53 protein-coding genes (1 of these 53 cut by a window edge) are annotated in these 55,999 nt (G+C 71.1%); 32 read left to right on the top strand and 21 right to left on the bottom strand.

All coding sequences use genetic code 11. The features are described 5' to 3' along the window. The 3 genes from ACF1B9_RS20180 to ACF1B9_RS20170 all read right to left on the bottom strand — a co-directional run. On the bottom strand, window positions 1-187 hold the 5' end (the start) of the coding sequence (locus ACF1B9_RS20180) for a nuclear transport factor 2 family protein (protein WP_391746141.1). Its footprint begins 296 nt before the window's first position; the window shows 187 of its 483 coding nt (coding positions 1-187); the start codon lies at window positions 185-187; its stop codon lies off the left edge, out of view. Then, window positions 184-981, bottom strand: a complete 798-nt coding sequence (folP, locus tag ACF1B9_RS20175) for a dihydropteroate synthase (protein WP_376211316.1) — start codon at window positions 979-981, stop codon at window positions 184-186. Before folP ends, ACF1B9_RS20180 begins: the two co-directional genes overlap by 4 nt. Window positions 982-1,074: 93 nt before the next feature. Next, on the bottom strand, window positions 1,075-2,916 hold the full coding sequence (locus ACF1B9_RS20170; RefSeq protein WP_391746143.1) for a phosphatidylglycerol lysyltransferase domain-containing protein: 1,842 nt from the start codon (window positions 2,914-2,916) through the stop codon (window positions 1,075-1,077). Window positions 2,917-3,056: 140 nt separating this feature from the next. Between ACF1B9_RS20170 and ACF1B9_RS20165 the strand changes: the two genes are divergently transcribed. Continuing rightward, entirely contained in the window at window positions 3,057-4,178 is a 1,122-nt protein-coding gene (locus tag ACF1B9_RS20165) for an alpha/beta hydrolase (protein WP_391746145.1), read from the top strand. Between the two features lie 32 nt (window positions 4,179-4,210). Here ACF1B9_RS20165 and ACF1B9_RS20160 read toward each other — a convergent pair whose 3' ends face one another. After that, the gene (locus ACF1B9_RS20160; RefSeq protein ID WP_391746147.1) at window positions 4,211-5,398 is read right to left on the bottom strand and encodes an ABC transporter ATP-binding protein; all 1,188 of its coding nucleotides are present in this window, start codon (window positions 5,396-5,398) and stop codon (window positions 4,211-4,213) included. A gap of 130 nt (window positions 5,399-5,528) precedes the next feature. On the opposite strand from ACF1B9_RS20160, the gene ACF1B9_RS20155 reads away from it, so the two are divergent. The 4 genes from ACF1B9_RS20155 to ACF1B9_RS20140 all read left to right on the top strand — a co-directional run bounded on the left by ACF1B9_RS20155 (window position 5,529) and on the right by ACF1B9_RS20140 (window position 9,135). Continuing rightward, a complete protein-coding gene (locus ACF1B9_RS20155; RefSeq protein ID WP_391746149.1) occupies window positions 5,529-6,239 on the top strand; it encodes an ABC transporter permease in 711 nt (236 codons plus the stop codon). A 3-nt stretch (window positions 6,240-6,242) separates the two neighbouring features. Then, on the top strand, window positions 6,243-6,920 hold the full coding sequence (locus tag ACF1B9_RS20150; protein ID WP_391746151.1) for an ABC transporter permease: 678 nt from the start codon (window positions 6,243-6,245) through the stop codon (window positions 6,918-6,920). A gap of 128 nt (window positions 6,921-7,048) precedes the next feature. Further along, window positions 7,049-8,029 (top strand): ABC transporter substrate-binding protein, encoded by a 981-nt coding sequence (locus ACF1B9_RS20145; RefSeq protein WP_391746152.1) that lies wholly within the window; start codon window positions 7,049-7,051, stop codon window positions 8,027-8,029. A gap of 95 nt (window positions 8,030-8,124) precedes the next feature. Beyond that, the gene (locus tag ACF1B9_RS20140) at window positions 8,125-9,135 is read left to right on the top strand and encodes a hypothetical protein (RefSeq protein WP_391746154.1); all 1,011 of its coding nucleotides are present in this window, start codon (window positions 8,125-8,127) and stop codon (window positions 9,133-9,135) included. Between the two features lie 96 nt (window positions 9,136-9,231). Here the strand turns inward: ACF1B9_RS20140 and ACF1B9_RS20135 are convergent, their stop codons facing one another. Continuing rightward, on the bottom strand, window positions 9,232-10,374 hold the full coding sequence (locus ACF1B9_RS20135; protein ID WP_391746155.1) for an NADH-quinone oxidoreductase subunit D: 1,143 nt from the start codon (window positions 10,372-10,374) through the stop codon (window positions 9,232-9,234). A 110-nt stretch (window positions 10,375-10,484) separates the two neighbouring features. Next, window positions 10,485-11,477: an SAM-dependent methyltransferase gene (locus ACF1B9_RS20130; protein WP_391746156.1), complete on the bottom strand. Its 993-nt coding sequence runs from the start codon at window positions 11,475-11,477 to the stop codon at window positions 10,485-10,487. A 96-nt stretch (window positions 11,478-11,573) separates the two neighbouring features. Between ACF1B9_RS20130 and ACF1B9_RS20125 the strand changes: the two genes are divergently transcribed. Together ACF1B9_RS20125 and ACF1B9_RS20120 are read left to right on the top strand one after the other, a co-directional pair. Then, on the top strand, window positions 11,574-12,776 hold the full coding sequence (locus ACF1B9_RS20125; RefSeq protein ID WP_391746158.1) for a sensor histidine kinase: 1,203 nt from the start codon (window positions 11,574-11,576) through the stop codon (window positions 12,774-12,776). Window positions 12,777-12,830: 54 nt separating this feature from the next. Continuing rightward, window positions 12,831-13,508: a response regulator transcription factor gene (locus tag ACF1B9_RS20120; protein ID WP_351077455.1), complete on the top strand. Its 678-nt coding sequence runs from the start codon at window positions 12,831-12,833 to the stop codon at window positions 13,506-13,508. A gap of 13 nt (window positions 13,509-13,521) precedes the next feature. On the opposite strand, the gene ACF1B9_RS20115 is transcribed toward ACF1B9_RS20120, so the two are convergent. Further along, window positions 13,522-14,637 (bottom strand): DUF5937 family protein, encoded by a 1,116-nt coding sequence (locus ACF1B9_RS20115; protein ID WP_391746211.1) that lies wholly within the window; start codon window positions 14,635-14,637, stop codon window positions 13,522-13,524. Window positions 14,638-14,742: 105 nt separating this feature from the next. Here ACF1B9_RS20115 and ACF1B9_RS20110 point away from each other — a divergent pair, with 105 nt between their 5' ends. Next, on the top strand, window positions 14,743-14,976 hold the full coding sequence (locus tag ACF1B9_RS20110; protein ID WP_391746160.1) for a hypothetical protein: 234 nt from the start codon (window positions 14,743-14,745) through the stop codon (window positions 14,974-14,976). Between the two features lie 53 nt (window positions 14,977-15,029). Here ACF1B9_RS20110 and ACF1B9_RS20105 read toward each other — a convergent pair whose 3' ends face one another. Then, the gene (locus ACF1B9_RS20105; RefSeq protein ID WP_391746161.1) at window positions 15,030-16,298 is read right to left on the bottom strand and encodes a threonine aldolase family protein; all 1,269 of its coding nucleotides are present in this window, start codon (window positions 16,296-16,298) and stop codon (window positions 15,030-15,032) included. 186 nt (window positions 16,299-16,484) lie between these two features. On the opposite strand from ACF1B9_RS20105, the gene ACF1B9_RS20100 reads away from it, so the two are divergent. The 10 genes from ACF1B9_RS20100 (at window position 16,485) to ACF1B9_RS20055 (ending at window position 24,797) form a co-directional block, all read left to right on the top strand. Further along, window positions 16,485-17,435 (top strand): Rossmann-like and DUF2520 domain-containing protein, encoded by a 951-nt coding sequence (locus ACF1B9_RS20100; RefSeq protein ID WP_391746162.1) that lies wholly within the window; start codon window positions 16,485-16,487, stop codon window positions 17,433-17,435. Further along, window positions 17,432-18,505 carry a pantoate--beta-alanine ligase gene (gene panC / locus ACF1B9_RS20095; RefSeq protein WP_391746164.1) on the top strand — a complete coding sequence of 358 codons (1,074 nt, stop codon included), beginning with the start codon at window positions 17,432-17,434 and terminating at the stop codon, window positions 18,503-18,505. Before ACF1B9_RS20100 ends, panC begins: the two co-directional genes overlap by 4 nt. Next, the gene (locus ACF1B9_RS20090) at window positions 18,502-20,244 is read left to right on the top strand and encodes an L-aspartate oxidase (RefSeq protein ID WP_391746166.1); all 1,743 of its coding nucleotides are present in this window, start codon (window positions 18,502-18,504) and stop codon (window positions 20,242-20,244) included. Before panC ends, ACF1B9_RS20090 begins: the two co-directional genes overlap by 4 nt. A 2-nt stretch (window positions 20,245-20,246) precedes the next feature. Then, the gene (gene nadC, locus ACF1B9_RS20085) at window positions 20,247-21,290 is read left to right on the top strand and encodes a carboxylating nicotinate-nucleotide diphosphorylase (protein ID WP_391746167.1); all 1,044 of its coding nucleotides are present in this window, start codon (window positions 20,247-20,249) and stop codon (window positions 21,288-21,290) included. Beyond that, window positions 21,290-22,087, top strand: a complete 798-nt coding sequence (locus ACF1B9_RS20080; protein WP_114245204.1) for a type III pantothenate kinase — start codon at window positions 21,290-21,292, stop codon at window positions 22,085-22,087. Before nadC ends, ACF1B9_RS20080 begins: the two co-directional genes overlap by 1 nt. A 137-nt stretch (window positions 22,088-22,224) precedes the next feature. After that, window positions 22,225-22,821, top strand: a complete 597-nt coding sequence (locus tag ACF1B9_RS20075) for a hypothetical protein (protein ID WP_391746213.1) — start codon at window positions 22,225-22,227, stop codon at window positions 22,819-22,821. Between the two features lie 102 nt (window positions 22,822-22,923). Further along, the gene (locus ACF1B9_RS20070; RefSeq protein ID WP_361446901.1) at window positions 22,924-23,103 is read left to right on the top strand and encodes a hypothetical protein; all 180 of its coding nucleotides are present in this window, start codon (window positions 22,924-22,926) and stop codon (window positions 23,101-23,103) included. A 109-nt stretch (window positions 23,104-23,212) separates the two neighbouring features. Then, on the top strand, window positions 23,213-23,749 hold the full coding sequence (locus tag ACF1B9_RS20065) for a BlaI/MecI/CopY family transcriptional regulator (RefSeq protein WP_391795925.1): 537 nt from the start codon (window positions 23,213-23,215) through the stop codon (window positions 23,747-23,749). 64 nt (window positions 23,750-23,813) lie between these two features. Further along, the gene (locus ACF1B9_RS20060; RefSeq protein WP_376278856.1) at window positions 23,814-24,317 is read left to right on the top strand and encodes an amino-acid N-acetyltransferase; all 504 of its coding nucleotides are present in this window, start codon (window positions 23,814-23,816) and stop codon (window positions 24,315-24,317) included. A 144-nt stretch (window positions 24,318-24,461) separates the two neighbouring features. Further along, window positions 24,462-24,797, top strand: a complete 336-nt coding sequence (locus tag ACF1B9_RS20055) for an Lsr2 family protein (protein WP_093894032.1) — start codon at window positions 24,462-24,464, stop codon at window positions 24,795-24,797. On the opposite strand, the gene ACF1B9_RS20050 is transcribed toward ACF1B9_RS20055, so the two are convergent. Further along, window positions 24,776-25,384 carry an SCO3374 family protein gene (locus ACF1B9_RS20050; RefSeq protein WP_391746170.1) on the bottom strand — a complete coding sequence of 203 codons (609 nt, stop codon included), beginning with the start codon at window positions 25,382-25,384 and terminating at the stop codon, window positions 24,776-24,778. The genes ACF1B9_RS20055 and ACF1B9_RS20050 overlap by 22 nt on opposite strands. A gap of 429 nt (window positions 25,385-25,813) precedes the next feature. On the opposite strand from ACF1B9_RS20050, the gene ACF1B9_RS20045 reads away from it, so the two are divergent. Beyond that, window positions 25,814-28,342, top strand: a complete 2,529-nt coding sequence (locus ACF1B9_RS20045) for an ATP-dependent Clp protease ATP-binding subunit (RefSeq protein WP_093894034.1) — start codon at window positions 25,814-25,816, stop codon at window positions 28,340-28,342. Between the two features lie 652 nt (window positions 28,343-28,994). Beyond that, a complete protein-coding gene (locus tag ACF1B9_RS20040) occupies window positions 28,995-29,684 on the top strand; it encodes a M23 family metallopeptidase (protein ID WP_391746173.1) in 690 nt (229 codons plus the stop codon). A 19-nt stretch (window positions 29,685-29,703) separates the two neighbouring features. Here ACF1B9_RS20040 and ACF1B9_RS20035 read toward each other — a convergent pair whose 3' ends face one another. Next, entirely contained in the window at window positions 29,704-30,288 is a 585-nt protein-coding gene (locus ACF1B9_RS20035; protein WP_391746174.1) for a TetR/AcrR family transcriptional regulator, read from the bottom strand. A gap of 126 nt (window positions 30,289-30,414) precedes the next feature. On the opposite strand from ACF1B9_RS20035, the gene ACF1B9_RS20030 reads away from it, so the two are divergent. Next, a complete protein-coding gene (locus ACF1B9_RS20030) occupies window positions 30,415-32,025 on the top strand; it encodes an MDR family MFS transporter (protein ID WP_391746175.1) in 1,611 nt (536 codons plus the stop codon). A gap of 77 nt (window positions 32,026-32,102) precedes the next feature. Here the strand turns inward: ACF1B9_RS20030 and cseC are convergent, their stop codons facing one another. The 6 genes from cseC to ACF1B9_RS20000 form a co-directional block, all read right to left on the bottom strand. Continuing rightward, complete coding sequence (gene cseC / locus ACF1B9_RS20025) at window positions 32,103-33,485, bottom strand: two-component system sensor histidine kinase CseC (RefSeq protein ID WP_391746176.1); 1,383 nt, start codon at window positions 33,483-33,485, stop codon at window positions 32,103-32,105. Next, window positions 33,482-34,186: a two-component system response regulator CseB gene (cseB, locus tag ACF1B9_RS20020; protein WP_376220764.1), complete on the bottom strand. Its 705-nt coding sequence runs from the start codon at window positions 34,184-34,186 to the stop codon at window positions 33,482-33,484. Before cseB ends, cseC begins: the two co-directional genes overlap by 4 nt. Before the next feature lie 10 nt (window positions 34,187-34,196). Further along, window positions 34,197-34,949 (bottom strand): hypothetical protein, encoded by a 753-nt coding sequence (locus ACF1B9_RS20015; protein ID WP_391746178.1) that lies wholly within the window; start codon window positions 34,947-34,949, stop codon window positions 34,197-34,199. After that, window positions 34,937-35,572 (bottom strand): SigE family RNA polymerase sigma factor, encoded by a 636-nt coding sequence (locus tag ACF1B9_RS20010; protein ID WP_391746179.1) that lies wholly within the window; start codon window positions 35,570-35,572, stop codon window positions 34,937-34,939. The genes ACF1B9_RS20015 and ACF1B9_RS20010 overlap by 13 nt, the downstream gene beginning before the upstream one ends. A 174-nt stretch (window positions 35,573-35,746) precedes the next feature. Beyond that, window positions 35,747-36,649: an A/G-specific adenine glycosylase gene (locus tag ACF1B9_RS20005; protein WP_376220768.1), complete on the bottom strand. Its 903-nt coding sequence runs from the start codon at window positions 36,647-36,649 to the stop codon at window positions 35,747-35,749. A gap of 146 nt (window positions 36,650-36,795) precedes the next feature. After that, a complete protein-coding gene (locus ACF1B9_RS20000) occupies window positions 36,796-37,452 on the bottom strand; it encodes a phosphatase PAP2 family protein (RefSeq protein WP_391746181.1) in 657 nt (218 codons plus the stop codon). Window positions 37,453-37,624: 172 nt separating this feature from the next. On the opposite strand from ACF1B9_RS20000, the gene ACF1B9_RS19995 reads away from it, so the two are divergent. Continuing rightward, on the top strand, window positions 37,625-38,443 hold the full coding sequence (locus ACF1B9_RS19995) for a hypothetical protein (protein ID WP_391746182.1): 819 nt from the start codon (window positions 37,625-37,627) through the stop codon (window positions 38,441-38,443). Between the two features lie 154 nt (window positions 38,444-38,597). Here ACF1B9_RS19995 and disA read toward each other — a convergent pair whose 3' ends face one another. Both disA and radA read right to left on the bottom strand, forming a co-directional pair. Next, window positions 38,598-39,722 carry a DNA integrity scanning diadenylate cyclase DisA gene (gene disA, locus ACF1B9_RS19990; protein ID WP_391746183.1) on the bottom strand — a complete coding sequence of 375 codons (1,125 nt, stop codon included), beginning with the start codon at window positions 39,720-39,722 and terminating at the stop codon, window positions 38,598-38,600. An 80-nt stretch (window positions 39,723-39,802) separates the two neighbouring features. Next, the gene (gene radA / locus ACF1B9_RS19985; protein WP_391746185.1) at window positions 39,803-41,215 is read right to left on the bottom strand and encodes a DNA repair protein RadA; all 1,413 of its coding nucleotides are present in this window, start codon (window positions 41,213-41,215) and stop codon (window positions 39,803-39,805) included. Window positions 41,216-41,467: 252 nt separating this feature from the next. On the opposite strand from radA, the gene ACF1B9_RS19980 reads away from it, so the two are divergent. Beyond that, complete coding sequence (locus ACF1B9_RS19980) at window positions 41,468-43,330, top strand: hypothetical protein (protein WP_391746215.1); 1,863 nt, start codon at window positions 41,468-41,470, stop codon at window positions 43,328-43,330. Window positions 43,331-43,437: 107 nt separating this feature from the next. Here ACF1B9_RS19980 and ACF1B9_RS19975 read toward each other — a convergent pair whose 3' ends face one another. Beyond that, entirely contained in the window at window positions 43,438-44,295 is an 858-nt protein-coding gene (locus ACF1B9_RS19975) for a hypothetical protein (protein WP_391746186.1), read from the bottom strand. Window positions 44,296-44,335: 40 nt separating this feature from the next. On the opposite strand from ACF1B9_RS19975, the gene ACF1B9_RS19970 reads away from it, so the two are divergent. From ACF1B9_RS19970 to ilvD, 4 genes are all read left to right on the top strand, one after another. Then, on the top strand, window positions 44,336-45,283 hold the full coding sequence (locus ACF1B9_RS19970; RefSeq protein ID WP_391746188.1) for a Ppx/GppA family phosphatase: 948 nt from the start codon (window positions 44,336-44,338) through the stop codon (window positions 45,281-45,283). A 113-nt stretch (window positions 45,284-45,396) separates the two neighbouring features. Then, complete coding sequence (locus ACF1B9_RS19965) at window positions 45,397-46,224, top strand: sugar phosphate isomerase/epimerase family protein (RefSeq protein ID WP_391746190.1); 828 nt, start codon at window positions 45,397-45,399, stop codon at window positions 46,222-46,224. Then, window positions 46,221-46,862 carry a TetR family transcriptional regulator gene (locus ACF1B9_RS19960; protein WP_391746192.1) on the top strand — a complete coding sequence of 214 codons (642 nt, stop codon included), beginning with the start codon at window positions 46,221-46,223 and terminating at the stop codon, window positions 46,860-46,862. Before ACF1B9_RS19965 ends, ACF1B9_RS19960 begins: the two co-directional genes overlap by 4 nt. 169 nt (window positions 46,863-47,031) lie before the next feature. After that, window positions 47,032-48,882, top strand: a complete 1,851-nt coding sequence (ilvD, locus tag ACF1B9_RS19955) for a dihydroxy-acid dehydratase (RefSeq protein WP_391746193.1) — start codon at window positions 47,032-47,034, stop codon at window positions 48,880-48,882. 39 nt (window positions 48,883-48,921) lie between these two features. On the opposite strand, the gene ACF1B9_RS19950 is transcribed toward ilvD, so the two are convergent. Further along, entirely contained in the window at window positions 48,922-51,171 is a 2,250-nt protein-coding gene (locus ACF1B9_RS19950; RefSeq protein WP_391746194.1) for a PQQ-binding-like beta-propeller repeat protein, read from the bottom strand. 123 nt (window positions 51,172-51,294) lie between these two features. Here ACF1B9_RS19950 and ACF1B9_RS19945 point away from each other — a divergent pair, with 123 nt between their 5' ends. Next, a complete protein-coding gene (locus ACF1B9_RS19945) occupies window positions 51,295-51,630 on the top strand; it encodes an SH3 domain-containing protein (protein WP_391746196.1) in 336 nt (111 codons plus the stop codon). Window positions 51,631-51,744: 114 nt separating this feature from the next. Continuing rightward, window positions 51,745-52,308 (top strand): hypothetical protein, encoded by a 564-nt coding sequence (locus ACF1B9_RS19940; RefSeq protein ID WP_391746198.1) that lies wholly within the window; start codon window positions 51,745-51,747, stop codon window positions 52,306-52,308. Between the two features lie 180 nt (window positions 52,309-52,488). Here the strand turns inward: ACF1B9_RS19940 and ACF1B9_RS19935 are convergent, their stop codons facing one another. Then, window positions 52,489-52,668, bottom strand: coding sequence for a hypothetical protein (locus tag ACF1B9_RS19935; RefSeq protein ID WP_391746200.1), 180 nt, complete (start codon window positions 52,666-52,668; stop codon window positions 52,489-52,491). Between the two features lie 87 nt (window positions 52,669-52,755). Between ACF1B9_RS19935 and ACF1B9_RS19930 the strand changes: the two genes are divergently transcribed. The 3 genes from ACF1B9_RS19930 to proC all read left to right on the top strand — a co-directional run bounded on the left by ACF1B9_RS19930 (window position 52,756) and on the right by proC (window position 55,234). Further along, window positions 52,756-53,523, top strand: coding sequence for an ABC transporter ATP-binding protein (locus ACF1B9_RS19930; protein WP_391746201.1), 768 nt, complete (start codon window positions 52,756-52,758; stop codon window positions 53,521-53,523). Continuing rightward, on the top strand, window positions 53,520-54,320 hold the full coding sequence (locus ACF1B9_RS19925; protein ID WP_391746203.1) for an ABC transporter permease: 801 nt from the start codon (window positions 53,520-53,522) through the stop codon (window positions 54,318-54,320). Before ACF1B9_RS19930 ends, ACF1B9_RS19925 begins: the two co-directional genes overlap by 4 nt. Window positions 54,321-54,424: 104 nt before the next feature. Then, entirely contained in the window at window positions 54,425-55,234 is an 810-nt protein-coding gene (proC, locus tag ACF1B9_RS19920; RefSeq protein WP_391746204.1) for a pyrroline-5-carboxylate reductase, read from the top strand. Window positions 55,235-55,999: the final 765 nt, after the last annotated feature.

The raw sequence follows: 55,999 nt of genomic DNA, 5'->3' as shown, positions 1-55,999 counted from the left end.
CGCGGCCGGTGAGCACCGGCCAGCCCGGGTGGACGCAGGAGACGGTGAGGTCCTCGCCCGGCAGCCAGAGGCCGGAGAGCTCCTCGAAGTCGCCGCGCTCCATCGCCTCGTAGAAGGAGGTGTTGGCCTGCTCGACGGCCGCGATGTCGGCGGCCGCCTCCGCGTGCTCGTCGCGGGGCCCGCTCATGCGGCACCCTCGACGGCGCGGGCCACCCGTACGGCGTCGGCCGTGGCCCGGACCTCGTGGACCCGGACGGCCCAGGCGCCCGCGCGGGCGGAGAGCGCGGAGATCGCCGCGGTGGCGGCGTCGCGTTCGCGCGCGGGGGGCGGCGCGGCGCCGTCACCGGCCAGCACATGGCCGAGGAAGCGTTTGCGGGAGGCGGCGACCAGCAGCGGGCGGCCCAGGGCGCGCAGTTCGTCGAGGTGGGCGACCAGGGAGAGGTCGTGGCCGGCCTCCTTGGCGAAGCCGAGACCGGGGTCGATCACGATCCGTTCCGGGGCGACTCCGCCCGCGACCACGGCGTCCATCCGCTCCCGCAGTTCCGTGACGACCTCGGCGACGACGTCCTCGTAGACCGCCCGGCTGTTCATGGACTCGCTGAAGCCGCGCCAGTGCATCACCACGAACGGCGCGTCGGCCGCGGCGACGACCCGGACCATGTCGGGGTCGGCGAGGCCGCCGCTGACGTCGTTGACCAGGGCGGCCCCGGCCTTGACAGCCTCGTCGGCGACACGGGCCCGCATGGTGTCCACCGAGACCGTGACCCCTTCGGACGCCAGGCCCCTGACCACCGGGACCACGCGGCGCAGCTCCTCCGACGCGTCCACCCGGCTGGCGCCCGGACGGGTCGACTCGCCGCCGACGTCGATCAGGTCGGCGCCCTCGGCGACCAGGTCGAGGCCGTGTTTGATCGCGGCCGTGGTGTCGAACCAGCGGCCCCCGTCGGAGAAGGAGTCCGGGGTCACATTGACGACACCCATGACCGCACAGCGGTCCCACTCCGGCAGGCCTTGGACCGTGCCTCGTCCACGCAACGTACTCATGCGACCAGCGTAGGCCGATACGGCGTGCTGTTATGCCGCGCGGGCGTGGTGCTCCTGGCCCGGCGGCGGGGTGTGGGCGCAGGGGCGGGCCCGGCGGCGCGGGAAGCGGCGGGCGAAGGGACGGGGCAGCGCGAGGTTCACGAAGCCCTCGGCCTGCATCGCCGCGAGGGAGATGCGGGGCAGGTCGCCGGCGGCACGGTAGACCACGAAGCGGGGCTCCCAGCGGGGCCGGAACTTGGCGTTGAACTTGTACAGCGACTCGATCTGGAACCAGCGCGACAGAAAGATCAGCAGTCCGCGCCAGGTCCGCAGCACCGGTCCCGCACCCAGCTTCTCGCCGCGGGCGAGCGCCGAGCGGAACATCGCGAAGTTCAGCGAGACGCGCTCGACGGAGAGCTGCGAGGCGGACTGGAGGGCGGCGACGATCAGCAGTTCGTTCATGCCGGGGTCGGCGGAACGGTCGCGGCGCATCAGGTCGAGGGACATGCCGTCTTCGCCCCACGGGACGAAGTGGAGCACGGCCTTCAGGTCGCCGTACGGGGAGTCGGCGGTGTGCTCGTCGGCCTTGTGGGCGGTGGCGATGATGCAGTCCCCGTCGGCCGGGTCACCGATCCGGCCGAGCGCCATGGAGAAGCCGCGCTCGTTGTCGGTGCCGCGCCAGTCGGCGGCGGCCCGCCGGATGCGGGCCAGTTCGGCCTCGTCGATGTCGCGGACGCGCCGGACCCGCGTCTCGTAGCCAAGTCGTTCAATGCGCTTCACCATCTGGCGTACGTTGCGCATCGCGCGCCCGGCGAGCGAGAAATCCGCGACGTCCACCACCGCCTCGTCGCCGAGTTCCAGCGCGTCCAGCCCGGTCTCGCGGGTCCAGACCTCGCCGCCGGTCTCGCTGCAGCCCATCACGGCCGGGGTCCAGGAGTGGGCCTTGGCCTCGTCCATGAAGCGTTCGATGGCGCCCGGCCAGGCCTCCACGTCGCCGATCGGGTCGCCGCTCGCCAGCATCACCCCGGACACGACGCGGTAGCAGACGGCGGCCTTGCCGCTGGGGGAGAAGACGACGCCCTTGTCGCGGCGGAGCGCGAAGTGGCCGAGCGAGTCGCGGCCGCCGTGCTTCTCCAGCAGGGCGCGCAGCCGGGCCTCGTCGTCCTCGGTGAGGCGTGCGGCCGGGTGCTCGGGGCGGAAGGCGAGGTAGATGGTGGTGACGGCGGTCAGCAGCCCGAGAGCGCCGAGTGAGTACGCCACGGTCGAGGAGGTGACTCCGGCGTACTCGACAGGGCCTTCGAATCCGAACAGCCCGTACAGCACGTGCTGGAGCCGGTCGGCGACGCTGGGGCTTCCCACGACACGGCCGGGGTGGACGCTGACGATGATCAGGCCGAGGCCCAGCGAACCCGCTCCGAGGAGCACGAAGTTGGCCAGGGCCCGCCAGCGGCTCCGGGGATCGGGAAGCGCGGCGAATTCGCCGCGGTGGCGGACCAGCAGGAGGCAGAGCGCCAGCGAGACGAGCGTGCCGATGACGGAGTGCCGGTAGGCGAACTGCGCCAGCGCGCCGGCCGGCAGCAGGAGGGCGGCCGCCCGCCAGGCCCGTCGCTTGCGTCGCTTGAGGCCGTGGGCGAGGAGGAGCAGCAGGACGCCCGCGCTCAGGGAGAGGGCGGCGGCGAACGGTCCGAGGGCGCCGGGGAGCACCTCGGCGAGGGTGTGCATCCGGCTGTGCCGGAAGCGCGGGAAGACGCCCGCGGCCACGTCGATCAGGCCGACGACGGCGCAGGCGGTACCGACCAGAGTCGGTACGGATTCGGGTCGCGGGCCGCGTACGAACTTGCGTACGGGACTCGGAACCGATCCCGATTTATCCCCATCTAGCGTGACAGACATCGCTTCCCGTGGTTCCGCGAGAGATTCTTGAGTCCTTCGGCCGTGGCGCTCCGGACGATGTGCGACCTGTAGGACGAGGCTTCCAGGCCGGGGGTTCACCCGCCGGCCGGAAAATTCCAGACAAGAAAGCTCACCCCCTCATGGGTCTTACCAGCAAGGCGTTCCTGGCCGCCGCCATCATGCTGGCCGTGGTGTTCTTCGCCGCCACGGTCTGGCTCTGGCCGCGGCTGGCCCGGCGCAGTGTGCCCGCGGTGTTCGGCAGGGTCGGTCTGCTGCTGGCGACCCAGGTGACGGTCTTCGTCTCCGTCGCACTGGTGGCGAACAACTCGTTCCTCTTCTACGGTTCCTGGGCCGACCTGTTCGGCCAGAAGCAGGAGCTGGGTGTGGTCACGGACCACGCGGCCGGCGCCCTGGCCTCCAAGAACATCGTCCGGGTCGGAATACAGCGCCCGGACGGGCCGGGCGGCTCGCTGCCCACGAGGAACGGGCGGATCGACAAGGTCGTCATAGCGGGGCGCGAGTCGAAGATCGAGAGCTCGGCGTACGTGTATCTGCCGCCGGAGTACTTCCAGCCGGCGTTCGCCCGCCGGAAGTTCCCCGCGGTCGTCGTCCTCACCGGTTACCCGGGTGTCTCGGAAAACCTTCTGAAGGGCCTTCGGTACCCGCGGACGGCACACGACCGGGTGAAGGCCGGCCGGGCCCAGCCGATGATCCTGGTGATGCTGCGGCCGACGGTGGCGCCGCCGAGGGACACCGAGTGCGTGGACATAAAGGGCGGTCCGCAGACGGAGACGTTCCTGGGCAAGGATGTGCCGCGGGCGGTCTCGGACGAGTACCGGGTCGGCAGGCTGGCGCGCAACTGGGGCATCATGGGCAATTCGACCGGTGGCTACTGTGCGCTGAAGATAGGGCTCCACCACCCGGACCGGTTCGCCGCGAGCGCCGGGCTCTCCGCGTACTACAAGGCGGCCGAGGACCCGACGACCGGTGACCTCTTCCACGGCGACCAGGACGCGCGCAACCACTCCGATCTGATGTGGAGCCTGGACAATCTGCCGCAGCCCGACTCGTCCTTCCTGGTCACGACCTCCAAGCACGGCGAGGGGAACTACCACTCCACGATGCGGTTCCTCGACAAGGTGAAGGCGCCGGCCCAGGCCTCGTCGATCGTGCTCGACAGCGGCGGGCACAACTTCAACACCTGGCGACGGGAGATCCCTTCGGCGCTGGACTGGATGAGCAGCCGACTGAGCGAGAGCTGAGCCGCCTCCGGCTCCGCTCCGACGGGGCCGGCTCACCGTGCGGCGGTCTTGGCGAAGCTCTCCACGGTCTCGACGGCGACCTCGGTGCGTGGGACGGCCTGGGCGTCCGCGTCGATCGAGCGGCGCAGCGCTTCATGGAGCCGGGCCGGGGTGAGCACGCCGAGGAAGCGGCCGGTGCTCTCCTCGTCGATGACGGCGATCCAGCCGGCGTCGTGCTGGAGCATGGTGGCGAACGCCTGCTTGAGCGGGGCGCCGACGGGCAGCCACGCCTCCATCCTGCGGGCGTGGGCGCGCACCGTGTCCCCGTTCCCGCCGTCGGGGCTGTCGGCCGGGATCCAGCCGTGCAGATTGTCCTCGCCGTCCAGGACGACGGCCCAGCGCGCCCCCTCGGCCCGCAGCCGTTCGGTCGCCCTCGCGAGGGAGTCGTCGAGGTGGACGACCGGCGGCTGGTCCAGGTCGCCCTCCTCGATGGGGGTGACGGAGAGTCGCTTGAGCCCGCGGTCGGCGCCGACGAAGTCCGCGACGTAAGGAGTGGCCGGCGCGCCGAGCACGGTCGCCGGGGAGTCGAACTGCTCGATGGATCCCTGTCCGTAGACGGCGATGCGGTCACCGAGCCGGACCGCTTCCTCGATGTCGTGCGTGACGAACAACACGGTTTTGCGGACCTGCGCCTGGAGTTTCAGGAATTCGTTCTGCAGCCGTTCCCGTACGACGGGGTCGACCGCGCCGAAAGGCTCGTCCATCAGCAGCACCGGCGGATCCGCGGCCAGTGCCCTGGCCACGCCCACGCGTTGGCGCTGACCGCCGGAGAGCTGTTCCGGATAGCGGTCGCCATAAACGGAAGGATCAAGTCCGACAAGGTCCAGGAGTTCCGCCGCACGCTCACGGCCCTTTCCCCGTTTCCAGCCGAGGAGATGGGGAACGGTCGCGGTGTTCTCCAGGATCGTACGGTGCGGGAAGAGCCCCACCTGCTGGATCACATAGCCGATACGGCGGCGCAGCCGAACAGGGTCGATGGCCGATATGTCGTCCCCGTCGAGGAATATCCGTCCCTCGGTCGGTTCGATCAGCCGGTTCACCATCTTCATGGTGGTCGTCTTGCCGCAGCCCGACGGTCCGACGAGCGTGACCAGTTCACCCTCGGCGACCTCGAAGGAAAGATCGTCGACGGCGGTGGTGCCGTCCGCGTACCGCTTGGTGACGTGCTCGAAACGGATCATGGTTCCCCATTGTCGCGCGTGTTCTGTGAAGGACATGTTGCTGGAATACAACGGCTTCGGCGATTGTCAGTGGTCGGGGATAGGGTCGCCAGACATCGGTACGAGGCGGAAATCAGGAGGTGGGGGACGGATGGCTGCCGCACAGAACTGCATGGTGACGAACGACTGGATCTGTGGGGAGTATCTCCGTTCCCGCAGCCAGGAGTTGACCGATGCGACGGTCCAGCACATCTGGATCACCGCCGTCTCGGTGGCGATCGGACTTCTGGTGGCCTTTCCGCTGGCGCTGCTCGCCCGTCGCAGCCGTCGCTTCGCCGGACCGGTGCTCGGGCTGACCACGGTGCTCTACACCGTGCCCTCGCTCGCGATGTTCTCGCTGCTGCTGCCCCTGTTCGGACTCTCCGCGGCACTGGTCGTCACCGGCCTGGTGCTCTATTCGCTGACCATTCTCGTGCGGAACATCCTGGCCGGCCTCGAAGCGGTGCCGCAGGAGGCGAAGGAAGCCGCGAAGGGCATGGGATACGGGCCGGTGCGCCTGTTGTGGGAGGTCGAAGTCCCTCTCGCCATGCCTGCGTTGATGGCCGGTGTACGGATCGCCACGGTCTCCACGATCGCGCTGACGACGGTCGGATCGATCATCGGCAGAGGCGGCCTCGGCAACCTCATAGGGGACGCCCTGCCCAGCTTCTTCAAGGCCCAGGTACTCACCGCCTCGGTCCTGTGCGTACTGCTCGCGGTCGTCGCGGATCTGCTGTTGCTGGGCCTCCAACGACTGTTGACGCCCTGGACCCGCATACGCGCCACGCACGCGGGCGCGGGCACCACGGCAAAGGCGGTCTGAACCATGGGAGTTCTCGGCGAGGCCTGGACCTGGCTCACCACCGGCGCCAATTGGTCGGGGGAGAGCGGTGCGGCGCACCGGCTCGGAGAGCATCTGTACGTCAGTGGTGTCGCGCTCGCCCTGGCCTGCCTCATCGCGCTGCCGATCGCGCTGTACCTCGGGCACATCGGGAAGGGGGGCGCGCTGGCGGTCAACCTCTCCAATGTGGGGCGGGCGATTCCGGTCTTCGCGGTGCTGGCCCTCTTCATGGTCTCGCCGCTGCGCAACGCCGGATATGTGCCGACGGTCATCGCGCTGGTGCTGTTCGCCGTTCCGCCGTTGCTCACCAACGCCTACGTCGGGATGACGGAGGTCGACCGGGCGGTGGCCGAGGCGGCGCGGGGCATGGGCATGTCCGGGGGGCAGCTCTTCGTACAGGTCGAGCTGCCGCTGGCCTACCCGATGATCATGACCGGGCTGCGCTCGGCCGCGGTCCAGGTGGTCGCCACCGCGACGATCGCCGCGATGGTCGGACAGGGCGGTCTCGGCCGGATCATCACCGCGGGGTTCAACACGTACAACACGCCGCAGGTGGTCGCGGGGGCGCTGCTCGTCGCCGTGCTCGCTCTGCTGGTGGAGGCGGTGCTGGTGGCCCTGGACCGGATGCTGTCACCACTGCGCCGCCGGCGCGGGACGGCATGACGGCCCCCCACGTCCGTCCGTCACCATCCGTCGGGCACGCGCCCTCACATGCCCGACGCCCCGGCGATCTCTCCCGGTCCCGGAATCCCTTCTCGAACCATCCCTGTTGCTGTGGACGGAGACAACTCATGAGCAAGACCTCGCGAATAGCGGGTGCGGTCATCGGCATGGTCGCTCTGGCCGGCTCGCTCGCCGCCTGCGGCGGCGACAGCCTGGAGAAGGACAAGGGGGGCTCGGCGTCCTCCGGCGGCGGCTCGGGAAAGAAGGGGTCGCTCGTCGTCGGCGCGGCGTCCTTCACCGAGTCCAAGGTGCTCGCGGAGCTGTACGCGCAGATCCTGGGCGATGCCGGATACAGCACCTCGATCACCACGGTGGCCAACCGGGAACTGTACGAACCGTCCCTGGAGAAGGGCGAGATCGATGTCGTCCCCGAATATGCCGCGACGATCGCGGAATTCCTCAATGCCAAGGTGAACGGCGCGAAGCAGGCCGAGAAGAAGCCGGTCGCCTCCGGTGACGTGGCCGCCACGGTCGCGGCGCTGGAGAAGCTCGCCACCCCGCGCGGACTGAAGGTGCTCCCGGCCGGCGGGGCCGTCGACCAGAACGCCTTCGCGGTGACGAAGGAATTCGCCGCCCAGCACAAGCTCAAGTCCCTTTCGGATCTCGGCAGGTCGAAGGCCGAAGTGAAGATCGCGGCTGGTGACGAGTGCGAGGTGCGGCCGTTCTGCGCGCCAGGTCTGAAGAAGACGTACGGCGTCAATGTCACCGGTATCGACCCCAAGGGAGTCGGTACGCCGCAGTCCAAGCAGGCGGTCAAGGACGGCAAGGACCAGTTGGTCCTCACCACCACCACGGACGCGGTGCTGGACAGCTATGGACTGGTGTTTCTGGAGGACGACAAGAAGCTTCAGAACGCGGACAACGTTCTGCCGGTCGTCAATGCCGAGAGTGCGGGTTCCCAGGATGTCGCCGATGCGCTCGGCAAGCTCACCAAGGCCCTCACCACCCAGGATCTGGCGGAACTGAACCGCAAGGTCGACGCGGAGCGCGCAAAGCCCGCCGATGTGGCCAAGGACTATCTGCGGTCGAAGGGCCTCATCAAGAAGTAGGGATCGGGAGGATTGGGGGGCCGTCAGGTAACCGGCCGGGAACAGATTGGCGGGCGGCTCCCCAAGTGCCTCCTACACACGGTAAATTTCAGGCCATGCCACGTGGACGTCATCGCCATTCGCCACCTCTGCACAGAATCCTTCCGCCTTCGGCCGTCGTCGGAGTCTCGGTCCTCTGTGCCGGGGGTGCCTGGCTGCTCGCCGAGCCCCTGGTCCTGCGCGGTCTGGTGGCCGCCGCGGCGGCCGCTGCCGTGACCGGTGCGTATCTGATGCGCAGCTGGGATCGGGAAGCGGGCCGTCGCGTCGCGGAGCTGACGCGCGCTCGCGCCGGGGACGAGTGGCGGGCCGAGGAGCGCGTGGCCGAGCTGGAGGCGGACCTGGAGGAGTCGCGGGAGCTGCGCGTACGGCTGGAGACGAAGCTGCGCCGCAAGCGCGTGGAGCTCGCCAACCTGCGTGGTGAGCACGCCGCGCTGCTGCGTCGGTACGCCAACGCCGAGACCGGGCGGGCCAGCGCGCTGGAGGGCCGCAGGCAGCTCGCGCTCGAAGCCGCCGTGCCCCGGGAACTGCCCGCCGCGCGCAGCACACCGACACCGGCCGCCTACCTGCGTGCCGCCCAGGCGCTGGAGGACCTCTCGCGCAACGGGGCCCTCCAGGAGGCGCGCCGTATCGCCGAGCAGGCCAGGAAGCGCGATCTCGCGGAGCGCGCCCGGGAGGCGGAGGAGCGGCAGGGGAAGCACGCGGCCGCCGCGGACCCGTCAAACGCGCGGCACCTGCGCCCGCCGACCGCCCTTCCCGCGTCCCGGCCGTCCGCCGCGCTGCCCGCGGCCCGCACCGTGCCGGTCGCCAGCACGGTCGCTCCGTACGCGGCCCCCCGGCGCCATCCGGTGCCGCAGGGCAGCTTCGACTTCTTCGGAACGCAGAAGGCGCGCGCCGCGATCGAGTCCGTGCAGAACGAGGACCTCGCGGACGTCGTGGGCGAGGAGGCGCTGGCCGCGCACCGTACGGGATCGGCCGAGAACCGGGCCGTCGGCAAGGTCATCGACCTGACCGCGCACGACGAGACCGAGCAGCTGGACGTGGTGCAGCTGCGCAGCGCCATCTCGTAGGGCCTCTCGTCCGGATCCTGGCGGGCTCGTGCCCCGGTCGCTGATCAGGCCCGATCCAGACGGAAGACCCCGGCACGGGCCGTCCCGCCAGACGGCCTACTTGTCGATGTCGCCGACGACGAAGAAGAGCGAGCCCAGGATCGCCACCATGTCGGCGACCAACGTGCCCGGCAGCAGTTCGGTGAGCGCCTGGATGTTGTTGTACGAGGCGGAGCGGAGTTTCAGCCGGTACGGGGTCTTCTCGCCCTTGGACACCAGGTAGTAGCCGTTGATGCCGAGCGGGTTCTCGGTCCAGGCGTAGGTGTGGCCCTCGGGGGCCTTCAGGACTTTGGGCAGCCGCTGGTTGATCGGACCGGGTGCCAGGCCGGCCATCCGGTCCAGGCAGGCGTCCGCGAGATCGAGGGCGTTGTGCGTCTGCTCCAGCAGGCACTCGAAGCGGGCCAGGCAGTCGCCCTCGCTGCGGGTGACGACCCTGAGCGTGTCCTGGAGCTCCCCGTACGCGAGATACGGCTCGTCGCGCCGCAGATCGAAGTCGACCCCCGAGGCGCGGGCGATCGGCCCGGACACCCCGTACGCGTGGACGGTCGCGGCGGACAGCACGCCCACACCGCGGGTACGGCCCCGGAAGATCTCGTTGCCGAGCACCAGGTCGTCGTACACGTCCATCCGGGAGCGGACCGAGGCGACGGCGTGCCGGGCACGGCCGAGCCAGCCCGCGGGGAGGTCCTCCTTGAGGCCGCCGACCCGGTTGAACATGTAGTGCATCCGGCCGCCGGAGACCTCCTCCATCACGGCCTGGAGTTCCTCCCGCTCGCGGAACGCGTAGAACACCGGGGTGATCCCGCCGAGTTCGAGCGGGTACGAGCCGAGGAACATCAGATGGTTCAGGACCCGGTTCAGCTCGGCGAGCAGGGTGCGCGTCCAGACCGCGCGCTCCGGGACCTCCATGCCGAGCATGCGCTCGACGGCCATCACGACCCCCAGCTCGTTGGAGAACGCCGACAGCCAGTCGTGGCGGTTGGCGAGCATCACGATCTGCCGGTAGTCGCGGGCCTCGAACAGCTTCTCCGCGCCTCGGTGCATGTAGCCGATGACCGGTTCGGCGTGCTGGATGCGTTCGCCGTCCAGGACGATGCGCAGACGGAGCACGCCGTGTGTGGAGGGGTGCTGGGGGCCGATGTTGAGCACCATGTCGGTGCTCTCCGCCGCGCCGCCGATGCCGACTGTCGTCTCCGTCATACGGCCAGTATTCCCTGAGCGGTGGGGTGATGGGCGGTGCGGGGTGGGGTGCGCGAACGTTCCCCCGTCCGCCCCTTCCTGGAACCCGGACTCCGCCCCGGACCCGCGCCTCAGACCCCGGCGGGGCCGTCCTTGCGCTGCATCAGCCAGCCGAAGTCGCCCAGGCCGCCCCGGGCCGTCAGTTCCGCCGCCTCGCCCGCCGAGGCGAGGGCCCGTACGTACCCGGCCGGGTCGGCCGACGCCAGGGACAGCGGGGGGCGCCCGCCGTCGACGCCGAGGCGGCGCAGCGCCTCGCGCTGCGTCAGCACCTCGGGCGGTGCGTCGGCCCCGGCCGCCGCGGCGCACGCGTCCAGCGCCACGTGCGAGGTGAGGTCGCAGCTGCCGTCCGGCACCGGTCGCACCTCGCGGCCGGACCGGAAGCCGGTCAGTGTGCCGAAGGGCGGCCGCGCCTCCCGTGCGTGGGCGTAGTCCACCGCCACCGCGAGGCCCGCGGCCAGCGAGGACACCGCCCCTGCCCAGGCCTCGTCGCGCGGGCGGCCGATCTCCGCCCGGCCGCCCGGCCCGGCCGACGGCCACCAGCGGCGCAGCCACTCGGCATCCGCGCCGGTCACAGGATCGCCCAGCCGTTCCGCGCCGTCCGCCGTCCGCACCAGGACATACCGGTCGACGCCGTCCTCGTCGGTCTCGACGACCTCGGTGGGGACGTTGTCCAGCCATTCATTGGCGAACAGCAGACCGTACGTTCCCCGTGGGGGTTCGGCGCACCACTCGATCCGGGGATCCAGACCGTCCGGGCGCGCGGCGAGCTCCACGGCGTACGCCCGCACGTCCAGATCACCGGCCCCCGCGGCCGGCAGCGCGGCCAGCACCCCCGTCAGCAGTTCGCCCCGCCCCGCGCCCAGGTCCACCAGGTCGACCGAGCCGGTGTCCAGCTCCCGCGCCGTTCCGACCAGCAGCCGGGCGACGGCCGAGGCGAACAGCGAAGACGCGTGGATGGAGGTGCGGAAGTGGCCCGCCGGCCCCTCGGGGCTCCGGTAGAACCCCCCGTCTCCGTACAAAGCGGCCTCTGCCGCCTCCTGCCACCCACGCCACTCATCCGTCACGTTCCCAAGTCTCCACCTTGGGGAGTACGGTCCCAGGAGCTGGATCGGCCCTTCGGCTGACCCATGCACCCACTGCCTGTCCCTACGCTGGGTTACGTGCAGCGCCTCTACGACTTCATCCGCAGACACCCGACGGGCGTCGACAGCTGCTGGGCTGTCTTCCTCCTCGGGCTCTCCGGCCTGTCCATGGTGGCGGATCCCGGCCGCGGCAGTGAGCGGCTGCCTGCCGTGCCGGTCGTGATCGGCCTCTGCACCGTCGTCGCGCTGCGTCGGCGTGCGCCGGAGAAGATGCTCCTGCTCGCCGTCGCGATGGGCGTCGTGCAAGTGGTGTTCGGGGTCAAGCCGGGCGTCGTGAACTTCGCGATGCTGGTGATCGTCTTCACCGTGGCCACCGTCGGGCAGCGCTGGGCGTCCCGGCTCGCGCTGATCTGCAGCCTGAGCGCGGCCACTGTCGCCCAGCTGCGCTGGCCGCAGGACGTGCCCCAGACCGGTTGGCTGCAGCAGGTCTTCGTCGTCGTCGTGATGACCGTGCCGTTCGTGCTCGCCTGGGTGCTCGGCGACTCGATGCGCACCCGGCGCGCGTACTTCGACCAGCTGGAGGAGCGCGCGGCCCGGCTGGAGCGGGAGCGCGAGGCGCAGTCGAAGGTCGCGGTGGCCGCGGAGCGGGCCCGTATCGCCCGAGAGCTCCACGACGTCGTCGCGCACAACGTCTCGGTGATGGTGGTGCAGGCGGACGGCGCGGCGTACGTCATGGAGGCGGCCCCGGACCAGGCCCGGCAGGCACTGGAGACCATCTCCAGTACCGGCAGGCAGGCGCTCGCCGAGATGCGGCGGCTGCTCGGGGTGCTGCGGACCGGGGACGCCAAGGAGAGCGGGGAGTACGTCCCGCAGCCCGACGTCGAGCAGATCGAGGACCTCGTCGAGCAGGTCAGGCAGACCGGCCTGGCCGTCGACTTCAAGATCGAGGGCACGCCCCGCCCGCTGCCCAGCGGGGTGGAACTGACCGCCTACCGCATCGTGCAGGAGGCGCTGACCAACACCCGCAAGCACGGCGGCCCGGACGCCGGGGCCAGTGTGCGGCTGGTCTACTTCGACGACGGCCTCGGACTGCTGGTCGAGGACGACGGGCGGGGCGCGGCGCACGAGATGTACGAGGACGGCGGCGCCGACGGCGCGGGCCACGGGATGATCGGTATGCGCGAGCGGGTGGGCATGGTCGGCGGCACGCTGGACGCCGGGCCGCGCCCCGGCGGCGGGTTCCGGATCAGCGCACTGCTGCCGCTCAAGCCGGCTCACTAGAACTTCCGATCCTTGCGGGACAGACAGCAGGACAGACAGGAGACAGGACACCTCATGGCCATCCGCGTGATGCTCGTCGACGACCAGGTGCTGCTGCGCACCGGCTTCCGGATGGTGCTTGCCGCCCAGCCGGACATGGAGGTCGTGGCCGAGGCCGGCGACGGCGCGGAGGCGATCGAGATCCTGCGCTCCACCGCCGTCGACGTGGTGCTGATGGACGTCCGGATGCCCAGACTCGACGGTGTCGAGGCCACCCGGCGCATCTGCGCGCAGCCCGGTGCGCCCAAGGTGCTCATCCTGACCACGTTCGACCTCGACGAGTACGCCTTCTCCGGGCTGAAGGCCGGGGCCAGCGGTTTCATGCTCAAGGACGTGCCGCCGGCCGAACTGCTCGCCGCGATCCGCTCCGTGCACAGCGGTGACGCCGTGGTCGCACCGTCCACCACTCGCCGACTGCTCGACCGCTTCTCACCGATGCTGCCGAGCGGCAACAGCGAACCGCAGCACAAGGGCATCGCCAAGCTCACCGAACGCGAACGCGAAGTGATGCTGCTGGTCGCGCAGGGGCTGTCGAACGGTGAGATCGCGGCCCGCCTGGTGCTCTCCGAGGCGACCGTGAAGACGCACGTGGGCCGCATCCTCACCAAACTGAACCTGCGTGACCGGGTGCAGGTCGTCGTCCTCGCGTACGAGACGGGGCTGGTCAGGGCAGGCGGGGGCGGGGCGGGCTGACACCGCCCCTCGCTCAGCGCAGGATGCCCTCCAGGAAGTCGCTGCCGAGCCGGGCCACCACGGTCAGGTCCAGCTGGTGCTGGACGTACCGGCCGCGCCGCCTGGTGGTGACCAGGCCCGCCTTCTTCAGCGCCGCGAGATGCCGGGAGACCTCGGGCGCCGTGATGCCGTACGTGTCGGCGAGTTCGCCGGTCGTGTACGCGGACCGGGCGAGATGACGGCACAGGCGCATCCGCATCGGGTGGGCCAGCGCCTCCATGCGCAGCTGGAGCAGTTCCACGGAGGCGGGGGAGGACAGCTCGGGGCGGTGCACCGGGTAGTGGATCACCGGGCGCCAGCCCGGCGCGTGCAGCAGGTTCAGGTGCGGCCAGCCGAAGGCGGACGGGACAAGGGTGAGTCCGGGGCGGCCGACAGCCGGGTCGACGGCATCGGCCCGGCCCTCGGTGAGCTTGTCGGCGCTGATCCGGGTCCCGGCCTCGTCGAGCGAGAGTGCCGTGGACACCGCGCCTATCGCCACGCGGAGCCCCTTGCGGCGCAGCAGATCCGTCTTGTGCCGGGCGTCGGCGACCAGCTGGACCTGCACCCTGCGCCAGGTGTCGGAGAAGAACGCCTGGTCGCAGTCCTCGAACAGGCGGCGGATCCAGCGGCGCAGGGGGGCGGGGTCGGCCAGCAGCTGCTGGGTGAACTCCACCTGCTGGGGGCCGCGCGCCGCCGCCATGTCCAGGGCGCGGGCGCGCATCGTCGCGTCGCAGAGCGGGGAGGGCGCGCCGAGCCCGTACAGGCTGGAGCAGGTGAACTCCAGGGCGGCGGCGACGAACCGCTCGTCGTCCAGCCGGTCGAGGATGTCCAGGTCCTCGGCGAGGTTCGCGCCCGTTCTGCCGTTGCCGCCACGGAGTCCGGCGAACGGCATGAAGACGTCCGAGAACGTGTTGCGCCACAGGAACTCGGCCTCGTGCAGGCGGTCGGCGAGGTCGGGTTCCAGCGCGCTGGCGGTCGCCGTCGCCCAGCCGTGCAGCCCCGGGTGGTGTCCGGGTTCGGAGAGGGCATGCAGGGCGAGCCCCAGCTCGGCGAGGGGGGAGGTTTCGAAGACGATGCTCTCGGGCGCCAGCCCGGCGATGTCGATGTGCACGCTCACCCCTCCATGGTGCGGGGTGCGCGCAGAAGCTCACGTGCCATTTGACGGTGGTCGTCAATCGGTGGGCCGGACCGGCCGGGCCCGGCCCACGCTGAGGCCATGGACGCCATTCAGCAGCACATGTTCGACAGCTACCGGGCGGCTCGGCGAGGTGAGCTGCCGCCGCCACTGCCGGGACGGCACGACTGGGGGGTGGTGCGCGAGGCACGCGACCGGCGCCGCTTCGACCTGGTGATCGCGGGCCGCCCGGCGCGCCGCCGGTGGCGGACGGCGCTACGGGCGCTGTTCACCCGACGCCACCGCACCGGTGCCGTCGGCCGGTGCGGTGTCTGAGGACCGAACGGGGCAGACGTGTCCGGCCACCCGATCGGCCCGGCCGCCTCCCGTCAGGCCAGCCGCTTCACGAACTCCGCCACTGCCTCCCGTACCTCCTGCGCCGTCCACTCCAGGCCTTCGCGTCCCACCGTGACCTCGGTGAACGACACCCCGGGCGGCCCGGCAGCCGCCGGGGACCAGGTGCGGAAGAGTGCCACGCCCGTCTCCTCGGCCTGCCGTACCGCCGCCTCCGTCAGGACATCCGCCTCGTACGGCAGCCACACCTGGAACTGATGCGTGTGCGGTGGTTCCGGATGCACCCGGAACCACCGGGCGCCGGCCGCCGAGAGGCCCTCGGCCAGCGCCTCGGCCACCACCTTGGCCTGCGCCACGTACGACGGCAGGCTCGGCAGCTCCCGGTCCAGGCCGATCAGAGCGGCGAGCGCCGCCGGGAACTGCTGGAAGAGCTGCCCCCCGTACCGGTGCCGCCAGGTACGGGCCTCCTCGATCAGCGATTCGGGCCCGGCCAGCGCGGCCCCGGAGATTCCGCCGAGGGTCTTGTAGAACGAGACGTACACGCTGTCGGCCAGCGCCGCGATCTCCGGCAGCTCCCGCCCGAAGTGGGAGGCGCATTCCCACAGCCGCGCGCCGTCGAAGTGCACCACCGCATCGCGTTCCCGGGCGGCCGCCACCACGGCCTCCAGCTCCTCCCACGTCGGCAGGACGAAACCGGCGTCGCGCAACGGCAGCTCCAGCATCAGCGTGCCGAACGGCTCGGCGAAGTCCTGGATCTCCCGCGCCGTGGGCAGCCGGGGCTCGGATGTCGGATGGACGGTACGCAGCCCGCTCACCGCCCCCAGCGCGCCGCGCTCGTGCACCTCGGGGTGGGCCAGGGGGTGCAGCGCCACCGTGGGATCACCGGTCCGCCCGGCCCAGCACCGCAGCGCGACCTGCTGCGCCATCGTCCCGGTCGGGAAGAACGCGGCGGCCTCCATGCCCAGCAGGCCGGCGATCCGCCCCTCCAGCTCGGCGACGACGCCGTCGCCGTAGATGTCCGCGGGACGGTCCGGGTCGGTGACCGATCCGGCTCCCGCCGCCAGCGCGGCCAGCCGCTCACCGAGCGGAAGGTGCATGGGTGGCCTGACCAGGACCCGCTCGGCCGCGCGCCAGGCGCTCAGCCTGCGCAGCCGCTGTGCCTCCTCCCGCGACGGCTCCGGCTCGTGCGCCGGAGCATCCTCGGCCGGCCCGGTCTGCCCGGCCTGCCCGGCCTGCTCCGTGCCGTACCGTGCCCCGCTCCGCGCCTGTCGTACCTGCTGATCCGTGTCCGGCGTGTCTGTCATGGGACGATCATCACGCAGAGTGCGGCTCGCACCTGAACGAATTCCGGGCTCACCAGGCACCCGGCCGTGCCCCGCCGGACTTTCCCACAGGCTGTGGACAGCCGGGAACCCGGACGAAACGCTGGCGTAGCATGCAGAGGAATCGTCCGGTACCCCCCGCGGACTGGAACGGAAGGCCACCCCCGCGTGAATGCAACAGCCCCCAAGGAGCCCCTCGACGCGAGGGACCGCCCCGCCCGCCTCACGGTCGGCGTCGTGGGCGCGGGCCGCGTCGGCCCCGCCCTCGCCGCGTCCCTGCAGCTCGCCGGGCACCGACCGGTCGCCGTGTCGGGCGTCTCCGACGCGTCCGTGCGCAGGGCGGCCGCCCTGCTCCCCGACGTACCGCTGGTGCCGCCCGCCGAGGTCCTCGCGCGTGCCGAGCTGGTGCTGCTGACCGTCCCCGACGACGCCCTGCCCGGCCTGGTCGAGGGCCTCGCCGAGACCGGCGCGGTACGGCCCGGACAGCTGATCGTCCACACGTCCGGGCGGTACGGGACGAAGGTGCTGGACCCGGCGCTGCGGGCGGGCGCCCTGCCGCTCGCCCTGCACCCGGCGATGACGTTCACCGGCACCTCCGTCGACGTCCAGCGGCTGGCCGGCTGCTCCTTCGGCGTGACCGCCCCCGAGGAGCTGCGGCTCGCCGCCGAGGCGCTGGTCATCGAGATGGGCGGCGAACCCGAATGGATCGCGGAGGAGTCCCGCCCGCTCTACCACGCGGCGCTCGCCCTCGGCGCGAACCACCTGGTCACCCTGGTCGCCCAGTCGATGGAGCTGTTGCGCACGGCCGGGGTCGCCGCCCCCGACCGGATGCTCGGCCCCCTCCTGGGCGCCGCGCTCGACAACGCCCTGCGCTCCGGCGACGCGGCCCTGACCGGCCCGGTGGCGCGCGGCGACGCCGGCACCGTCGCGGCGCACATCGGCGAGCTGCGCGAGCACGCTCCGCAGGCCGTGGCCGGCTATGTCGCGATGGCCCGCGCCACCGCCGACCGCGCACTCGCCCACGGCATGCTCAAGCCGGAGCTGGCCGAGGACCTGCTCGGCGTCCTCGCCGACGGCACCGGAACCACGGGCGGCACCGGATCACAGGAGCCCCGATGACCCCCACGACCGGCAGGCCCGGCACGCCGCACACGCCCGGCGCCCCGCCCCGTGCACCCGGCACCGCCCCGGCGGCCCCCCTGCTCCGTACGGCCGCCGAACTCGCCGCGTTCGCGCCCCGCAAGGGACCGCGGGCCGTCGTCATGACCATGGGCGCCCTGCACGAGGGCCACGCCACCCTGATCCGTGCCGCACGCGCGGCCGCGGGCCCGGACGGGCAGGTCGTCGTCACCGTCTTCGTCAATCCGCTCCAGTTCGGCGAGGCCGCCGACCTGGAGCGCTACCCCCGTACCCTCGAAGCCGATCTCGCCGTGGCGGGCGCCGCCGGGGCGGACGCGGTCTTCGCACCGTCCGTCGAGGAGGTCTACCCCGGCGGCGAGCCGCAGGTCCGGATCTCGGCGGGGCCCATGGGCGAGCGCCTGGAAGGGGCGTTCCGCCCCGGGCACTTCGACGGCATGCTCACCGTCGTCGCCAAGCTCCTGCACCTCACCCGGCCCGATGCCGCGTTCTACGGGCAGAAGGACGCCCAGCAGCTCGCGCTGATCCGCCGGATGGTGCGCGATCTGAACTTCCCGGTCGAGATCGTCGGAGTGGAGACGGTCCGCGAACCGGACGGCCTCGCGCTCTCCAGCCGCAACCGCTTCTTGGACGCCGAGGAACGGCACACCGCCCTCGCCCTGTCCCGCGCCCTGTTCGCGGCGCGGGACAGGCTCGCCGCCCAGCAGGCTCTGCACGCCCGCGCGCAGACCACCGCGGCGACCACCGGCCGGGCCGCCGCCCTCACCGCGCTGGGCGAGACCCGAGCGGCGGCCGACACCCAGGCGGTGGCCCTGGCCCGCCCCGTGGACGGACCCGCGGCGGTACGCGCCGCCGCGCAGTTGATCCTGGAGGACGCGGCCGCCGAACAGCCGCCGCTCGCCCTGGACTACCTCGCGCTCGTGGACCCGGCCGACTTCACCGAGATCCCCGACGACCGCACCACCGGTGACGCGATCCTCGCCATCGCCGCGAAGGTCGGCAAGACCCGCCTCATCGACAACATCTCGCTGACCTTCGGAGCCACCACGTGACCGGAATACGGCTGACCGCCCCCGCCCCCGGCTGGTCCATCGACGCCGATGTCGTGGTCGTCGGCTCCGGCGTGGCCGGTCTGACCACCGCGCTCCGCTGCGCGGCCGCGGGCCTCGCCACCGTCGTCGTCACCAAGGCCCGCCTCGACGACGGCTCCACCCGCTGGGCGCAGGGCGGTATCGCGGCGGCCCTCGGTGAGGGCGACACCCCCCAGCAGCACCTGGACGACACCCTGGTCGCGGGCGCGGGCCTGTGCGACGAGTGGGCGGTACGGACCCTGGTCACCGAGGGCCCCGACGCCGTGCGCAGGCTGATCGGAACCGGCGCCCACTTCGACACCACGGACAGCGGCGACATCGCCCTGACCCGCGAGGGCGGCCACCACCGCCGCCGCATAGCCCACGCGGGCGGCGACGCCACGGGCGCCGAGATCTCCCGCACCCTGGTCGAAGCGGTCCGCGAAGCCGCCCTGCACACCGTCGAGAACGCCCTGGTCCTGGATCTGCTCACGGACGCCGAAGGCCGGACCGCGGGCGTCACCCTGCATGTCATGGGCGAGGGCCAGCACGACGGCGTCGGCGCGGTCCGCGCCCCCGCGGTGGTCCTCGCCACCGGGGGCATGGGCCAGGTGTTCTCCGCCACCACCAACCCGGCGGTCTCCACCGGCGACGGCGTCGCCCTGGCGCTGCGGGCCGGCGCGGAGGTCTCCGACCTCGAATTCGTCCAGTTCCACCCGACAGTCCTCTTCCTCGGCGCCGACTCCGAGGGCCAGCAGCCCCTGGTGTCGGAGGCGGTACGGGGCGAGGGCGCCCACCTGGTCGACGCGTCCGGCACGCGCTTCATGGCCGACCAGCACGAACTGGCGGAACTGGCCCCGCGCGACATCGTCGCCAAGGCCATCACCCGTCGGATGCAGCTGCACGGCACCGAACACATGTATCTCGACGCCCGGCACTTCGGCGCCGCGATGTGGGAGAAGCGCTTCCCCACGATCCTGGCGGCCTGCCGCGCCCACGGCATCGACCCGGTCACCGAACCCATTCCGGTCGCGCCCGCCGCGCACTACGCCTCCGGTGGCATCCGCACCGACCTGCGGGGACGTACGACGGTGCCCGGCCTGTACGCCTGCGGCGAGGTCGCCTGCACCGGCGTGCACGGCGCGAACCGGCTGGCGTCCAACTCCCTCCTGGAGGGGCTCGTCTTCGCCGAGCGCATCGCGGCCGACATCGTCGAGGACCGCCCCCGCGCGGGCGCCCCGACGACCGACGCCCTGCCCGACCCCTCGCCGCTGCTCGCCCCCGAGGCGCGCGGCACGATCCAGCGGATCATGACCCGGGGCGCCGGCGTCCTGCGCTCCGCCGAGAGCCTGGCCGCCGCCGCCGAGGAGCTGGAGGCTCTGCACGACGGCGCCGCCCGCGCCGCCGAGGCGACCGAGCCCAAGGTCGCGATACCCGGGGTCGAGGCGTGGGAGGCCACCAACCTGCTGCTCGTCTCGCGCGTCCTGGTCGCCGCCGCCCGTCGGCGCGAGGAGACCCGAGGCTGCCACTGGCGCGAGGACCGGCCCGAGCGCGACGACGAGAACTGGCGCCGTCACCTCGTCGTCCGGCTCACCCCGGAGCGTCAACCGGTCCTCCGTCGGACGGAGACCGAGGCATTCGGGCCCGTACGCCCCGAGCAGGCACCAGACTGCGCAGCAGCACCCCCGACCCACCCCGCCGACGTCACCGAGGAGCCGTAACCGTGAGCACGCCCGAAGAGAATCCGCGCCCGACACCCGTGGACGTACCGCTGATCCAGATCGGCGCGCCCGCACCGTCCGCGGGCGGCTGCGGGGACGGCTGCGGCTGCGGCGGGGACGAGCTCTACGAGCTCGACCCGCTGGAGTGCGGCCTCGACCCCGACCTCGCCCAGCTCCTCGCCGACGCCGGCCTGGACCCGGTCCAGGTCGAGGACGTCGCGCATGTGGCCATCGAGGAGGACCTCGACGGCGGTGTCGACGTCACCACCGTCGCGACCGTCTCCGAGAACGCGGTGGCCACCGGCGACTTCACCGCCCGGGAGGCGGGCGTGGTGGCGGGTCTGCGCATCGCCGAGGCCGTCCTTTCCATCGTCTGCACGGACGAGTTCGCGGTCGAGCGCCATGTCGAGGACGGCGACCGCGTCGTCCCCGGCCAGAAGCTGCTGACCGTCACCACCCGCACCCGCGACCTGCTCACCGGCGAGCGCAGCGCGCTCAACCTGCTCTGCAGGCTCTCCGGCATCGCGACCGCCACCCGCGCCTGGGCCGATGTGCTCGAAGGCACGAAGGCCGAGGTCCGCGACACCCGCAAGACCACGCCGGGCCTGCGCGCCCTGGAGAAGTACGCGGTGCGCTGCGGCGGCGGCGTCAACCACCGCATGTCGCTGTCGGACGCGGCGCTGGTCAAGGACAACCACGTGGTCGCGGCGGGTGGTGTGGCCGAGGCCTTCAAGCGGGTACGGGACGAGTTCCCGGACGTACCGATCGAGGTCGAGGTCGACACGCTGCAGCAGGTCCGTGAGGTCATCGACGCGGGCGCCGATCTGATCCTGCTGGACAACTTCACCCCGCTGCAGACGGCCGAGGCGGTCGCCCTGGTCGGCGGCCGCGCGGTCCTGGAGTCCTCCGGCCGGCTCTCCCTCGACACCGCGCGCGCCTACGCGGAGGCGGGCGTCGACTACCTGGCCGTCGGCGCGCTCACCCACTCCTCGCCGATCCTCGACATCGGCCTGGACTTCCGCGACACCGACGAGGCCGACGTCTGATGCTGCTCACCATCGACGTCGGCAACACCCACACCGTGCTCGGCCTGTTCGACGGTGAGGAGATCGTCGAGCACTGGCGCATCTCCACCGACGCCCGCCGCACCGCGGACGAACTCGCGGTACTGCTCCAGGGGCTGATGGGCATGCATCCGCTGCTCGGCGAGGAGCTGGGCGACGGCATCGAGGGCATCGCGATCTGCTCCACGGTCCCGGCCGTCCTGCACGAGCTGCGTGAGGTGACCCGCCGCTACTACGGCGACGTCCCCGCGGTCCTCGTCGAGCCCGGCATCAAGACCGGGGTGCCGATTCTGATGGACAACCCGAAGGAGGTCGGCGCGGACCGCATCATCAACGCGGTCGCCGCCGTCGACCTGTACGGCGGTCCGGCGATCGTCGTCGACTTCGGTACGGCCACGACCTTCGACGCGGTCTCCGCCCGGGGCGAGTACACCGGCGGTGTGATCGCCCCCGGCATCGAGATCTCGGTCGAGGCGCTGGGTGTCAAGGGCGCCCAGCTCCGCAAGATCGAACTGGCCCGGCCACGCAGCGTGATCGGCAAGAACACGGTCGAGGCGATGCAGTCGGGCATCATCTACGGCTTCGCCGGCCAGGTCGACGGTGTCGTCGCGCGGATGAAGAAGGAGCTGGCGGCCGACCCCGACGACGTCACCGTCATCGCGACGGGCGGCCTTGCGCCGATGGTGTTGGGCGAGTCCTCCGTCATCGACGAGCACGAGCCCTGGCTCACTCTCATCGGGCTGCGCCTGGTGTACGAGCGGAATGTGTCCCGGATGTAGCGGATGCGGGTCGTACCTGCGGGAACGGTCGGGCGGGGCGGGGCCGACGCCGCGCCGCCGACGGCCAGCTAAGAGGATTTTGTCCATTTAGCACGTATTGTCGCGTCATGCCCACGCCTTACGGATCACGCGGCGGTATGGCGTTCAGCGCGGACGAGCTGCGGGTGCTCCGACGTGCCCTCGCCATCGCCCTTCACCCCAAGCCCCTGCCCGACGAGGACGTCCAGGACTGCCTGCGGCTGGCGGGCGCCGTGGACGAGGCGGTCGGCGAGGCGGGACGGCTGCGCACGTTCCTCCTCGCCGACCTCGTCCGCTACCGCAACGCCCTCCCCGGCTCCGTCAGCGGCTATCTGGAGCTGCTCCAGGACGCACTGGCGGGCGGATACGACCCTCGTCCCGACGACATGGCCGCGCTGCGCGCCCTGCGTCACAGACCGGTGGCCGCGGCGCTCCTGGAGCGCTGTCAGATGCTCGCGGAGCGCTCGGTACGGGCCCGACTGGCCGGACGTGCCGCGCCGGCGGCGGCCCCGGCGCCCCGCAGTCGTCTGCTGGCCCTGCCCGGCGGCCGGGCGGCCGACGCCGAACCCGAACGGCCCAAGACCCCGGCGGCCCCGCCCCGGCCGGTCCCGCCGTCCGAGCGCCCGGCGCCCAAGCCTTCCGAGGTCTTCCCGCCCCGCAAGCCCGTCCCGCCCCGCAAGCCCGTCCCGCCGCGGCAGCAGTGGGCCGCGGGCTGAGGGTCGTCCCGTAACCCCTGGCGGGCGCACGACGACAGCTACGGCACCTCGACGCGGAGGGGGCGCGCGGAAGTCCGTACCGGCCTCGCTACTCTGGACGTCATGGACTATGTATCCGCGCTCGTGCCCCCCGTGGTGATGGCCGCCTTCTTCATCGGCCTCGTCGTGACGATCGTCAAGAGCCAGGGCGGTCCCAACAAGGCCAAGGAGGACGCGGCCGTGGACCTGGCGGTCGGCCGCGCCGAGTCCGTCCAGCAGGCCCCGCGCACCGACGGCGTCTGACACCCCGCACCTCGCGGTACCCGAAGGGTGCACGGCTCCTCAGGAGCCGTGCGCCTTTTTGCTGCGCAAATAACCAGGCATTCCAGGCATCTGGCACTAAAGTGACATTGTGCCCCGCCAATTGGGAGAACTGGAAGACGCAGTGATGACACGGGTCTGGCAATGGAACCGCCCGGTCACTGTGCGGGAAGTCCTTGAGGACCTTCAGCAGGAACGCTCCATCGCCTACACCACCGTCATGACGGTAATGGACAATCTCCATCAGAAGGGCTGGGTACGCAGGGAAGTCGACGGCCGCGCATATCGATATACGGCGGTCTCCACCCGCGCCGCCTACTCGGCCGCACTGATGAACGAAGCCTGGTCGCGGAGCGACAACCCGGCCGCCGCTCTTGTCGCGTTCTTCGGCATGATGTCCGCCGAGCAGCGGGAGGCCCTCGCGGACGCCATGCGGATCGTCCGCCCCGGACTGCCCGGGGCTTCCGGACACCCGGCCGAAGAAGCGGTCGACGGTGCGGTGGGCGAACCGGGTGATGAACCCGGGGATGAACCGGCTGATGAAGCCGCCGGAGAAGCCGCCGGAGAAGCCGCCGGAGAAGCGGCCGAAGATCCGGCCGATGACGCGGGCCCGGAGACCGGGCGATAGCGTCGGGGGCATGTCCTCAGAGCTTCCGCATACCGATTTCCGTACCGAACCGTCGGTTATAAACATGGCCATCACTGTCCGCCGTGCCAGGACCAGCGATGTCCCATCGGTCCGCCGTCTCCTCGACGGGTACGTACGTGAAGGCATCCTGCTCGACAAAGCAACGGTGACGCTTTACGAGGACATCCAGGAGTTCTGGATCGCGGAACGCGACGAGGACGGCCGGGTCATCGGCTGCGGTGCACTGCACGTGATGTGGGAAGACCTCGCTGAAGTGCGCACTCTCGCTGTCGACCACGGCATCAGGGGCGCCGGAGTCGGGCATCAAGTACTGGACAAGTTGTTGCAGACCGCCCGTTGGCTGGGCGTACGGCGGGTTTTCTGTCTCACCTTCGAAGTCGACTTCTTCGCGAAGCACGGCTTCGTGGAGATCGGAGAGACGCCGGTCGATGGAGATGTCTACAGTGAGCTGTTGCGTTCCTATGACGAAGGTGTAGCAGAGTTCCTGGGTCTCGAACGAGTGAAGCCGAACACCTTGGGCAACAGCCGGATGCTTCTGCACCTGTGACCGTCACAAGAAGCCGTCGCCCTATGTCCGAATCGCGCATGTTTCCCGTCTTCTTGCGATCCTGAACCTCTCCCGGGGGTTTGTGTTTTCCGGGGAAAAGCGGTTTCCTTTCCGCGTACTGCATTTTCGATGAAAGGAAATCCGGTGGCACAGAAGGTTCAGGTCCTTCTTGTCGACGACCTCGACGGTGGCGAGGCGGACGAGACGGTCACGTTCGCTCTGGACGGCAAGACATACGAGATCGACCTCACCACGAGCAACGCGGACAAGCTCCGTGGTCTTCTTGAGCCGTACACCAAGGGCGGTCGGCGTACGGGCGGTCGCGCGGCGGCCGGTCGTGGCAAGGGCCGCGCCGTCACCGGCGGCAACAAGGACACCGCGGAGATCCGTAAGTGGGCCCGCGAGAACGGCCACAATGTGAATGACCGCGGCCGTGTTCCCGCGGAGATCCGCGAGGCTTACGAGAAGGCCAACGGCTGAGCTGTCGACCCTTCGGTCGACCGCCCCGTTCGGGCGCGCATCAACCGGGCCCGGTGGCATTCCGTGGCCACCGAGTCCACGAGCCGTACGAGATCGGGAGCATCCCCACCCCTGCTCCCGAGGCCGACGAGGGCCGGGAGTTCCGGCTCTCCCTCGTGCCGCAGCCCGGGGGGTCGCAGCCATACGGCGGCCCCCGGTCGGCCGGCCGCCCGTCCGGGCGGTGCCGGCGCAGTGATCCGGCCGCCCGTGCCGATGGCGGTCAGCGAGAGGGCGACGCCGCCCCACTCCAGCCAGTCGAGCAGTCCGGGCAGTTCGTCGGCGCTTCCTGCCGCCACCAGCAGGCTCATCCGTCCGCCGGAGAGCGCCACCGGTCCGGTGCGGCCCACCCGCCGCAGTGCCGCATGGCCGGCGACCGCGGGCACTTCGAGGACGTCGAACCGCAGCCCGGTCAGCAGTCGCACCGGTGCGGTGCCCTCTGTGGGCCAGCCGAGTTCGTGCTCATACCACCGCGCCCACTGTGCGTGACCGGCGTGAGCGTTCCGCGTGTCGGCGAGCGACGGCAGGGGAGGCGGGACGGTGACGGCCATGCCGGAAGAACGGCCGGGCCGCCCCCAGGGTTACGCAGGGTCCGCGAGCGGGTGCGTAGTGTGTCCCGGATGGGGGTGTAGAGACGTATTCGGGAGCGCAAAGATGTTCGCCCGTAGCGGAGGGAACCGGCGCGCGCCGCATGGACTGTCTGTAATTACGGGTAAGACATCCCTAGTGGGGAGGGGCGACACGCAGGCTCGGGCATCTCACGTTCGCCATCGGCGTACTGGCGAAAGGGGTATCTGCCTGGCCTGCGGGAACATCGTCTCGCACCATCGGGTTGGAGCAGATGTCGGCGTTCGAGGTCAGGAGGCCAAGGACGGTGTCGGCAGTTGGAATGAGCGGTCCCCGCTTGCGGGACTAAGCTGCGGAAGGACAGGGAGGGGACCGACCCCTTACTGCCTGACCGCTCTGAGGAGCGATTAACGATGTTCGAGAGGTTCACCGACCGCGCGCGGCGGGTTGTCGTCCTGGCTCAGGAAGAAGCCCGGATGCTCAACCACAACTACATCGGCACCGAGCACATCCTCCTGGGCCTTATCCACGAGGGTGAGGGTGTCGCCGCTAAGGCCCTGGAGAGCCTCGGGATTTCGCTCGAGGCGGTCCGCCAGCAGGTGGAGGAGATCATCGGCCAGGGCCAGCAGGCCCCGTCCGGGCACATCCCCTTCACGCCCCGGGCCAAGAAGGTCCTGGAGCTGTCGCTCCGTGAGGCCCTTCAGCTCGGCCACAACTACATCGGCACCGAGCACATCCTGCTCGGCCTGATCCGCGAGGGCGAGGGCGTCGCGGCCCAGGTCCTCGTGAAGCTGGGCGCCGACCTGAACCGGGTGCGGCAGCAGGTCATCCAGCTGCTCTCCGGGTACTCCGGCGGCAAGGAGGCGGCAACCGCGGGCGGCCCTGCGGAAGGCACCCCTTCCACGTCCCTGGTGCTCGACCAGTTCGGCCGGAATCTCACCCAGGCCGCTCGCGAATCCAAGCTCGACCCGGTCATCGGGCGCGAGAAGGAGATCGAGCGGGTCATGCAGGTGCTGTCCCGCCGTACCAAGAACAACCCGGTTCTCATCGGCGAGCCCGGCGTCGGCAAGACGGCGGTCGTCGAAGGACTGGCGCAGGCCATCGTCAAGGGCGAGGTGCCCGAGACCCTCAAGGACAAGCACCTCTACACCCTCGACCTCGGTGCGCTGGTCGCCGGCTCCCGCTACCGCGGTGACTTCGAGGAGCGCCTGAAGAAGGTCCTCAAGGAGATCCGTACCCGCGGCGACATCATCCTGTTCATCGACGAGCTCCACACCCTGGTGGGTGCGGGCGCCGCCGAGGGCGCGATCGACGCCGCCAGCATCCTCAAGCCGATGCTGGCCCGCGGCGAGCTGCAGACCATCGGTGCCACGACGCTCGACGAGTACCGCAAGCACCTGGAGAAGGACGCCGCTCTTGAGCGCCGCTTCCAGCCCATCCAGGTCGCGGAGCCGTCGCTGCCGCACACCATCGAGATCCTCAAGGGTCTGCGCGACCGTTACGAGGCCCACCACCGCGTCTCCATCACGGACGAGGCGCTGGTCCAGGCCGCGACGCTGGCGGACCGGTACATCTCGGACCGGTTCCTGCCGGACAAGGCGATCGACCTGATCGACGAGGCCGGTTCCCGGATGCGCATCCGCCGGATGACCGCGCCGCCGGACCTCCGCGAGTTCGACGAGAAGATCGCGGGTGTCCGCCGCGACAAGGAGTCCGCGATCGACTCGCAGGACTTCGAGAAGGCCGCGTCCCTGCGGGACAAGGAGAAGCAGCTCCTCGCCGCGAAGACCAAGCGCGAGAAGGAGTGGAAGGCCGGCGACATGGACGTCGTGGCCGAGGTCGACGGCGAGCTGATCGCCGAGGTCCTGGCCACCGCGACCGGCATCCCGGTCTTCAAGCTGACGGAGGAGGAGTCCTCCCGTCTGCTGCGCATGGAGGACGAGCTCCACAAGCGCGTCATCGGCCAGAAGGACGCCATCAAGGCCCTCTCGCAGGCGATCCGCCGTACGCGGGCCGGCCTGAAGGACCCGAAGCGCCCCGGTGGCTCGTTCATCTTCGCCGGCCCGTCCGGTGTCGGTAAGACGGAGCTCTCCAAGACGCTCGCCGAATTCCTCTTCGGCGACGAGGACGCGCTGATCGCCCTCGACATGTCGGAGTTCAGCGAGAAGCACACGGTTTCCCGCCTCTTCGGTTCTCCTCCCGGTTACGTGGGTTACGAAGAGGGCGGCCAGCTCACCGAGAAGGTGCGCCGCAAGCCGTTCTCCGTCGTCCTCTTCGACGAGGTCGAGAAGGCCCACCCCGATATCTTCAATTCCCTGCTCCAGATTCTGGAAGACGGTCGTCTGACCGACTCCCAGGGCCGGGTCGTGGACTTCAAGAACACGGTCATCATCATGACGACCAACCTCGGGACCCGGGACATCTCCAAGGGCTTCAACCTGGGCTTCGCCGCCCAGGGCGACGTCAAGACCGGCTACGAGCGGATGAAGAACAAGGTCAACGAAGAGCTCAAGCAGCACTTCCGCCCCGAGTTCCTCAACCGTGTCGACGACACGGTCGTCTTCCACCAGCTCACCGAGGAAGACATCATCCAGATCGTCGACCTCATGCTGGCCAAGGTGGACGAGCGCCTGAAGGACCGCGACATGGGCATCGAGCTGAGCTCGGAAGCCAAGTCGCTCCTGGCCAAGAAGGGCTACGACCCCGTGATGGGCGCCCGGCCGCTGCGCCGGACGATCCAGCGCGAGATCGAGGACATCCTCTCGGAGAAGATCCTCTTCGGCGAGCTGCGCCCCGGTCACATCGTGGTCGTCGGCACCGAGGGCGAGGGTGAGGAGAAGAAGTTCACCTTCCGCGGCGAGGAGAAGTCGGCTCTGCCCGACGTCCCCCCGATCGAGCAGGCGGCGGGCGGTGCGGGTCCGAACATGTCGAAGGACGTGTAAGGACGCCACCGAGCGCCTGAGCGCCTGAAGGGCTGCCCCGGAACCGTTGAGAAACGGTCCGGGGCAGCCCCTTTTCCGTGCGGCACCGGCCTCGTCGTGCGGTCGGTTGCGGTCGGTGGACGCCGCGGCTCCTCGACGGCCTGCGGCTCCTCGACGGCCTGCGGCTCCTCGACGGGCCGCCGTCCCCTCCATGGCCCGCGGTATCGGCCGGGCCGGCGCGACGGCCGTCGGCCGCGCCGTCGGCATGCGGCGGACGGCCCCGATCGAAGGGCTCCAGGACCCTTTGGCGGTGACAAGGCACACAGTCCGTTCCGCCCCTACTAAGGGTGATAGGGGCGAGCGCCGCGAACCCGGCAGGGACCTTCGGCCCTGCGTGTCGAGGGGCATTCGGCGCCGGAACGAGAGAAGCCCGGATCGCCGGGTTCAGTCCGGTTCGACCGGTTTGGAGCTGGGGTTAAACCTGCCCGGAACGAGAGTTTCGGTGGGCCCGGACGAGGGGCGCGTGAAGGCGGCGCCGATGTATTCCCGAGGCACCGGATACGGCTTTTGTTCGTAGATGGGGTGTTTGGGTATCGATGGGGGTGCGGGTTACCAAGGGATGGCCGGCCCGGCGAAAGCGTCGGGTCCAGTCATCTCCGGAGGTTCTCCGCTTATGTCGAAGCGCGTTTCGTTCCAGCACTCCCGTCGCCCGTCCCTGTCCCGTGTCCGCGGCGCCGTGGTGGCAGCCGGCCTGGGGACGTCGATGGTTCTCGGCGCCGGTGCTGCGTTCGCGGCCGGCACGGCGGGCGCCCCCCACACGGCGAGCCTGATCAGCAATGGCGCGGCCGACTCGGTCGCCGCGCAGGCGGCCGCGCAGGGCAAGGCGGCCAAGGCGGCCAAGGCCGAGCGTGCGGCGGCCGAGAAGGCGGCCGCGAAGAAGGCCGCCGCCTGGAGGATCCCTGTGAGCCACTACGCACTGAGTGCGAGCTTCGGCAACGACGGCTCCCGCTGGGCCCACAAGCACTCCGGCCAGGACTTCGCCGTCCCGGTCGGTACCAAGGTCGAGGCCGCGCACGGCGGCACCGTCGTGAAGGCCGGTCCGAACGGCGGCGGCGACGGCCCCGCGTACGGCAACGCCGTCGTGATCCGCCACGGCAACGGCACGTACTCGCAGTACGCGCATCTGTCGAAGATCGATGTGCGCATCGGCCAGACCGTGAAGACGGGCCAGAAGATCGCGCTCTCCGGCAACACCGGCAACTCCAGCGGCCCGCACCTGCACTTCGAGATACGGACCACCCCGAACTACGGTTCCGCTATCAACCCGGTCTCGTTCCTGTACAAGCAGGGCGTCACGGTCTGACCTGACCGGACGTGTCCGGCTACTCGGCGGACCCCGGGCTGTGCGCCCGGGTGACCAGTTCGAAGGCGACTTCGAGGACGGCGCTGCGCTTCTCCTCGGGGTCGCCTTCGGCGTCCTTCAGAGCGAACATGCCCGCGTGGATCGTGAAGAGCGCGGTGAAGCAGCGCACCTGGTCGGCCAGTGAGGCGTCGGGTTCCTTGATCAGGTCGACCAGGCCGATGACGCGGTCCTTGATGGTCTTCCCGATGCTGAGGTCCCGCACGGTCGCCTGGTTCTCCTGCATGAAGCGGAAGAGCGGGGCCGCGGCGGTCAGCGCCTCGCTGTAGCGGCGCAGGATCTCTTTCTTCGTCTCCAGGGTGTGGGGCCGGTCCCGGCCCCACTCGATCAGCTCCTCGACCGGCCGGTTGAGGTCCTCGAAGATGCTGGCCAGGATGTCTTCCTTGGTCTTGAAGTGGTAGTACAGCGCGGCCTTGGTGACATCCAGCCGCTCGGAGATCTCCCGCAGCGAGGTCTTCTCGTAACCCTGTTCGGCGAAGAGCTCCAGGGCGACGTCCTGAATGCGCTGGCGCGTGTTACCCCGGCGTGCCTGCGGCGTGCTGCCCATGGCGCTCTCCCTCAACGAACTTACTTGACGCCCGGCTAGTTACGGGTCTACTTTCCCCAGTGTAGTCAACTAGCCGGGCGGCAAGTAAGAACCCGGCGTGCACCGGGGATCAGGGGAGTGGGGACCATGGCGGAGCTGAAGAAGGCGACGGACGGAGGGGCGGGTGACCGGTCGGCCGGGAAACCCGAGAAGCAGCAGCGCAGTGTCCGGGTGGTGATGCTCGCCCTGATGATCACGATGCTGCTCGCCATGCTGGACAACCTGATAGTCGGCACGGCCATGCCGACCATCGTCGGTGACCTCGGCGGCCTGGAGCATCTGTCCTGGGTCGTCACCGCGTACACCCTGGCCACCGCCGCCTCCACCCCCATCTGGGGCAAGCTCGGCGACATGTACGGGCGCAAGGGTGTGTTCCTCACGTCCATCGTGCTCTTCCTGATCGGCTCGGTCCTGAGCGGCATGGCCCAGGACATGGGCCAGCTGATCGGTTTCCGGGCGGTCCAGGGGCTCGGCGCGGGCGGCCTGATGGTCGGTGTCATGGCGATCATCGGCGACCTGGTGCCGCCCCGCGAGCGCGGCAAGTACCAGGGGATGATGGCCGGCGTCATGGCCATCGCGATGATCGGCGGACCGCTGGTCGGCGGCACCATCACCGACCACCTCGGCTGGCGCTGGAGCTTCTACATCAACCTGCCGCTGGGTGCGGTCGCCCTGGCCATGGTCACCCTCGTGCTGCACCTGCCGAAGCGGGAGCGCGCAGAGGTGAAGATCGACTACCTCGGTGCGGGACTGCTGACCGTCGGCATCACCGCGATCGTGCTGGTCACCACCTGGGGCGGTTCGGAGTACGCCTGGGGCTCCGCCATGATCGTGGCGCTCATCGCGATCGGCGCCGCCTCGCTCACGGGCTTCTGCTTCGTCGAGACGCAGGCAGCAGAACCGATTATTCCGCTCCACATATTCCGCAACCGCAACTTCACCCTGATGTCCGTCATCGGCTTCATGTCGGGCTTCGTGATGTTCGGCGCGGTGCTCTTCCTGCCGCTGTACCAGCAGTCCGTCCAGGGCGCGTCGGCGACCAACTCGGGTCTGCTGCTCCTGCCGATGCTGCTGGCGATGATGGTCGTCTCGCTGATCGCGGGACGGGTCACCACCAGCACCGGCAAGTACAAGATCTTCCCGATCCTGGGCTCGGCCTTGATGGTGTCCGGTCTGTTCCTGCTCTCGCGGATGGACACCGGCACCACGCGGCTCACCTCGGGCGTCTACATGGCGGTGCTCGGCGCGGGCATGGGTTTCCTGATGCAGATCACGATGCTCGTCGCGCAGAACAGCGTGGAGATGAAGGACATGGGAGTCGCCTCCTCCGCGACCACCCTCTTCCGTACGCTCGGCAGCTCCTTCGGAGTCGCGATCATGGGTGCCCTGTTCACCGGCCGGGTGCAGGACGAGATGGCCGCCCGCGGCGGCGGGGCGGCCACGGCGAAGTCCGCCCAGCTGGACGCGTCGAGCCTGGCGAAGCTGCCGGCCGCGGTGCGTGAGGCGTACCAGTTCGCGGTGTCGTCCGGCACGCACATCGCGTTCCTGGTGGGTGCCTCGGTCGGAGTGATCGCGCTGATCGCGTCGGTGTTCGTCAAGGAGGTGCCGCTGCGGGGAGCGGGCCCGGAGACGTCGTCGTCGGACGGCGGCGCGGCGCCGGCCGCGGCCGCCGGTGTCAAGCAGCCCGAGGCGGTCTGACCCCTCCGCGGTGGTACGGGCGAAATACGGAAGGAGGCTCCCGGGGCGCGCCCCGGGAGCCTCCTTCCGTATCCGGCTCAGCTGCCGGGCCGCCTGCTGCCGGACTCCGCGCTCTTCCCGTCACCGCTGTCCGCGGTGCGCTGTTCGGACAGGCGCAGGACCGGGAAGCTGCCGGTGTTCGTGGGTGCGTGCTCGGGCAGCCACAGCACGGCGATCGCCCCGCCCGCGCCCTGCGCGGCCCCTTCCGGCGCCGCGTTGCGGAAGGTCAGCCGGGCCCCGAGGACGCGCGCCTGACCGGCCGCGATCGTCAGCCCGAGACCGTGCCCGTGCCCGGCCCGGTCACTGCTTCCGGTACGGAACCGGCTCGGCCCCTCACGCAGCAGCGCCGCGGGGAACCCGGAACCGTGATCGCGGATCCGCACCACCCGGCCCTCGACCGTGACCTCGACCGGTGTGGCACCGTGCTTGGCGGCGTTCCCCAGCAGATTGCCGAGGATCCGCTCCAGTCGGCGCGGATCGGTGCTGACCCAGGACTCGTGGACGACCTGCACCCGTACATCCGGGTCCAGCAGCGCGACGCGCCGACTGACGAACTCACCCAGCGCGATCTCCTGCAGCTCGGCCCGCTCCGACGCGCTGTCCAGCCGGGCCACCTCCAGAACGTCCTCGACCAGGGTGCGCATCGCCTGCGCCCGGTCCCGTACGAGCTCGGTGGGGCGGCCCGGCGGCAGCAGCTCCGCCGCCGTCAGCAGGCCGGTCACCGGGGTGCGCAGTTCGTGCGCGATGTCCGCGGTGACCCGGCGCTCCGCCTCGATCCGTTCGTTCAGCGCGTCCGTCAGCGCGTCCACCGCACGGGCCAGCTCATCGGTCTCGTCCTGGACGACCCCGCCGACGGCCTCCCTGACCCGTACATCCGTATTGCCCTGCGCGACCTTGCCCGCGGCGGCGGCGGCCTTGCGCAGCCGGCGCGACAGCTGCCCGCCGATCAGCACGCCCAGTGCACAGCTGCCGAGCACCACCGAGACCGAGCCGATGATCAGCGCCCGATCGAGATCCCCCAGGACCCTGGCACTGCGGCCGGTGAAACGGGTGTGCAGCGAGAGCACGTCGCCGTTGCCGACCGGGACGGCCGCCCACACGTCGGGTCCCCCTTGCTTGAGCTCCTCGACATGCGTGGCGCGCCGGTTCCTGCTGGTCTCCGCGCGCAGGCTGCGCGGCATCAACGGGTCGTTGAGCTTGGCGCCGAACCGGGGGTCGGTCTTCTGCGTCTTCTTCGCCTCGTACAGCAGCTGCGCGTACGTCAGCCGCGTCAGCTGGACCTCGCGCGCGTTCTCCAGCATCGAGACCCGGGCGGCGTTGTGGACGACGAGGCTGAGCGCGACCGCGGTCAGCGCGCCCACCGCCGCGATGGCGATGCTGATCTTCCAGCGGACACCCGTCCGCAGCGTCGGCCGCCTCATGGCCTGAGCTTGTAGCCGAAGCCGCGGACCGTCTCGATCCGGTCCTGGCCGATCTTGGTGCGCAGCCGCTGCACATGGACGTCCACGACCCGGGTGTCACCGCCCCATCCGTAGTCCCAGACCCGCTCCAGCAGCTTGTCGCGGGAGAGCACCGTGCCGGGCGCGGCGGAGAACTCCAGCAGCAGCCGCATCTCGGTCGGCGTCAGCGCCACCTGCTCGCCGCCCCGGTGGACCTCCATGCCCTCGGTGTCGACCTCCAGATCGCCGAAGACCAGCACGCCGCCGAGGGGCTGCGGCTCTCGTTCCCCGTTGCCCGGCTGCCCGCCCGACGCATGACCGAAGCGGCGCAGCACGGCACGGATCCGGGCGACCAGGACCGCCCCGTCGAAGGGCTTGGTGACGTAGTCGTCGGCACCGGCCTCCAGGCCGAGAACCACATCGATCGAGTCGGCCCGCGCCGACAGCATGATCACGGGGACCGTCGACTCGTCGCGGATGCGACGGCAGAGGCTGACCCCGTCGAGCCCCGGCACCATCACATCGAGCAGGGCGATGTCGGGACGGTCGGCCCGGAACGCGGCGAGGCCCGACAGGCCGTCCGGCATCGCGGTGACCGCGAAACCGTCGCGCTCCAGCGCCAGCTGGGTGGCCTCGCGGATGACGTCGTCGTCCTCGACGAACAGGACGTGGGTCTCGGCCATCGGGCTGCTCTCAGTTCCCCGCCGGTTCCGCGGATTCCGGAAGACCGGCCTCTCCGTTACCGACGGCTCGGTTGAAGTCGTTGTGCACCCGGTCGTGCTCGTCGAACCGGTTGTCCGCCCAGCGGTAGGTGATCACTTCCTCGCCGGAGGGGTACGCGACCGAGTCCTTCTTCCCGTACACCTGGGCCGTCACCACCAGCTCACCGCGGTCGATGGTGCCGTACACCGCGGGCTGCTCGACGGCGAACACGTTCTCGTACGTGCCGTTGGCCCGCTGGCGGTACACATAGGTGCCGACCCCCACCGAATCGCCGCAGGTCATCACGTTCACCACGACATCGGCCGAGGGTCCGCCGGTCAAGGTGCCGTACGAGGTGTCCACCGGGTACTCGGAGCCGCTGCAGGGCTTCAGATCCGTTCTGACCCGCTCGCCGACCTTGGGGTCGTGCTTGAGCAGCGCCACGGGATCGACCCGCGGCGTCGGCTTCGCCGTGGTCGACGGCGCGGCGCTCGGCGTGACCTGGGCGACCGGCTGGGTGCCCGCCGGGCCCTCGTCCCGGGTGCCGGTGCCGCCGCTGGAGCACCCGACGACGAACAGCCCGAAGGCGGCGAGCGCGACCAGGGTCGTGGTGCTCGCCGCCCAGCCGGTCAGGGCCCGGCCACGCCTGACGGCGGCCTGGCGGCCACCGTCACTCCTGCTGCCGCCACGGTCGCCGTCCTCGTCGCCGCTGCCGCTGTCATCGCTGGCTGTCAGGCCGCGCACCGCTCCCGCCCCCGTTCGTCCACACGCCTGCCCGGCTCCACCCGGACCTGCGCCCTTGCCCGCGCACGTACCGGAGCACGGTCGGCCGCCGTCGGTCGCCGCTCCTCCCGGAGCCGGGCCTCCCTGCTCGCTGCTTCGCGATTCTCCAGCTCCTGGCGCAGCCGGGCCAGCGCACGGTGCAGCGTGCTCTTCACCGTACCGGCCGACATGCCGAGGGCCGCAGCCGTCTCTTCCGTACTCATCTGCTCCCAGTGTCGCAGCACGACGACGCTGCGCTGCTTGGGAGCCAGTACGCCCAGCACATCCATCAGCAGGGCGCGGTCGGCGCGCTGCTCGGTGCCGTCCTCGACGCTCGCGTCGGGCAACTGTTCGGTGGGGACCTCGTCCAGCTTGCGGGCCCGCCACCACTCGGTACGGGTGTTGATCATGACGCGGCGCAGATAGGCGTCGGCGAGGGACTTGTCGGCGATGCCGTCCCAGCGGCCGTACGTGCGGGCCAGGGCGGTCTGCAGCAGGTCCTGCGCGTCCACCGGGTCGGGTACGAGTCGGCGTGCACTGCGCAGCAGTGCCTCCTGCCGAGTGCGTACGTACTCCTCGAATTCGAGCACCTCGCCCTGCGCCATTCCAACCGCCTCCGTCCCCGTAGAACCCCGTCGAACCGCTGTCGGCCACCGATGGGCCGGGCCGACGTCGTCGACGCTACGGAGCTGTTGTCACGGGGCTGTGCGGAGCAGCCATACGCCGACGCACGGCTGTCCATCGGTTGTGTAACAGCGGAGGAGAAGGGAGCGTGCGGCTCAGCTCAGCGGCAGCCGGTACTGGCCGCCGGCCAGCGGTTCGACCAGGCCGTCCGCGACCAGTCCGTCCAGCGCACGGGCACGCTGCACCGGTTCGTCCCACACCGCGTCCAGTGCCGACTGCGGCACCGGTGTCATGGCCTCGCGCAATACGGCGAGCAGCCGGCCGCGCACCTGCCGGTCCGTGCCCGCGTACGTCTGACCGCGCCGCGGGGGCCCCTGGTGCGCGGGCTTCCCGGCCAGCCGCCAGGCGCACTGCTCGGCGATCGGGCAGTGGGTGCAGTCCTCGTTCTTGGCGGTGCAGACGAGGGCGCCGAGCTCCATCGTCGCGGCGGCCCAGCGGGCGGCCCGCTCCTCCTCCTCGGGGAGCAGCGCGCGGGCGAGCTTGCGCTCGGCGGCGGTGGTCGCGTTCGGCGGGTACTGGATGCCGGTCGCGGCGCGGGCGAACACCCGGCGGACGTTCGTGTCGAGCACGGCATGCCGCTGTCCGTACGCGAACGAGGCCACGGCCGCCGCGGTGTACTCACCGATACCGGGCAGCGCGAGCAGCTGACCGTGCTCGCTCGGTACGTCGCCGCCGTGCCGTTCTGTTATTGCCTGGGCGGCCCCGTGCAGCCGCAGCGCTCGGCGCGGGTAGCCGAGCCGGCCCCAGGCGCGGACCGCCTCGCCGGGCGGCTCGGCGGCCAGGTCGGCCGGGCGGGGCCAGCGGGCCAGCCACTGTTCGTACACCGGGAGGACCCGGCTGACGGGGGTCTGCTGCAGCATGAACTCACTCACCATCACACCCCAGGCGCCCGCTTCGGGGCGGCGCCAGGGCAGATCGCGGGCGTGCTGTTCGAACCACCCGATGACGGGAGCGTGGAGGGAGGCGGGGGGCGTCTGTGTCGCAGTCATGGCAGTCATCGCACCGACGATCCTGGCACGGAAGGGCGGACAACGGCTCCGTGCACGGTGGTGTCGCGCCTCGTGAGGGCCCTTGGGGTGATAATGCCACCCGTCTTGTCCCCTTGGTGTCCGGCAACCGGCCCAAGGGGACTCCCTCCGGGCCGTCAGTGCCGTTTGCGCCGCCTCCGGGACCGGCCCGTGACCGGTGCCGTCCCCGTACCCGGCCCCGAGACCAGGGCCGCCACCGGGGCCCCGCTGCTGCGTACCGTGACGGCGAGCGACCGTGCCGGGCGCCGCAGCACCGCGACCACGACGGCCGCCAACGCCGCACCCAGCAGCAGACCGACCGCCACGTCATGCGGATAGTGGACACCGACGAAGACCCGGGAGAAGGCCATCAGCAGGGCCAGCGGCACGGTGAGCCAGGCCAGCCGGGGCCGGGCGATCGCCAGGGCCACGGCCGCCGCGCCGGCGATCGCGGAGTGGTTGCTGGGGAACGACCAGTCGCCCACCGACGGACACGGCACCAGTGACGCCGCCGCCCCGGCGACCGCCCTGCACGGGCGCTCCTCGTTCACCAACGACTTGAACACCTCGCTGCCCACATAGGCGAAGGCCGTCGCGAGGGGCGCGAGCACCGCCAGGGCCAGGGCGCCCTCGTCCGCCCGGCGGGCGCGCCACCACCCGGTGATGAACAGGACGCCGAAGACCAGAAGGCCGAGTTCCGTCCATATCTCGGCCAGGTGTTGCACCCATGACGGCATGTCATGAGCGAAGTCGGTGATGTCCCGGTAGAGCGGGGCAGTAACTGAACTATCCATGTGACAGAGGCTAGTCAACGAAACGGAGTGGTCGGACGGGGCGATTCCGGGGGCCCGACCCGACCGGAATTCCGGGCGGAACGGGACGGTCCGGGATGATGATCCGCAAAACTTCGGCGCCGGGCGGCGGGTGGGGCGGGAGTCGGCGCCGATCTCTCGTAGAGTTTGCGCCGTGGGATCTTTGCGTAATCCGATCGGGCCGCTTCCCTCCACCATCTACTGGCGACGGAGGGCCGTAGCGGCGACGCTGGTTGCGCTGCTCGCGCTGCTGATCGTATGGGCCGTCACTTCCGGCAGCGACGGCAAGAAGAACACGGACGACTCCCGGCCCGGCGGCAAGGGTCCCGCGCACGAGATCACTCCCGGCCCCTCCCAGCCGGGTACGGCCATCACCCAACAGCCGGGCGGACGCGACGAGTCGGGCGACACCGACGGCGGAGGCGCCGGCGGTACGGGCGCGGGCTCCGATGGCGGATCAGGCACCGGCGACGGCGGTACGGGCACCGTCGGCGGATCGGGCACCGGCGCCGGGGCCGCGGGCGGCAGCGGTGCAGTGACCGGTGAGCAGGTCCCGGCCGGTTCTTCGCTCCCCGACTGCGCCCCCGCCACACTGCAGTTGAGCCTGAGCACCGAACTCAGCTACGGCCCCGACGAGAAGCCGAAGTTCCGGTTGATGGCCAGGAACACCTCGTCCACCACCTGCAAGGCCGACCTCGGGCCGAGGAGCGCGGTGCTCACCATCACCGAGGCCGGTGGCGACGACAAGCAGGTGTGGTCCTCCAAGGACTGCCCGCGCAACGGCGGCAGCCTGCTGCTGAAGGTCCCGGCGGGCACGACCGTCGTCCACACCGTGGAGTGGGACCGCAAGAAGAGCGCTCCGCAGTGCGCGACGCCGCCCGCGGGGACCGCGGCGCCCGGTACGTATCTGGTCGAGGCGAAGGCGCCGGGCGAGCCGTTGCAGCGCGCCTCGTTCCGCCTTGAGAAGGACTGAGCGAAGGACGCGGGCAAGGGCCGGGAGAAGGCCGGGGAAAAGGCGGGCGGAGGGGCTCGAAGAAGGGCTGGGCGCCCGAGGTCGGCCGGCTCCGGAAAGCACTTCGGGTCCCGGGCCCCGGCGCCGCCTTCTGTGTGCAGGACCGCGCGTACTGCTACACGTACCGCTCAAGGATCGACGACTCGGCCAGCCGCGACAGCCCCTCGCGCACGCTCCGCGCCCGCGCCTCGCCGACCCCGTCGACCGTCTGGAGGTCGTCCACGCTGGCGGCGAGCAGCTTCTGCAGACCGCCGAAGTGCTCCACCAGCCGGTCGATGATCGCTCCGGGCAGCCGCGGTACCTTCGCCAGCAGCCGGAAGCCGCGCGGCGAGACCGCCGAATCCAGCGTCTCCGGCGAGCCGCTGTACCCCAGCGCCCGTGCGACGACCGGGAGTTCGAGCAGTTCGGTGTGGGAGAGCGCGTCGAGTTCGGTGAGGGCCTCGGCGACCGTGCGGGACCGCTTGGCGGTCGGCTCCGGCACGTAGTCGCGCACGACCAGCTCACGCTCCGGCTCGACACCGGCGATCAACTCGTCGAGCTGGAGCGAGAGAAGCCGGCCGTCGGTGCCCAGCTCCACCACGTACTCGGCGATCTCGGTCGCGATCCGGCGGACCATCTCCAGCCGCTGCGCGACGGACGTCACGTCCCGGACCGTCACCAGGTCCTCGATCTCCAGCGCCGAGAGCGTGCCCGCGACCTCGTCGAGCCGGAGCTTGTAGCGCTCCAGGGTGGCGAGTGCCTGGTTGGCGCGGGAGAGGATCGCGGCGGACTCCTCCAGGACCCGGCGCTCGCCGTTCACGTACAGCGCGATGAGACGCATCGACTGCGAGACCGAGACGACCGGGAAGTTGCACTGCTTGGAGACCCGGTCCGCCGTGCGGTGACGGGTGCCGGTCTCCTCGGTGGGGATGGAGGCGTCCGGGACCAGCTGCACACCGGCACGCAGGATCTTGGTCATGTCCTTGTCGAGGATCAGCGCCCCGTCGAGCTTGGCCAGCTCGCGCAGGCGCGTCGCGGTGAACTCCACGTCCAGTACGAATCCGCCGGTGCACATCGACTCGACCGTTCTGTCCATGCCCAGGACGACCAGCCCGCCGGTGTTGCCGCGGAGGATGCGCTCCAGGCCGTCCCGCAGGGCCATTCCGGGCGCGACGGCGGACAACGAGGCGCGCATCAGCGCCTCGTTACCGGTGCCTTGGCCGGACTTTCCGGGCGATGTTGCCCGGTCGCTGGCTGCCACTGCACTCCTCCGGTCACAGGTTTGTGGTGCCGTTGCGTCCCTCATGCCGTTCGTACGGACGGGCGAGACCAGGGCAAAGTCTACCGGCGCGCGTTCTCCTCCTGTGGGGCCTGTGCGCGAGACCGGCGCGGGAGCACTCTCAGTGCATCACCCATGTTGGCGACTTCTGTGACCTTCATACCGGCCGGGACCTTTCCGGGATCGGTCGGGACCAGCGCGTGCGTGAAGCCCAGACGGTGCGCCTCGGCCAGCCTGCGCTGGACCCCTGTGACCCTTCTGACCTCGCCCGCGAGGCCCACTTCGCCGATCGCCACCAGGTTCTTGGGGAGCGGGGTGTCGCTGGCCGCGCTGGCCAGGGCCAGGGCGACGGCGAGGTCCGCGGCGGGCTCGGAGAGCTTCACACCGCCGACCGTCGCGCTGTAGATGTCCCGCTTGCCGAGCGAGCTGATCCGGCCGCGCTGCTCCAGAACGGCCAGCATCATCGACACCCGGGACGTCTCCAGGCCGGAGGTGGTGCGCCGGGGTGACGGAATCTGTGAATCGACCGTCAGCGCCTGGACCTCCGCGACGAGCGGGCGCTTGCCCTCCAGGGTGACGGTCAGACAGGTGCCGGGGACGGGCTCGTCGCGCCGGGTGAGGAAGAGGCCCGACGGGTCGGCGAGGCCGGTGATGCCCTCGTCGTGCAGCTCGAAGCAGCCGACCTCGTCGGTCGCGCCGTATCTGTTCTTGACACCCCGCACGAGGCGCAGCCGGGCATGGCGGTCGCCCTCGAAGGACAGCACCACGTCGACGAGGTGCTCCAGCAGCCGCGGCCCCGCGATCGCCCCGTCCTTGGTGACATGGCCGACCAGGAGCGTCGACATCCCGCGCTCCTTGGAGGCCCGGATGAGCGCACCGGCGACCTCCCGGACCTGCGCCATGCCGCCCGGCGCCCCGTCGATCTCGGGCGAGGCGACGGTCTGTACGGAGTCGAGGATGAGGAGCGACGGCTTGACGGCGTCCAGATGGCCGAGGACCGCGGAGAGGTCGGTCTCGGCGGCGAGGTACAGGTGGTCGTTGATCGCCCGGATCCGGTCGGCGCGCAGGCGCACCTGGCTCGCGGACTCCTCGGCGGTGACATAGAGGGTGCGGTGGTCGTCGCTCGCCGCCTTCGCGGCCACGTCGAGCAGCAGCGTCGACTTCCCGACGCCCGGCTCGCCCGCGAGCAGCACGACGGCCCCGGGGACGAGACCGCCGCCGAGCACCCGGTCCAGCTCGCCCACGCCGGTCGACCGGGCGGTGGCCTGTCGGCTGTCGACCTGGCCGATGGGGAGCGCGGCCGTGCTGACCCGGCCGGCCGCGGTGGTCCGCACGGCGGGGGCGCCGCCGAACTCCTCGACCGTCCCCCATGCCTGGCATTCGGGGCAGCGGCCGAGCCACTTGGCGGTCGTCCAGCCGCACTCGGTGCAGCGGTAGGACGGCCGGTCCTTCGCGGGTTTCGTACGGGCAGCCATGGCGCAACCGTATAGGTGGGGTCGGACAGTGCCGCCGGGCGCGGTCCGGGGCGCCACCCGGCGCGGGCGCATGCCCGTCGACTACCCCAGCACTTCCGCCGGAATGTCTGATTTCGGCCCCTCGGGTTCCCGGTTTCGGCCTCTTGAGCCATGAATTCCTGTCCCCTTTTGAGCGATACGTTCACCCGTAAGGATTAAATGTGCTGAAGAGGCGCTAAAAGCATGCTCTGTGCTGCCTACGGTCGCCAGGTGATGAGCAGCAGGCTGGAGCCCCCTACGCACACCACCGGCGCACACCGGGCGCAGCGCCGTGCGCCCCACCCCGCGGCGCAGCCTTCGCCGCGGCGGCCTCCCGCACGTTACGAGCCGCATCTCGACGGTCTGTTCACCTACTGCCTGTCCGTGCTCTGCGACCACGACGCCGCCACCGAGGCGCTCGGCGGGGTGCTCGCGATCGCGGAACGGCAGGGCGGCCGGTGCCCAGCGGGCGAGGAGGAACGTAAATCCTGGCTGTACGCGCTGGCCAGGTGGATGTGTCTGCGCAAACTCGCCGAGCGGAAACAGGGCCGCCAGGCGCACCGCCACAAGGCCGGGAAGCTGTCGGGAAGGCAGCCGGTCAAGCCGGAGGCGAAGCGCGAACCGAAGCGGGTGGGCGGGCCTCCGGGCAAACAGCCGGGCGGGACGGGCACCCAGGGGGCGCGCGCGGGACGCTGTACGCCCCCCGCCGCTCTTGCGAAGGCCCCCGCCGCCTTCACCTCGGTCGGCAATTCGGTGGGCAAGACCCATACCCCCGAATCCGAGGCCGCCGCCGAGGCGCACCGCCGCGAACTCGCCCAGCTGGCCTGGCCCGAGGCCGCGGGTACCACCCCCGAACAGCGCGAAGCGCTCGAACTCGCCGTGCGCCACCGCCTCGCCCCGCGTGCTGTCGCCTCCGTCCTCGGCCTGGAACCGGCGACCGCCCGGGACCTCCTGGCCGCCGCGGCCTGTGAGGTGGAACGGACCCGCGCCGCCCTCGCCGTCGTCGAGTCCGGCAACTGTCCCACCGTCGCCCGGCTCACCGGCGACCACCGCGTCCTGCTCTCCGCCACCCTGCGCCGTGAACTCGTCCGCCATGTCGACGACTGCCCCCGCTGCCGCCGGGCCGCCGAACGGGCCGGCGCCGAGGGCCCCTGGCCGGGAGGGCCGCTCACCCCGGCCGCCGTGCTGCCGGTCGTCGAGGCACCGCGGCCCTCCGCCTATGTCGCGATGGTCCACGCCCAGCGGAGCCGGTCCGGCGGCCCGCGCTTCGACCGGGCGGGCTTCCCGCTGGACCCGAAGGACCACGCCGCGCGCCGGGACCGGATGCGGGCCAGGGTCGTGACGACGACGGTGGTGGCGACGGTCGTGGCCGCCCCGGTGATCGCGTTGTGGACCGCCTACCGCGGCGCACCGCAGACCGGCGAGGGCCATGAGGGCTCCTCGGTCACCGCGACCGAGACGGACGTCCGCCACGACGACGGCACTCCGGACGGCCACTACGAGAACGCCGGCAACGCCCGTCCCCAGCCGGGTGCCCGCTTCAGGGACGGCCGCACCCCGGACGTCTCGGCCGAGGTGATCAGCTCGGGTTCGGCGCGGGGCATCGGCGGGCTCACCGTCGAGGCCCGCTCGTCCGGCGGCACGACTCTGATCCGCCTGACCGCCTCGGGCGGTGCCCCCGTCGCCTGGTCGGTCCGTGCGGACGTGTCCTGGCTGCGTCTGAGCAGTTCCTCGGGGACGCTCGCCGCGGGCGAGAGCGTCACGGTCCGCGTCCTCGTGGACCATCCGCGGGAACCCGCCGGTCCGTGGAGTGCCCGTATCGCCCTCGCCCCTTCGGATTCGGTCGTGGTGATCCGGGGGCGCGGGGCGACGGCACCGTCACCCGACGGTCCGGGACACCCGGGTACGCCCGATCCCTCCGGCCCGTCGGCTCCGCCCTCGTCCTCGCCGCATCCCACACAGCCGACCGACCCGACACCCGGCCCGAGCGAACCGACGCCGACACCGACGGACCCGACACCGACCGATCCGACCCCGACCCCGGACCCGACGCCCCCCACGGACCCCGGGACGGGCACGACCACCCCGGCGGGCTGAAGCGGGGCGTCGGGGGGGCGACAACGGTCCACCCGGCGTGCCCAGCCCGCCACGAGCCGTCACGCCCCGGCCTCAGCCGCCACGCCTCCCGGTCCCAGCCGTCGTCGTCACGCCCCGGGCCGCTGCGCCGGATCCGCCGGGTGCGGCGCCATCGGCAGCAGCGAGGACAGGCGCTCCTCGCACAGCTCGACCAGCCGGTCGTACGCCTCCTTGCCCATCAGCTCGGTGAGTTCCGGCCGGTACGACACGTACACCGGCTCACCGGCCCCGTGCGCGGAGGTCGCCGACGTGCACCACCAGTGCAGATCGTGACCGCCCGGACCCCAGCCCCTGCGGTCGTACTCGCCGATCGACACCTGGAGCACGCGGGTGTCGTCGGGTCGGTCGATCCAGTCGTACGTACGCCGGATCGGCAGCTGCCAGCAGACGTCCGGCTTGGTCTCCAGGGGTTCCTTGCCCTCCCGCAGCGCCAGGATGTGCAGCGAGCAGCCCGCGCCCGCCGCGAAGCCGGGACGGTTCTGGAAGATGCACGAACCCTCCCAGCGCCGCGTCTGGCGTTCCCCGTCGTCGTCGACCTCGACCCAGCCGGTCCTGGTGCCGACGTCGTGGAACTGCCACAGGTCAGGGGTCAGCCGTGCGACATGGCCCGCCACGCGCTTCTCGTCGTCCTTGTCCGAGAAGTGCGCGCCCAGGGTGCAGCATCCGTCGTCCGCGCGGCCCGCCTGGATGCCCTGGCAGCCACTGCCGAAGATGCAGGTCCACCTGGACGTCAGCCAGGTCAGGTCGCAGCGGAAGACCTGCTCGTCGTCCGCCGGGTCGGGGAACTCGACCCAGGCGCGTGCGAAATCGATACCCGTTTCGTCCTCGGACCGGTTCGGTCCGTTCGCTTCCTGCTGCTGCATCTCCTGCTTCGTTCTCTGCTTCTTCGTGTTTTTGCCCGGCTTCGCCTTTTTCGTCTTTGGCACGGGCCAAGAGTAAGTCCGCCGCCCCGGTAGCGTTCCGGGTATGAGACTCGGAGTCCTCGACGTGGGTTCGAACACAGTGCATCTGCTGGTGGTGGACGCGCACCCCGGTGCGCGCCCGCTGCCCGCGCACTCGCACAAGGCGGAACTGCGCCTGGCCGAACTCCTCGACGAGGACGCGGCGATCGGGCCCCACGGTGTGGACCGGCTCGTGGCGACGATCACCGATGCGCTGCAGGCCGCCGAGGACAAGGGGTGCGAGGACGTTCTGCCGTTCGCCACGTCCGCGGTGCGGGAGGCGAGCAACGCCGACCAGGTGCTGGCCCGGGTACGGGAGGAGACGGGCGTCGACCTCGCCGTCCTCAGCGGCGCGGAGGAGGCCCGGCTCACCTTCCTCGCCGCCCGCCGCTGGTTCGGCTGGTCGGCGGGGCGGCTGCTGGTCCTGGACATCGGCGGCGGCTCGCTGGAGGTCTCGTACGGCATGGACGAGGAGCCGGATGCCGCGGTGTCGCTGCCGCTCGGGGCAGGTCGGCTGACCGCCGGATGGCTGCCGGGCGATCCGCCGGACCCGGCCGACGTGAAGGCACTGCGCCGCCATGTACGGGCCAGGATCGCCCGGAGCGTCGGGGAGTTCACGCGCCTCGGGCGCCCGGACCATGTCGTCGGCACCTCCAAGACCTTCAAACAGCTCGCCAGGATCGCGGGCGCCGCGCGCACCACCGACGGTCTGTACGTGCAGCGCGCCCTCACCCGCAAGTCGCTGGAGGAATGGGTGCCGAAGCTGGCGTCGATGACCGTTCAGCAGCGGTGCGACCTGCCCGGGGTCTCCGAGGGGCGGGCCGCGCAGCTGCTGGCCGGGGCGCTGGTCGCGGAAGGCGCCATGGATCTGTTCGGGGTCGAGGAGCTGGAGATCTGCCCCTGGGCGCTGCGCGAGGGCGTCATCCTGCGCCGACTGGACCACCTGCCCACGGAGCAGGCCGCGCTGCGCTGAGCGCCGCGGGGCCTGCCGGGCGCGCCGCGGGGCCTGCCCGGGTCCGCCATGGCCCTTCTCACTTTCCGCCCGGGTCCCTCGGCGAGGCGCACCACTGCCCGTACGCTGTCCCAGTGGCAGAACCAGTGGTGCGCATCCCGGATGCGAAGGTCGCCCTGTCGACGGCATCCGTCTATCCGGAGTCGACGTCGACGGCCTTCGAGATCGCCGCGCGCCTCGGTTACGACGGTGTCGAGGTCATGGTGTGGACCGACCCCGTCAGCCAGGACATCCAGGCCCTGCGCCGGCTCTCGGACTACCACGGGGTACCGATCCTCGCCGTCCACGCGCCCTGCCTCCTGGTCACGCAGCGCGTCTGGTCCACCGACCCGTGGGTGAAGCTCCAGCGAGCGCGTGCCGCCGCGGAGAAGCTCGGGGCGACGACCGTCGTCGTGCACCCGCCGTTCCGTTGGCAGCGCAATTACGCGCGCGACTTCGTCACTGGGATCTGGCGCATGGCGGACGAGACGGACGTGCGGTTCGCCGTCGAGAACATGTACCCCTGGCGCTACCGGGACCGCGAGATGCTCGCGTACGCCCCCGACTGGGACGTCACCAACGACGACTACCGCCACTTCACCGTGGATCTCTCGCACACCGCGACGGCCCGCACCGACGGCATGGCGATGGTCGACCGGATGGGCGGCCGGCTCGCCCATGTCCATCTCGCCGACGGCAAGGGCTCCAACAAGGACGAGCACCTGGTGCCCGGCCGTGGCGACCAGCCCTGCGCCGAACTCCTGGAGCATCTGGCCCGTACCGGCTTCGGCGGCCATGTCGTCATCGAGGTCAATACCCGGCGCGCCATGTCCACTGCCGAACGCGAGGCCGACCTGGCGGAGGCACTGGCCTTCACCCGGCTCCACCTGGCGTCCGCCTCGGCCGAGACCCCGCGCTCGTGACCGACGGGCCCACCGGCGCCGACGGCCCCGCGAACCCCGCCCCCAGGCGCCGAGGCCGCCCTTCCCGCGCGGCCGACACCACCGGCCCCGATGCCCGTACCCGCATCCTGGAGGCCGCCCGTACCGAATTCGCGGAGCGCGGCTACGACAAGACGTCGATCCGGGGCATCGCCAAGGCGGCAGGCGTCGACTCCGCCCTCGTCCACCACTACTTCGGTACGAAGGACGAGGTCTTCGCGGCCGCCATCGAGCTCTCCTTCGAGCCGGGCCTCGTGATCCCGGCCATCCTGGGCAGCGGCACCGAGGGCCTGGGGGAGCGGCTGGCCCGCTATTTCATCGCCGTGTGGGAGAACCCGGCGTCGAGGGGTCCGCTGCTGGCGGTCATGCGGTCCGCGCTGACGCACGAGGCGGCGGCGAAGGTCCTCCGCGGCTTCGTCCTGCGCCGCCTCCTGGAACGCATCGCGCAGACACTGGACGTCCCGGACGCGACCTTCCGCGCGGAACTGGCCGCCTCGCACATGATCGGGATCGCGATGCTGCGCTATGTGATCCGGGCGGAGCCACTGGCTTCGGCACCCCCCGAGCAGATCATCGAGATGGTGGCGCCGACGCTGCAGCGCTACTTGACGGAATCCTGATCCCGCCGCCGCGGCCTGCGGCGAAACCGCGCCCCGGCGCCCCCGTACCGCCTCGGTACGCCGCCCATCCATCGAGCATCCTGTCCCGTATGGCGGACAGGATGTCCAGATCTTGGAGCCGGAGGCGTAGGGTCGGAGGCAGTCTTTTCTGTCGAAGGAGCGAGCGACGATGCCCGAGCTGAGGTCCCGCACTGTCACCCACGGCCGCAACATGGCCGGCGCCCGCGCCCTTATGCGGGCCTCGGGCGTAGCGAGCGAGGACATCGGCAAGCCGATCATCGCGGTCGCCAACTCCTTCACCGAGTTCGTCCCCGGCCACACCCACCTGGCTCCCGTCGGCCGGATCGTCTCCGACGCGATCAAGGCCGCGGGCGCCGTCCCCCGCGAGTTCAACACGATCGCCGTCGACGACGGCATCGCGATGGGGCACTCCGGGATGCTGTACAGCCTCCCCTCCCGCGATCTGATCGCCGACTCCGTCGAGTACATGGTCGAGGCACACTGCGCGGACGCGCTGATCTGCATCTCCAACTGCGACAAGATCACCCCCGGCATGCTGATGGCCGCGATGCGCCTCAACATCCCGACAGTCTTCGTCTCCGGCGGCCCGATGGAGGCCGGCCGGGCCACCCTCGTCGACGGCACGGTCCGCAAGCTCGACCTGATCAACGCGATCAGTGACGCCGTCAACGAGAACGTCTCGGACGAGGACATCCTCCGTATCGAGGAGAACGCCTGCCCCACCTGCGGCAGCTGTTCCGGCATGTTCACCGCCAACTCGATGAACTGCCTGACCGAGGTCCTCGGCCTCTCCCTGCCCGGCAACGGTTCGGTCCTCGCCACGCACACCGCCCGCAAGGCGCTGTACGAGGACGCCGGCCGCACGGTCGTCGAGATCACCAGGCGCTACTACGAGCAGGACGACGCGACGGTCCTGCCCCGCTCCATCGGCACCCGTGCCGCGTTCGACAACGCCATGGCGCTGGACATCGCCATGGGCGGCTCGACCAACACGATCCTGCACCTGCTCGCCGCCGCGCAGGAGGCCGAGCTCTCCTACGACCTCGACGACATCAACGAGGTCTCGCGCCGCGTCCCCTGCCTGTCCAAGGTCGCTCCCAATGTGGCGCCCGGCGGCACGTACTACATGGAGGACGTGCACCGGGCCGGCGGCATCCCCGCCATCCTGGGCGAGCTGCACCGCGGCGGCCTGCTCGACGAGGACGTGCATTCGGTCCACTCCGACTCCCTCGCCGAGTGGCTGAAGAACTGGGACGTCCGAGGCGGCTCCCCGTCCCCGGCGGCCGTCGAACTGTGGCACGCGGCTCCCGGATGCGTCCGCTCCGCGACCGCCTTCTCGCAGTCCGAGCGCTGGGAGACCCTCGACCTGGACGCGGTCGGCGGCTGCATCCGCGACGTGGCGCACGCGTACTCCAAGGACGGCGGCCTCGCGGTCCTCAAGGGGAACCTCGCCGAGGACGGCTGTGTCGTGAAGACGGCGGGCGTCGACGAGTCGATCTGGACCTTCGAGGGCCCCGCGGTCGTCTGCGAGTCGCAGGAGGAGGCCGTCGACAAGATCCTCCGCAAGGAGATCAAGGAGGGTGACGTCGTGGTCATCCGTTACGAGGGCCCGCGCGGCGGCCCCGGCATGCAGGAGATGCTCTACCCCACGTCCTTCCTGAAGGGCCGCGGCCTCGGCAAGAGCTGCGCCCTGGTGACCGACGGCCGCTTCTCCGGCGGTACGTCGGGGCTGTCCATCGGCCACGCGTCGCCGGAGGCCGCTTCGGGCGGCACCATCGCGCTCGTCGAGGACGGCGACCGGATCAGGATCGACATCCCGAACCGCTCGATCGAGCTCCTCGTCCCCGAGGCCGAGCTGACCGCCCGCCGCGCGGCGCTGAACGGTGTGTACGCGCCGAAGAACCGCGACCGCAAGGTCAGCGCGGCGCTGCGCGCGTACGCGGCGATGGCGACGAGCGCGGACCGTGGCGCGGTGCGGGACGTGTCCAAGCTCGGCTGAACCGAGCCGCGAACGCCACGGAAGGCCGGGGCCCCGCTCTCACCAGTGAGCCGGGTCCTTGCCGTCGACGGCGAACACGGACCCGTCGGGCGCGGTCCCGATGACGGTCCGGCCGACGGCGACGGGGGCGGGCAGCGCCGAGGCGTAGCTGAGCTTCCCGTCCCGGAGCCGGGGGCTCGTCTGGCCCAGCAGCGTCCCGCGCTCGGTGTCCACGGCGAGCAGGCGCCCGTCCGCCGCGGAGAAGTACAGCCGGTTCCCGGGGGCGAGGACGGGCGCCGACGTCCGCCCGGCCGCGGTCTCCAGTTGCCAGAGCACGGCCTTGCCGTCCCGCTTTCCGTCGCCCTTCCCGCCGGTCGGGCGCGTGTCGACGGCGACCAGGGTTCCGCCGTGGGCCAGCAGATAGGCGGTGTCCCCACCCACCACGGCTTCCGGTTCGTTCATCCGGAACGGCAGCGCCACGCGTGAGACGTGCCTGCCCTCCGGGTCGTAGCGGACGAGCCCGACGGTCTGGGTGTCCCCGTTCATGGATGTCAGGACGAGTGCGCCGCCGGAGGTTCCCACCGGGGTGAGCATTCCGTCCAGCCGTCGCTGCCACGCCGTGTGCCCGGAAGCCGTGTCGAGGGCCGTGACCAGCGTGGTGGACCCGTAGGCCGAGTGCTCGAACGCGTAGGCGAGCCCGGACGCGTCGTCGTACAGCGCGAAGTCCGGGCGTTGGTGCCCCGCGAGCGAATGCCGCCAGCGGGACACGCCGGTGGCGGAGTCGAGCGCCTCGGTCGTACCGTCCTCGGCCGTCAGCAGCAGCGTGTCACCCGCGGCGAAGGGCGTGCCCAGGTACGGGGAGAGATCCGCGGCCCAGACCTGTTCGCCCTTGGCCGGGTCGTACGCCCGGAGCTTCCCGCCCGGCACGGCCTTGTGCACCAGGCCACCGGAGACCGACAGCACGCCGGACGTCGGAGCGTCCCCGGCGGAGCGACGGGTCCACAGCACCCGGCCGTCGGCGGGATCCAGCCGGGCGGCGCCGACACCACCCGCGGCGCAGTACAACGCCGCGGTCCGGCCGGACGTCCCCTCCTCGGTCTGTTGGCCGGTGCCCCTCGCCGAGGAACAGACCGGCGTCGCGCCGGCCGAGGACACGAGCGGTGTACGCCACGGCGCGAACGTCGCCGAGACCTTCGCGCCACCCGACTCCCCCGGCTCGCCGGAGCCGCCCACGGCTCCGGCCGCCCACACCCCGCCGGCACCCACGACGAGCAGTGTGGCGGCGGATGCCAGTTGCCACCGCCGTTTGCCGCCGCCGGTCGCGGTGCCCTTCCTGCTCCGCCCGGCCCCGCCCACGTGCGTGTCCGCCTCCGCCCCGGCCCCCGGCGCCGCGACCGCGGGGCCTTCGGTTTCGACGTCGGCTTCGGCCTGGATTCCGACCGAGCCGGGCCGCCGCTGCGACGGTATGAACGCGGCGGCGTCGTACGAAGGAGGGCTCAGCGTCGCCATGATCTCGTCCGGGGTGGGCCGCTCCGCAGGGTCCTTCGCCAGGCACCGCCCGATGAGCGGAGCCAGATCCGTCGGCACCCCTGCCAGATCGGCTTCGTCATGCACCACCTGGTAGGCCACGATGTACGGGCTGTCGGAGTCGAAGGGCCCCCGGCCGGTCGCCGCGTGGACGAGCACGGCTCCCAGCGCGAACACGTCCGCGGCGGGCCCGACCTCGCGCGGCCGCTGGAACTGCTCGGGTGCCATGTACGGCGGCGAGCCGATCAGTTTGCCCGTCTCGGTGCGCAGGTCGCTGTCGTACGGCCGGGAGATCCCGAAGTCGATGACCTTGGGCCCGGAGTCGGAGAGCAGCACATTGCTCGGCTTGAGGTCACGGTGGATCACCCCGGCCCGGTGGATGTCGCGCAGCGCCTCGGCGAGTCCCGCCGTCAGTCTGCGCAGCTCGGCGGGGGCCATCGGCCCGTTCCGTTTCACCTGATCGGAGAGCGTGGGACCGGGCACGTACAGCGTGGCCATCCACGGGCGCGCGGCATCCGGATCGGCGTCGACGACCGGCGCGGTGAAGGCCCCGCTGACCCGCCTCGCCGCCCCGACCTCCTGCCGGAAACGAGCCCTGAACTCGGGGTCCGCGGAGTAGTGCCGATGTACCACCTTGACGGCGAGCTGCAGTCCGGAGGTGGAGCGGGCCAGATGCACGACGCCCATGCCGCCCGCGCCGAGACATGCCTCAAGGCGGTACTGACCGGCGTATTCCGGATGCTCCGCTTCCGGATTCGCTCCGGTACCTCGCAGCGGCGGCATCGCCCACCCCCGTGTGTTCGTCCGCAAGCGCGACGCACGGAGCCTAGTCGATGGTGCGTGCGATACCGCCGGGGCTTGTAGCCTGCGCGTCGTACACACCGTCTCTCAACGGGGGAGGGCCTCATGGCCATGGAAGAGCAGATCGACACCGTCACCACCGACGCAGCCGGGGCGGCCGAGGGCGCGGCCGCGCTCGCCGGTACCGACGACGTCAGCCGGTACCCCATCGCACCCGGCTACCGCGTCAACGTCCGCACGGGACCGGGCACCCAGTACGGCATCGTCAGGACACTGCCGTACGGAGTGAAGGTCGCGGTCTACTGCCAGAAGCCGGGGGAGCGGGTCACCGGCCCGTACGGCACCTCGAACATCTGGGACAACATCGCCAACGGCCAGTTCGTGTCGGACGCCTACGTCCACACGGGCAGCGACGGCTACATCGCCCCGCGCTGCGACTGACCGCGCCCCCGTCCCGTCCGGGGCCACGACCCGGGCGGGGCCGAGACCGGGTCGGGTTCCCGCGTCGGTGACCGGCGCGACCGACGCCGTGGCCGCCCGGGGATAATCGACCTCGTGAGCGAGAACAGCGAAGACCCCGGTACCGGCGCGACACCCGGCAGCACCGCGTCCGGTTCCAGCACCCCGGGTCCGCAGCCCGAGCCCCTGTTCTTCTTCGGTACGACCTGGGTCGACCACGACGGGGGCTACGGGCTGCGACGGGTGGGGGCGGCGGTCGGCTCCCTCGTCGCCGCGGTCGCCGCCTGCTTCGTCCTGCGCTTCGCCTTTCAGGGGCTGCAGATCGCCGATGTCGGCAATCTCGTCGGCATCCTGGTCGTGGCGATGTTCGCCATCTGCAGCGCGATCGCCTTCCGCAAGACATGGGAGGGGTTCAGCCGCCGCCCGGTCGATCCGGCGCGCGAGGCCAGTCTGCGCGGTCTGAAGACGATCGGCTTCGTCGGCTCGCTGATCGCCTACTTCCTCCGTACGTTCATGGAGGCGCCGGGCGAGCGACTGCGCCGCACGGAGTACGAGACGGCCCTGGCCCGCTACGCGAAGCGCCGTTCGTCCCGTACCGGGAACCCGGCTGCCCGCAAGACCGCCAAGACCCCCAAGGGCAAGCGGCCCAAGCGCAAGTAGAAACCGAAGGCAGGGCCCAGGGCCACGCCGCACGAGGACCCCACCTCCCGGCCACTCCCTCCCTCCCCACCTCGTGCGCTCTCCTTCGACCGTGCGGCCGCCCAGTACGCCGCGGCCACTCCTCGGCCAGAGCATGAGCACGAGGAGCGCCCCGGTCCCGACGGCGACCGCGCTGCCCCGTCACCCCGTGCCGAGCGCCAGTCGCGGCAGCCCGCCGAGCTTCTGCCCCATGGCCCCGGGCGCCACCGCGTCGGCGAGCACGTACAGCTGCCCCACCACCAACACGATGCCGATTCCGGCGAGCATCCCCTGCACGACGGCCACGGGCACGGCCCGGAACCACTGCCCGAGCCGCAGCACCCCAGCCCCACCTGCACCACAGCGGCGGCCAGGACCCCGCTGCCCCGCGTCTTGACGAGAGGAGCCGCCAGGATAAAAATTCATCGCATGATGAATTCTTCGGGTGCCGCCATCGCGGCCCGGGGCCTCGCCGTCGTACGAGGCAACCGCACCGTTCTCCGCGACCTCGACTTCACCGTCGAACCCGGCAGGATCACCGGTCTGCTCGGCCCCTCCGGCTGCGGCAAGTCCACCCTGATGCGTGCCATCGTGGGCACCCAGGCCAAGGTCACCGGCACCCTCGACGTGCTCGGCAGCCCCGCGGGCCACCCCACCCTCCGCCCGCGCATCGGGTACGTCACCCAGGCTCCGTCCGTCTACACCGACCTGACCGTCCGGCAGAACCTCGACTACTTCGCGGCGATCCTCCAGCCGGGCCGCCGCCACCGGGACGCCCGCCGTACCGCGGTCGCCCGCGCGATCACCGAGGTGGACCTGACCAGCCACGCCGACGCCCTGGCCGGCGCCCTCTCCGGCGGCCAGCGCACCCGCGTCTCCCTCGCCGTGGCCCTGCTCGGCACCCCCGAACTCCTGGTGCTCGACGAACCGACCGTGGGCCTGGACCCGGTACTCCGCCGCGACCTGTGGAACCTCTTCCACGCCCTCGCCGCCGACCGCGGCACCACACTCCTCGTCTCCTCCCACGTCATGGACGAGGCCGAGCGCTGCCACCGCCTGCTGCTCATGCGCGAGGGCGAGATCCTCGCCGACGACACACCCGAGGCCCTGCGCACCGCCGCCCGCACCGCCACCGTCGAAGAGGCATTCCTCCACCTGGTCGACGAAGCCGCCACCCGTCAGGAGACCCTCCGATGAGCACGACCCCGACCCCGCAGCCCCCGTCCCCCACCCGCACCCACCCGGCCGCGCCACCGCTGAGCCCCGCCCGCACCCTGGCCACCGCCGCCCGCGTCCTGCGCCAGCTGACCCACGACCCCCGCACCGTCGCGCTGCTCCTGCTGGTCCCGGTCGTGCTGATCACGCTGCTCCGGTACGTCTTCGACGGCAGCCCCCGCACCTTTGACGCCATCGGCGCATCGCTCCTCGGCATCTTCCCGCTGATCACGATGTTCCTGGTGACTTCGATCGCCACCCTGCGCGAACGCACCTCGGGCACACTCGAACGTCTCCTCGCCATGCCGATCGGCAAGGGCGAACTGATCGGCGGCTACGCCCTGGCCTTCGGCGCCGTGGCGATCCTCCAGTCCCTCCTGGCCACCGCGCTCTCGGTCTGGGTGCTCGGCCTGGACGTCACCGGCTCCGCGTGGCTGCTCCTCCTCGTCGCCCTGCTCGACGCCCTGCTCGGCACGGCACTGGGCCTCTTCGTCTCGGCCTTCGCGGCATCGGAGTTCCAGGCGGTCCAGTTCATGCCGGCGGTGATCTTCCCGCAGCTCCTGCTCTGCGGTCTGTTCATCGCACGCGACCGGATGGCGCCCGCCCTCGAAGCGATCTCGAACGTCCTGCCCATGTCGTACGCGGTCGACGGCATGAACGAGGTCCTTCACCACCCCGACGTCACCGGCGACTTCGTCCGCGACGTCCTGGTCGTCGCGGGCTGCGCCCTGCTCGTCCTCGCCCTCGGCGCGGCCACACTCCGCCGACGTACCGCCTGACCGCCCCCGGTGCGAGGATGACGGACACAAGCACAGGCCCGCGCACCGAGCCCCGTCAGCACGACGCACCGAGAACAGCGAGCACAGCCCGGAGGGTGAACCGCATGACCCAGACAGTTGCCGTCCTCGGCACCGGCAAGATCGGCGAGGCCCTGCTCAGCGGCATGATCCGGGCAGGCTGGCGCCCGGCGAACCTGCTGGTCACCACCCGCCGCTCCGAACGCGCCGAGGAACTGCACAGCCGCTACGGAGTCGACTCCGTCACCAACGCCGAGGCCGCCAAGCGCGCCGATGTCCTCATCCTCGCGGTCAAGCCCCAGGACATGGGCCGGCTCCTCGACGAGCTCGCCGGGCACGTCACCGCCGACCGCCTGGTCATCAGCGCCGCCGCGGGCATCACGACCACGTTCATCGAGGGCCGTCTCACCGCGAACACCCCGGTCGTACGCGTCATGCCGAACACCCCCGTCCTCGTCGACGAGGGCATGTCCGTCATCTCGGCGGGCAGCCACGCCACCACCGAGCACCTCGCCACCGCCGAGGCGATCTTCGGCGGCGTCGGCAAGACCCTGCGCGTCCCCGAGTCACAGCAGGACGCGGCAACCGCGCTCTCCGGTTCGGGCCCCGCGTACTTCTACTTCCTCGTCGAGGCGATGACCGACGCGGGCATCCTGCTCGGTCTGCCCCGGGCCCAGGCACACGAACTGATCGTCCAGGCCGCCATCGGGGCCGCCGTGATGCTCCGGGACAGCGGCGAACACCCCGTCAAGCTCCGCGAAGCCGTCACCAGCCCGGCAGGCACCACCATCAGCGCCATCCGCGAGCTGGAGAACCACGGTGTACGGGCCGCCCTCATCGCTGCCCTGGAAGCCGCCCGCGACCGCAGCCGCGAACTCGCCACCGGCAACGGCTGACCGCACAGGGCCTCCCCCGCCCCGCAGCCTCGATCAGCTCCGAACCGCGCGCCACCTCCGCGAACCCACCGCCGGGCAACGACACGACGGTGGGTTCGCGACGACGACATCGGAACATCAGCAGGCACCGCAACCGACATCGACCTCCGCCTCCGCCTCACACGTGCTCACACGCACGGCCCACGGGCCGAGACCGTCGCGACCACCGCGATGCCGACACCCTCGTCTCCAGCCCGCGCGGCTGCCGCGAGGTCCTCCATCCGGACCCGGCCCAGCTCGGGGTTGACACGACACGCCCGCAACCGTAATGTGCTCCGAGTTGTCCGACGTGAGCGCCGACCCCGGTCGGTCCCCGGACAGCCATTCCGCAGTAACCACATCTGGTCGTCGACATCTGTCGCCCGACTTTCTGTGCGCATTTGCGAAATGAGGAATCCGCGTTCGAAGGAACGTGACCCCGATTAGCGTCGAGGCCCAGGATTCCGCTAAAGTCTCACTCGTCGGAACGGCCCAACGGCCGGGAAGACAAGCCCCACTGACTGGGAATCAGGACCGAAAGGATCTGATAGAGTCGGACTCGCCGGAAAGGGAAACGCGAAAGCGTGGAACTGGAAAGCGGCCCCGCTTCGACCGGGAATCGGACACGAAAGAGTCTGATAGAGTCGGAAAAGCAAGACCGAAGGGAAAAGCCCGGAGGAAAGCCCCAGAGAGTGTTCTGCGGGTGAGTACAAAGGAAGCGTCCGTTCCTTGAGAACTCAACAGCGT

This window comes from Streptomyces sp. NPDC014727 (assembly GCF_043083485.1).
In the GTDB taxonomy this organism is placed as follows: domain Bacteria; phylum Actinomycetota; class Actinomycetes; order Streptomycetales; family Streptomycetaceae; genus Streptomyces.
The sequence above is the reverse complement of the archived record's forward strand: the minus strand, read 5'-3'. Positions and strand labels throughout refer to the sequence as shown.

Excerpts from the sequence above, each read along its gene's own strand:
- folP (WP_376211316.1), bottom strand. The coding sequence starts at position 981 with ATGGGTGTCGTCAATGTGACCCCGGACTCCTTCTCCGACGGGGGCCGC.
- ACF1B9_RS20170 (WP_391746143.1), bottom strand. The coding sequence starts at position 2,916 with ATGTCTGTCACGCTAGATGGGGATAAATCGGGATCGGTTCCGAGTCCC.
- ACF1B9_RS20165 (WP_391746145.1), top strand. The coding sequence starts at position 3,057 with ATGGGTCTTACCAGCAAGGCGTTCCTGGCCGCCGCCATCATGCTGGCC.
- ACF1B9_RS20160 (WP_391746147.1), bottom strand. The coding sequence starts at position 5,398 with ATGATCCGTTTCGAGCACGTCACCAAGCGGTACGCGGACGGCACCACC.
- ACF1B9_RS20155 (WP_391746149.1), top strand. The coding sequence starts at position 5,529 with ATGGCTGCCGCACAGAACTGCATGGTGACGAACGACTGGATCTGTGGG.
- ACF1B9_RS20150 (WP_391746151.1), top strand. The coding sequence starts at position 6,243 with ATGGGAGTTCTCGGCGAGGCCTGGACCTGGCTCACCACCGGCGCCAAT.
- ACF1B9_RS20145 (WP_391746152.1), top strand. The coding sequence starts at position 7,049 with ATGAGCAAGACCTCGCGAATAGCGGGTGCGGTCATCGGCATGGTCGCT.
- ACF1B9_RS20140 (WP_391746154.1), top strand. The coding sequence starts at position 8,125 with ATGCCACGTGGACGTCATCGCCATTCGCCACCTCTGCACAGAATCCTT.
- ACF1B9_RS20135 (WP_391746155.1), bottom strand. The coding sequence starts at position 10,374 with ATGACGGAGACGACAGTCGGCATCGGCGGCGCGGCGGAGAGCACCGAC.
- ACF1B9_RS20120 (WP_351077455.1), top strand. The coding sequence starts at position 12,831 with ATGGCCATCCGCGTGATGCTCGTCGACGACCAGGTGCTGCTGCGCACC.
- ACF1B9_RS20110 (WP_391746160.1), top strand. The coding sequence starts at position 14,743 with ATGGACGCCATTCAGCAGCACATGTTCGACAGCTACCGGGCGGCTCGG.
- ACF1B9_RS20105 (WP_391746161.1), bottom strand. The coding sequence starts at position 16,298 with ATGACAGACACGCCGGACACGGATCAGCAGGTACGACAGGCGCGGAGC.
- panC (WP_391746164.1), top strand. The coding sequence starts at position 17,432 with ATGACCCCCACGACCGGCAGGCCCGGCACGCCGCACACGCCCGGCGCC.
- ACF1B9_RS20080 (WP_114245204.1), top strand. The coding sequence starts at position 21,290 with ATGCTGCTCACCATCGACGTCGGCAACACCCACACCGTGCTCGGCCTG.
- ACF1B9_RS20075 (WP_391746213.1), top strand. The coding sequence starts at position 22,225 with ATGGCGTTCAGCGCGGACGAGCTGCGGGTGCTCCGACGTGCCCTCGCC.
- ACF1B9_RS20070 (WP_361446901.1), top strand. The coding sequence starts at position 22,924 with ATGGACTATGTATCCGCGCTCGTGCCCCCCGTGGTGATGGCCGCCTTC.
- ACF1B9_RS20060 (WP_376278856.1), top strand. The coding sequence starts at position 23,814 with ATGGCCATCACTGTCCGCCGTGCCAGGACCAGCGATGTCCCATCGGTC.
- ACF1B9_RS20050 (WP_391746170.1), bottom strand. The coding sequence starts at position 25,384 with ATGGCCGTCACCGTCCCGCCTCCCCTGCCGTCGCTCGCCGACACGCGG.
- ACF1B9_RS20045 (WP_093894034.1), top strand. The coding sequence starts at position 25,814 with ATGTTCGAGAGGTTCACCGACCGCGCGCGGCGGGTTGTCGTCCTGGCT.
- ACF1B9_RS20040 (WP_391746173.1), top strand. The coding sequence starts at position 28,995 with ATGTCGAAGCGCGTTTCGTTCCAGCACTCCCGTCGCCCGTCCCTGTCC.
- ACF1B9_RS20035 (WP_391746174.1), bottom strand. The coding sequence starts at position 30,288 with ATGGGCAGCACGCCGCAGGCACGCCGGGGTAACACGCGCCAGCGCATT.
- ACF1B9_RS20030 (WP_391746175.1), top strand. The coding sequence starts at position 30,415 with ATGGCGGAGCTGAAGAAGGCGACGGACGGAGGGGCGGGTGACCGGTCG.
- cseC (WP_391746176.1), bottom strand. The coding sequence starts at position 33,485 with ATGAGGCGGCCGACGCTGCGGACGGGTGTCCGCTGGAAGATCAGCATC.
- cseB (WP_376220764.1), bottom strand. The coding sequence starts at position 34,186 with ATGGCCGAGACCCACGTCCTGTTCGTCGAGGACGACGACGTCATCCGC.
- ACF1B9_RS20010 (WP_391746179.1), bottom strand. The coding sequence starts at position 35,572 with ATGGCGCAGGGCGAGGTGCTCGAATTCGAGGAGTACGTACGCACTCGG.
- ACF1B9_RS20005 (WP_376220768.1), bottom strand. The coding sequence starts at position 36,649 with ATGACTGCCATGACTGCGACACAGACGCCCCCCGCCTCCCTCCACGCT.
- ACF1B9_RS20000 (WP_391746181.1), bottom strand. The coding sequence starts at position 37,452 with ATGGATAGTTCAGTTACTGCCCCGCTCTACCGGGACATCACCGACTTC.
- radA (WP_391746185.1), bottom strand. The coding sequence starts at position 41,215 with ATGGCTGCCCGTACGAAACCCGCGAAGGACCGGCCGTCCTACCGCTGC.
- ACF1B9_RS19980 (WP_391746215.1), top strand. The coding sequence starts at position 41,468 with ATGAGCAGCAGGCTGGAGCCCCCTACGCACACCACCGGCGCACACCGG.
- ACF1B9_RS19970 (WP_391746188.1), top strand. The coding sequence starts at position 44,336 with ATGAGACTCGGAGTCCTCGACGTGGGTTCGAACACAGTGCATCTGCTG.
- ilvD (WP_391746193.1), top strand. The coding sequence starts at position 47,032 with ATGCCCGAGCTGAGGTCCCGCACTGTCACCCACGGCCGCAACATGGCC.
- ACF1B9_RS19950 (WP_391746194.1), bottom strand. The coding sequence starts at position 51,171 with ATGCCGCCGCTGCGAGGTACCGGAGCGAATCCGGAAGCGGAGCATCCG.
- ACF1B9_RS19945 (WP_391746196.1), top strand. The coding sequence starts at position 51,295 with ATGGCCATGGAAGAGCAGATCGACACCGTCACCACCGACGCAGCCGGG.
- ACF1B9_RS19930 (WP_391746201.1), top strand. The coding sequence starts at position 52,756 with ATGATGAATTCTTCGGGTGCCGCCATCGCGGCCCGGGGCCTCGCCGTC.
- ACF1B9_RS19925 (WP_391746203.1), top strand. The coding sequence starts at position 53,520 with ATGAGCACGACCCCGACCCCGCAGCCCCCGTCCCCCACCCGCACCCAC.
- proC (WP_391746204.1), top strand. The coding sequence starts at position 54,425 with ATGACCCAGACAGTTGCCGTCCTCGGCACCGGCAAGATCGGCGAGGCC.